Source organism: Photorhabdus sp. RM71S (assembly GCF_042879355.1).
Taxonomy (GTDB): Bacteria; Pseudomonadota; Gammaproteobacteria; order Enterobacterales; family Enterobacteriaceae; genus Photorhabdus; species Photorhabdus kayaii.
Genome location: NZ_JBHFKV010000040.1, coordinates 1 through 50,283 on the forward strand (window position 1 = coordinate 1; position 50,283 = coordinate 50,283).

Consider the following 50,283-nt stretch of genomic DNA (forward strand, 5'->3'; position numbering starts at 1 on the left):
TTCGGTCAGTTGTGTATAGGCCATAGTGCATTTTCCTTTGGCGAGAAAGATGCCTACTATAGCAACTGACCGCCCTTCTGAAAAATTGCACTTATTAGTCGAATCTGCCATACATTATTAAATATAAAATTATCAATCATCACCTTATATCGTCAGTTGATCCAAATGTATTAGGTAGTGATATCAATATAAAATGCCGTGGAGCATGTGGGATTAATAACACCGGTAAACACTGTTTCCAATTACCCCAAAGTATTCGATTTGGCCTGACCGCCTATGTAAATAGTGATGTTCATCAACAAACAATCAATGTCTATATCGACGACCGATTGGTCGATACCTTAACCGGTAAGGGAATAAGTCACATAACAGATGTTAAGACCTACACATCAGGTACCGGCAAAATCTGTATCGAGATTATAGGAGGGGGTAAACCCTGCAAACTCCGTTATGCCTATAACACGCTCGAAACAAAACCAGGATCAGCCATTATCGGCGCTAACAATGGTTCCAATGACAATTATGATGATAGTGTGGTAGTGTTGAATTGGCCATTATCATGAGAAAAAATATATCGCTGTGATATCTGAAAATAGAAAATCGAGTAAACACATTAAAATGACATTCAAATTAACCATTATTAAGGATGTAAAAAATGAATTCAAAGACCTATCTATTTCTTAACTCAGAAAACATTAGATATAACGACTCAGACGATAAAGCAGACACTGACTATCCCCAATCTATCAGCAACGATTGGCCTGGTCTCCCTATCGAGTTTCAAAAAGATATTGACGATGTGATTAATTTAAATGGCTCATTATATTTTTTTAAAGGCTCTCAATACCTTAAATTCGATATAGCCAAAGCTTTGGTGATTGATGGGCCAAAACCCATCATTGACGAATGGCCGGGATTGAAAGGCACTGGATTTGAAAATGGTATAGATGCAGCCACAGAATGGGTGGATACAAAACAAGATGTTGTCTGTTTCTTTAAAGGCAAAGATTGCATCGATTACACCGTCAGTTCACACACAATCAATAAAAAAACTATTTCAGACCGATGGGGCACTACCGGGAAATATGCAGGATTTAGTGAAGACCTCGATGCTGTTATTTTATGGAAGAATACCGCCGGTTCTATTATTTACTTTTTCAAAGATAGTTATTACATCCAATACAATACAAAATCTCAGGTTATCGATAGTGGACCCTCCTTTATTCAAGCTTACTGGAACGGAGTCACCTTCAAAAAAATTCAAGCCGCCGTATCGGTTGATATCGATTCGTTAGGTAGTGAGTATAGAAGCTGTGGCGGAATATGTGGCAGTAATAACAAAGGTAAACACTGTTTCCAGTTACCTCACAATATAAAGCTTAGCCTGTCAGCCTATGGTAATACGGCTCATCAGCAGACAATAAAAGTGTATATTGACGATCAATTAGTCGATACATTAATCAACCAAAGTGTCAGTAGTGTGTTGGGCTTTAAAAGTTACTCATCAAGCACAGGAAAAGTCTGCATTGAAATTATAGGCGACGGCAAACCCTGCAAACTCCGTTACGCCTATAACACCCTTGACGAAAAGCCGGGAACAGCCATTATCGGCGCCAGCAATGGGGGCAATAATAATTACGATGACAGCATAGTCGTGTTAATTTGGTCACAAGCGTGAATCAAAAGCCAAAATATACCACTCTGGCAACACCTGTAGAGATAACATCTATCAGTAAATTAAAGCGGTAATATGCCGCTTTTTTCTGTATGCCACGGCAGATATATCGTAAAGGCGATACAGGCCTTATTGATATGGCACAAAGCTAAAAACAGATAAAACACGATTTCAATCTGCAAGTAACATAATAAACAGGCCAAACCAGACCATTATCAAAATAATCCCTATCCGATAAAAATTAATTTTTTGATCTTTTCTTTTCCTATCTCCCATTGCTATGAATATTCAACAGTGCAGGAATTCAACCCTATTTTAGGTCCACAAGGGATCAGATAAAAGGCGAGATAACCTGTTCATGACAATAACCTAACCCTGAAATAACGCCAGAAGTTATGCACTAATAGCATATAGCATAATCGGAGGGAAAGTCATTTCAGGGTAAATACCCGTTGTTTGAAAGGCAATATACCCTATGGATTTCAAGATGCATCGCGACGGCAAGGGAGTGAATCCCCGGGAGCATAGATAACTATGTGACCGGGGTGAGCGAGTGCAGCCAACAAAGAGGCAACTTGAAAGATGACGGGTATAACATATTTTCCGAGGAAATGATGGATAATGTACTTAAATATGGCGATACCGTGACAATATTAAACAGCTACAAGAACTGGAGCGGTGGGTATCTCAGTGTATTTGGCAACGGTAATAAACCCGGAACAAAATATGGCGTGGTCACTGTAGATGCTTCTTTAGCTATTTATGGCGGCGCCTGGAGAATTGAATCAGCAACAGGAAAATCTGTCGGAAGTGAAATAATCAATAATGATATTATTTTACTTCACAACCTGTATTACTGTGATGGCGGTTATTTACGATATTATGATGTGGTGGATCAAAATGAACAATTAACCGAAATACATCAAGTCTATACCTCAGATATCCGCAAAAGAGCGACATTAGAATGGGCTATTTATTGTGAAACCACATCACCAAATGAAAATATCAGAGAAGGCGATAGTATCTCCCTCTATAATCGATGGGGAAATAAAGGTTTTCTTGATACCCATAATCATGCCGGCGATACAGGCTCGTTATATCAAGTCTTCATGTCCAATAATACTGCCCGTAAAAGCCATACCGGTTTGTGGAAAATGGCAAAGGTGAATGATCCTTGCCCTCCCCCTGATGTGTTGACCAATATCATGCCATTGTGGCGTAAGATGCGGTAATAACAATTCACTTTATCGCTCAAGACAAATGCTCGCCCAATGCGGCATAAGTATCTACATAATTTTCATCAAAAATAGTATCGATATTCAGTATGCCTTCAACTTTTCTATCGCCGGGCTCGATGCCCGGCTGAGGGATGAAGAATACGATTCTATCGCGCTGCAACAGGCGGGAATACCGCGTTCGATAACTTCTTTAATCCGAAGTTGCGGGCGAAATGTCCAACGTTGTTACCCCATCGAGGCCAGCGTAAGACTTGTCATGCACGAGCTACTGCCTTTGAAGTGGGAAGCCTCTCCCGATAGGATGAGGAGCAGTCACCAAGATTAAACTTATTACCAACAAATAAGTGACCCACTGTCGCCAGGAAATAGCGACCACAACGACGCCCAAGGTGATAATCCCGACTAAGTGCTGGCAAACGGCTGCCTAATGCACTGGCAGTTAATGGTGCAGGCGGATAAATTTCAAAAATCTGCACATCATCAGGGGGATTTTCAATAAATTTCTGAGTGCGGTGGTAGCTTTTCGCATGTTGTTGTAGCATCCGTACCATCTTTTGCAGACCGCTATCTCCCAACCAACGTTCCATTCGTTGCATCCAATCAGGCGTGTAATAGAGCTGTGAAGGGACCGTACGAATCACCACGATGGTATCTGCACCACGCCGATACGCCTCCTCTACTGGAATAGCATCACTGATACCACCATCATAATAAACAACATCATTGATAGTCACACCATTGCGATAAAACCCAGGAATGGCGCTTGATGCCTTAATCACTTCCAGCCAGTTATTCTCATCAGGCTGGAAATAGGTAGGTTCAAAATTATCTGAACGACATGCGCACATATAAAACTCACATCCAGCCTCAAATTTGCGTAAAGCTGTCGGGATATCCAATGGCAGTTCCTGCGAAGCGGTCTGCACAAACCAATCTAAATCAACTAAATGACCGCCACGTACAAAACGCAAAGGGTTAAAGAAGGCTGGATTAGTTGTATATCGACTGATAGCTCGCCGGGCATATCCACGCTGTCCACAGATATAAGCTGAAAGGTTCTGAGCACCTGCCGAAGTGCCAAGCAGTAGATCAAATGGGTTGAATTCAACACGCATAAATTCATCCAGCACACCCGCAGTAAAAATGCCGCGTTGCCCCCCACCTTCACAAACAAGTGCAACCTTTCCAGATTTAATAGACGACTTATATTTATAGGATAATAGATCAATATTTCCCAACGTTATCGGTATACGTTTCCCCACACAGCCCCCAAGAAAATAAATGACGGATAGAGAGCATAACTTGGAAAGTTATTATCCGTCATTATATTATGGTGCTACGTAGTCAATATTCTGATAAAAGTACCCCTGGTGAGGGCGCATATCCGGTTAGTACAACGTAAAATTATCTGAATGGAAAAAAACCACTCATAACAAAATATATTATTTTTTTATGGTCAGACCGTTTTGGATCGACTTGACCCCTTTCACTTTAGAGATAATCTCTATAATTTCTCTGGATTGTTCCTCGCTTTTCACAAAACCAGAAATATAAACGACTCTCCTCTCTGTTTTTACCGAGATATCACTACTGTTGATCCCTTTTGCTGCCAACAACTCACTTTTAATCTTCGCTGTGGTAGCACTATCACCCATATAACCATCGATGTTTTTCATTGAATCATCGATTTTCTGACCAGCACTGTCGAGTGCTTGTGTCGCTTTATTTTTAAAAGACTCCTCCGCCAGTACACTATTGCTAACTACAGCAGTACCCAAGGCAACAGCCACCAACAAGTGAGCCAATTTAACATTCTTCATCCTATACCTTCCTTAATTGCCGGTTAGATTTCTGAATCTATAAAGCCATTCAAACCGTTTTTACACAAGGTGCTTTTACACAAGTGTTTTTACACAATGTACTGTACCTAAGTAGAATCGTAATCTAAGCAGAATCACAATCTACATTAGAATTAAAAACAGGTTATCACTCCCAATAGCTGAGAGGCTAAATCGGGAAATAAGCACATCAATACAGCAAAGACCAAGGAAATAGTAACAGGAAAATAAAGCAAAGCGCTATAAAATAAGATGGATCTTACCCGACTAAATTATAAATTATTCTTGTGTTACATATATTTTTGTAAAGAAAAAGGCTAACTTGTTGTTAGCCTTAAAAATATTAATGTTCCCGTGTTTTACGGAATTTGATGTCAGGATAACGTTCACTGGTCAAATTTAGGTTAACCATCGTTGGGGCAATATAGGTCAGATTATCACCACCATCGAGCGCTAGATTTTGCTCACTCTTACGCTTAAACTCTTCCAGCTTCTTAGCATCATGACACTCAACCCAACGCGCTGTTGAGACGTTCACCGGCTCATATAAAGCTTCAACGTTGTATTCACTTTTTAAACGGGCAACAACCACATCAAACTGGAGAATACCAACGGCTCCCACAATCAAATCGTTATTTGCCAGTGGACGAAATACCTGTACAGCACCTTCCTCAGATAATTGAACCAACCCTTTCAGGAGCTGTTTCTGTTTCAGAGGATCACGCAAGCGAATACGACGGAATAATTCCGGAGCAAAGTTAGGAATACCGGTAAATTTCAGATCTTCCCCCTGAGTAAAGGTATCACCAATCTGAATTGTCCCGTGGTTATGCAAACCGATAATATCTCCCGGATAGGCATGATCCACATGAGAGCGATCACCCGCCATAAATGTCAGCGCATCAGCAATCACCACATCTTTCTTAATTCTTACCTGATGCAGCTTCATGCCTTTTTCATATTTACCTGACACAACACGCAAGAAAGCCACACGGTCACGGTGTTTAGGGTCCATATTGGCCTGAATCTTAAAGATAAACCCGGTAAATTTATCTTCCTGAGCGGAGACTTCGCGAACATCTGTCTGACGCGGCATCGGCGCAGGCGCCCATTTAACCAAACCATCCAACATGTGATTAACGCCGAAGTTACCCAGTGCAGTACCGAAAAATACAGGTGTTAGTTCACCTTGCAAAAATGCCTGATGATCAAACTCATGAGAAGCCCCCTGCACCAGTTCCAGCTCCTGACGCAACTGTTCAACCAGATCTTCACCAATCGCGGCATCCAATTCAGGATTATTCAGCCCCTTAATTGCGCGGACTTCCTGAATAGTGTGCCCCTTTCCGGTCTGATACAGGTAAGTTTCATCAAGATAGAGGTGATAAACCCCTTTAAAAGACTTACCGCACCCAATCGGCCAGGTGATCGGGCAACAAGCGATATTCAACTCATTTTCCACTTCATCCATCAGTTCCATCGGATCACGGATATCGCGGTCAAGCTTGTTCATGAATGTTAGAATCGGGGTATCGCGCAGACGGGTCACTTCCATCAATTTACGTGTCCGCTCCTCAACCCCTTTAGCGGCATCAATGACCATCAAGCAACAGTCAACCGCCGTCAATGTACGATAAGTATCTTCGGAGAAATCTTCATGCCCTGGTGTATCCAACAGATTAACCAGGCAATCTTGATAAGGAAACTGCATCACAGAAGTGGTAATGGAAATACCACGCTGTTTCTCCATTTCCATCCAGTCAGATTTCGCGTGCTGGTTTGAACCACGACCTTTCACCGTACCGGCTTTCTGAATCGCCTGCCCAAACAGCAATACTTTTTCAGTAATCGTCGTTTTCCCTGCATCAGGGTGAGAAATGATAGCAAAAGTTCGCCGTTTAGCGACTTCCTGCTGAAAAGGGGAATTTGACATCAATAACAATCTTCTGCTTTATATACGGGCTTGTACTCAACATCAGACGCGTCCCCGCAAGGAGAACCGTTGCCAAACCCGTAGGTGAATGAAAAATTGGCGCTCATTTTCGCTGAAATTGGTGTTATAAACAATCAATCAATTTTATAGCACTTATTTAGCAAAACAGCGGCAACGCCATGATGATGGCATCTTCTTTACCTGTCGCAGTAGGATAGTAATGCCGACGAACAGAGACTTGGTTAAACCCTGATTGTTCATACAACCTAATAGCAGAATGATTCGATTGTCTGACTTCAAGCCATAAGGTATGCACGCCTTTACCCGGCAAAATTGATATTAAATACGCTAATAATGCCTTACCATAACCTTTACCTTGGTAGTCAGGATGAATAGCAATATTAAATAGGGTTGCTTCATCTAATATCAATTGGGTTATTGCAAAACCAATAAATTGTTCATTAATCACTATCTTATAATTCAAATACCGCTCCCCCTGATTACCGAAAAATGTTTTTTCACTCCACGGGAACACATGACTGGCTTTCTCAACCAGAAAAGCGGACGGGAGATCAGCGGGAGTTAATAGAGAAATGTTGTTCATGTTGAAAAATCTGTTGCCAGAGAGCACGTTTTGCCTGTCCATCACAATATAAATCATTTAATGCCGGGCTTCTCAAAGAAATTCCCGGCCATGATAGTGTAATATCCACACCTAACAACCAATATGGGCACTTAACCTGTTCCGGTAACATCGCAACATTATTTGTTGTAATGCAGTAAACAGAGGATTTATCCAACCCCATAGCGGTGAAAATATCCATTAATAATGAATTAGTTAAATCAATGTGGTCATTGGTAATAATCAGCAGACGGGTGGTATCAGGTAAGTGAACAGCTAATTCACCTTGCAAAACCGCTGGGTTACGTAAGGTCCATTGGGTAATCCCCAATTGAGCTAATAACCTGTCGCGCCGGGTTACCATATCTATTTACCTGCTGTAAAAAATAATCGGTAACATGTTATCAGAGGCCACGATCTGCGCCAATATTGGGTTGAGATTTATCACTATCTGATACTTGAGCACAGAACCATTGAAGGAGCTTATAGACAAATGTCTGCGTTAACCCCCGCCAGTGAAGTTATTTTACGTCACCGTGAGCAATTTAGCTCTCATCACCTGCTCTTCGCCGGTGATATTCAGGATACACTGGCAACCCAAATTGATGCGGCCAGTGTACGAGTGCACACTAACCAATATCATCACTGGCAATCACTGATCCGCACTCTGGATGATCATGCCTGGTTTGGCTTAGTAGCCGAGAAAGCATTTACCCAAGGTTGTGACACCCTGATCTACTACTGGCCTAAAAGTAAGCAGGAAGCTCGCTTTCAATTACGCAGCCTGTTCTCTGTTTTGCCAAAAGGCATCAATATTTTCATTGTCGGTGAAAACCGTAGCGGAGTACGTAGTGTAGACAAACTGATGGACGGCATGGCAACGTTTCGAAAAATCGATAGCGCCCGTCGTTGCAGCCTGTTCTACGGCCAGTTAGAACATGAAGTGCAGTTCGAACAAGATAACTGGTGGAACAGTTATCAGGTGGAAAACGTCATAGTGAATACGTTACCGGGGGTATTTAGCCAGGATGAACTAGATGTTGGTAGCCGTTTATTGCTTTCTACCTTTGACAAACCTCTCTCCGGCAATTTACTGGATATCGCATGCGGTGCGGGTGTTCTGGCAGCGGTACTGGGTAAGAAAAACCCTGAGTTAGCACTGACTCTCAGTGATGTTAATGCAGCAGCGATTGCCTCCAGTAAAGCAACCTTAAAAGCCAATAAACTGGAAGGTCATGTTGTTGTCAGTAACGTTTATTCCAATCTTGAAGATAAATTTGACTGGATTATCTCTAATCCTCCTTTCCATGAAGGATTAAAAACCAGTTTACTGGCAACCGATGATCTGATCCGCCAAGCGCCCAAGCACCTCAAACCTGGCGGAAAATTGCGGATTGTTGCCAATGCATTCCTACCTTATCCCGATTTACTGGATAAAACTTTTGGTACTCATGAAGTCATTGCTCAGACGGGGAAATTCAAGGTTTATCAGGCAACAAAAAAATTCTAATTGACTCAGCCTGTCCTTGATTCAAGGGCAGGCCATTTTTGATAACAAAATAATAGGATAACAAAATAATAGAATGATGATGATTTTTACGTCAATCATGCAACGCTCTACCCTATGGATTTCAAGATGCATCGCAACGGCAAGGGAAGTGAATCCCCGGGAGCATAGGTAACTATGTGACCGGGGTGAGCGAGTGCAGCCAACAAAGAGGCAACTTGAAAAATAACGGGTATATAATAAATAATGATTGACGTCTTCTACAAAATCTCTAGAATTCGCCTCCGTGCTATCAATCAACAGATTGATAGCGTCTGAATTTGCGAGGGTGGCGGAATTGGTAGACGCGCTAGCTTCAGGTGTTAGTGTTCTTACGGACGTGGGGGTTCAAGTCCCCCCCTTCGCACCAAATCAGACAGCCGCTGATTGAATTCGGCCAATATTAAATTAGGCAATAAAAAGTAAAATGACAGTACCTGCGAGGGTGGCGGAATTGGTAGACGCGCTAGCTTCAGGTGTTAGTGTCCTTACGGACGTGAGGGTTCAAGTCCCTCCTTTCGCACCAATCTGTCTATTCTCCTTATCGAACTTCTCTCCATTTATTCTGCTATAAAACGTCAAAAACAGCCAAACCGATGTAGCCCAGCCAATAAGGCACATAACACAGCAAACCCAGATGGTATTAATAGAAAATGGCGTGACTTCTGGTTTAGCAGCATAAATAGCGTCAGCAACATCGCGAATACTACCCCAATTCTGAATTGCTCAATTCCAGGATTGACGAGGACGAATAGCATGCCTGCTAAGCTAGATAAACCTATTCCCCACAAACTGGTGATACCCTGCCAGAAAAGCGATCTCTCTCTGTCTTTAATCCTGATCATAAGTTGCACCCAGTCAAATGATAATGATTACCAATATCATATACAAAAAAGTGTGAAGTACAAGTCAGTTGCAATTGCTAAGGCAAATTAAGGCCAGAGAATATCCGGCCTTAATTCTTTATTCCTCAACTATTCAAAACACCACCTGACTGAATTATTTTAACCTCATCGCATCACGTATCGTGAAGAATAGATCTGTCTGGTCAGTCAGACCTACAACATTGGCTGCCTGAGGGCCATAAGCAGCCACTCGTAGCTGAGTACCTGTATGCTCCTGTTCTTTGCCCTCAGAAGTACCATAGTTAACCGCCATCACCCCACCATCTTTCGTGATTAATGCCTGAGTCAGCCCCGGAGATTTTATATGAGCTTCAATAATCTGGCTGGAGTGAGCATGATCAGCGGTGACGATGACTAATGTATCACCGTGTTTACGCGCATATTTCAAGCCAACTTGTACCGCCTCATCCAATGCGACAGTTTCACCAATCTGCCCACAAGGATTAGCTTTGTGATCCTGCTTATCAATTGAAGCGCTCTCCACTTGTAAGAAGAAACCATTTTTATTCTCTTTTAACAGATCAATGGCTTTCTCCGTCATCTGTGCCAACGTCGGCGCATCAGGATTCCGTTTCGAATTGACTTTACAAATCACCGGAGGATTATCAATATTACCGTGATAAACTGCTTTAGGTCCTTCCCAGGCAATGTCCATATTGTCTTCATGGAACAGACCCAATAGCGGTTTTTTCTGATTCGCTCTAGTAACGGATGCCAGTGATTTAGCATCCCTGACCAACTGATAACCCTGTTCCTGTGCCTGCTGTTCCAGAGTTTTATCCTTACCAGCTCCGGCAACCGATTTCTGGGAGAAAATTTTGGCGCCTCCACCTAATGTGATATCAGCACGAGCCACCAATAATTGCTCGGTGATCGAACCACGCCCGCCATTTTCTAGCGCATCCGTTGGACATCCTTTTACCGTCTCTTGCGGGCCATAACACTTACGGTCAGTGATATGCGCATACTGTGCCGCTGGCGTGGCATCCTGCACTCTAGCCGTCGTTACGTTGCCTGTCGCTTTACCATTCGCTTTTGCCAGCTCAAGCAGAGTTTGGTGATCTTTACCAAATACATCAACACCCAACGCGCCATTATAGGTTTTTACACCAGAAGCCCAAGCGGTGGCAGAAGCCGCTGAGTCAGTCGCATAGTTGGGTTTACGACTCTTTTTATCCAGAGAATAGTGAGTGTATTGACCAGTAAATGGCAAAGCATCAATTCCTTTGAAAAACCCACCCGCGCCTTCCGCATAGTTACGAGCAATAGTAATCTCAGAATCCCCCATACCATCACCAATAAACAAAATAACGTTCTTAGCTTTATGGTTATTTATCGCTGCTTTTAATGCCTCAGTCTGGTTTTGAGTCATACGGCGAGCCCCACCAAATTCCGTAATATTACCTTTCACCGCCCGACCTTCCGCCATAATTTGATTAGCATTTTGATCATCAGTCGCCAATACCGGTAAGCTGACACCTGAAATTAAGGCTGAGACCATGACTACAACCAAACTTTTCGTATACTTGTTCGACATTAAGGTTTCCTTATTAAAACGCAATCGGAATAAAAATCATCGTTATCTGATAAAGGGATACTAAATAAACTATGTGACAATTATGTGAAGAAAATAGAATTAACTCACCATTTCGCCACCAATGATCGGGTTCCATGGTACAAGGTTTCACACCACGAAATATAATTGTGGCCACTAGAAACCTCACTGGATTCAACTGGATAACCTTTCTGTAATAATGTCTCTTTCATGCGGCGATTATTATATAAAATGCCCTCCAATTCCCCCACATGGGTTTCGAACAATCCCGCCTGTAAATAGAAACGCAGTGGTTTTTTCTCCGCTTTGGCAAATTCACGGATCAACCATTCAGGCTTTTCTCCCTGAGGAGCCCACCAATATGAACCAGACATACTGAGAACATTGCCAAACAACTCAGGATGATTAAATGCCACCCATGAAGATGCCAATCCACCATAACTGGAACCTGAAATAATGGTACGTTCTGTCGGCGCTTTAATACCCTGAGCCGCCAGCCACGGCATCAACTCACTCGCCATGAATTCAGCAAAATTAGGATTAGGTGGTAATTCCTGACCTCGACGTACACTATCCAAGCTATCAATAAACACCACATACATAGGCGGGATCTTGCCCTGTTCAATCAGGGAATCGAAAAATCTATCAATATAATACTGTTTGCGGTAAATCCGCCCATCAAATAGCACCAACATAGCAGGCTGTTTCATCGGAGTAACCGGTTGATAAATCGCAATTTCCCGACTATTACCTAAAATCCTGCTCTCAAGCTGATGAAGTTTAGTCGCTCCCTGAAAAGGTAATTGCTTGAATTGTGCGATATCACACAGAGTCGGCCTTAATGCCAGCAATGAATCATGATTAAACACATCTTCGGATACAGCCGGTACGACATTTTTATTCAATGGATCGGCCTGTGCAGTAATCAAAATCGACCTACGCTGTTCGTCAGCCGAGCCTTCAATCCGCGGCAAATCCGGGGCCAATTTATATTGCATCAAGGTGTCTGACGGAACGATATAGCTACGAAACCAAACATCAGTACCTGCTAAATGTGACATCGGATCATGATCACCACTCGGTGCACCCAGAATAAAGACATTCGCTTTTGCGCCGCGCCACAGGAAAGTGACGCGCTTATTTTTATCATCATAATCTTCAATCAACGGCGCACCCTTGCGAGTTATTTCCCGCCAGAAGGCATCGGGGCCTTTTCCTTGTGCAATTTCAGTTTGAAGTTGTTTCAGACGCAGGCTTTCTGGCTGCTGCCTATAATCATTATCCTTGGGAGTATAAGATGGAAATGACAATGTAAGCTGCCACGGTTCTCCTGCGTTGCCCCTAGCTGCCAACCGGTATTTTCCCGCCAGAGGAACAGTAAAGCCAATTGACTGACGAGCATCCACCGGGTTATCAGTGAAAAGCGTACGAATATGTTGTTGATTACCCTTCTGCGCGACTAACTTCCGCATACCCAATGCCGATCCACGTACATAATGTTCAGGCTGAATATTAAACTCAATACACGCTCCCCCTTGAGAATTAAAATTCCCGGTTATTATTTGCTGATCTTCCTGAAAGTTTATTTTGTGGCACTGAGAGGCAAAGACATTAAAGGAAGCCATAAGAGCACATATCATTATGTTTACTTTCATTTTATTCTCTTTTTTGACTGTTGATTGTTGGTATTCGATTTTTTGACGCGGCAAATCATGCACTAAATTTTTATTTAAGCATAAGAACAATTACTATTATTAATAGAATAATTTGTGTATTAACTTTCAAAAACAAGATATAAATATGTCAAAATATTTCAGCAAAATAACTCTCTAACAAGATGAAATAATTTATAGATGGACACATAAAAAATTTAATATTTCAATATGCTATCAATCAAGTCACCTCATCTTTTAAACGATTAAATAACAAAAAACGGGATATAATCTATCCCGCTTCTTCACATTCGATAAAAATAAAACTGATTAACTGAATTCGAATTAAATACAGAATTCAACTCACATCAATAGAGTCTAAAATCCCTCTGCTCATACTTTTAGCAAAATCCCAATCATATTTTTCATAAACACGAGACAAAGCAATAAAAGGCGCACCTGAATAGAACATTTCATATTGAGTATGACGTGATGCAAACTCAGAACCAATAGCATCCCACACTAATTTCAGTAATTTTACTCGTTCAATGGGTGCCAACAAAGTTGAATATTGCGTTTTTTCTATCAAGTCACGAATTTCTGGATTTGCTAAGTCAATATAGCTTGACGGTAACATAATCACACCACCCCCTGAGAGTTTTCTGATGTTTTCTATCACCTTTGGATAAGTTGATTGTAATAAGACCTGGCAAGCATATAGTTGTGAGCGATTAGGAATATAATACTCATTATGTCGATCAGGATTATTAATCAAACCACGAAAGAGCCCTTCAATATTAGTGGCACAGCAAGCAAGCTCAGCTAATGACTCACGAACAGCAGGAATCTCATTGACGCCAGTGGCTTCGGTAAGTTGATGGGCCAAACCCGTTAAGAAATGTAGCTTAACGGCATACCGAGCCATACCTTGAACATCCATTAAAACGTCAGCGCCAGTTGCCAGAAATTGCTGGCGACACATCTCCGTATTTTTATAAATAAACACTCTTTCCCACGGAACGAAAACATCGTCGAAATAAACGACAGCATCATTTTCGTCAAATTGATGCGATAAAGGGGAATCAAATTTATTGCTGCCTATTTCATAGGACTTTCTGGAAAGAATTTTTATTCCTTTTGTATTCAATGGTAAGGCAAAAGACACAGCATATTTATCATCAACCCCTTCTTTGAGTGGATTAAACACGCCAACCACAACTTCTTCTGCAAGGATGGCGGCTGTCCCTAACATCTTTGCCCCGCGAACAATTATCCCTTGCGGTTTTTCCTCCAATACACCAAGAGTATGAAATTCATTTTTTATATGCTCACTGGGCGTTTTGGAACGATCACCTTGTGGATTGACTAAGGTGAAAGACAAATAAATATCTTTATCGCGGGCATAGGAATAGTAATTTTTTAACGCTTCAGCTCTATCCTTAGAATATTCCTCGAATATTTCCAAGTGAGTCATCATTCCGGTAAGCGCAGCGGAAACATGATCTGGGCTTCTACCTAACCAACCACAACTCTGCATTGCCCAGGCATACGCAGCCTCACCTCTGGCAATTAATTTCTCTCGGGTAGTAGGAAGCTCCCAATATAAACCAACGCGCTTACCGTCAGACGTTTCGAACGTCATCTGATCAGCGTGTGCTGCCTGGTAATCGTAAAGTGAAGCTACGGTTCTAATTACATTCCGAAAAGCAGGGTGATCCACGTGATTAGTGATCTTTTCTCCATTCAGAAAAATAGTTCTTCCATCACGCAAGCTTTCAATATATTCCTCACCTGTTCTAGACATTAACAATTTCCTCCGAAATATATCCGCTATCTTTCAAGTTGCCCTTTGTTAGCTGCACTCGCTCACTCCAATCACATAGTTCGCTATGCTCCCGGGGATTCGCTCCCTTGCCGTCGCGAAGCATCTTGAAATCCATAGGATATAGAATTGATTTTAAGCAAATCGATCTCCAAAGGCTTGATAATTCCTTGCCCTATTGTCAAGCATTGCCATTTAAATTTTCCTATCTATTATTTTACATATTCAGTATAGATTGAATAATAATGATTCGATAAAAGATTTCAGCAAATTTACCTGAGTATCTGTGATCTCTATCCTAAAATCAAAGTCAATAATTCTGGCGATATGGGTCCAGCTGGATTTAGCAATATGATCGATTACCAGATCAATCTCGCTAATTATTTAAGATCGCAACTAACGAAAAATGATTGGCAGATATTGATCAGCTTGTCGATACTTTAAATATGGCGAGAAATTCTGTGCCAATGTAAATATCTATTGCGCTCACATCACCACCGGCTCTTGAATAAAGAGCGGTGGTTTTTATTTAAAAATAAACAAAAGTTATCCGTATCTTATTGTTTTTTCATCTACCTTCCTCATGAGTTGACTAAACATCAGCAACGTACTGAGCAACAAATGGCGCTGCTCAGAAGTCAAACGTAAATAACGACGACTGGCCGGCAATCGGCTAACAATCTCAGAAGCGGCAAAATGTTCCACCTCAAATTGCCATTGCCCTTGATGAATATTCAATATCAGATCCCGGAAATCCAGTTCTGCCAATGTTTCACCAATCAATGGATACTGATTAAGTAAATCAATAATCTGTTGCCCAAACTCTGCACCATGACAACAGTAATAAGTCACAGTTTTTCGCCGAAATATCCCCTTTACCTTGGCTTTAATAACGATTTTTTCCTTGAGTGACGTGATTCCCTGCAAACGAAAACAACAACTGACAATATAAGCCAGAAACAGCGTCTTCGGCTTTTCACAAACTTCAATCTGCAATCCATCAGGTAATGTCACTTGCAAACTTTCTGCTGATAAACGCTCACAACAATAAGGCGATAAATTCTGTTTCAACCGGCTTAGCGTTATACCTGCCTGATAGCCAGTAGGATAGCGGGGTTTATTTAACCGCCGCCAAATACCATCAATTAAGGGAACGAAGTGGCTCAAGTTGTACCTCCGGCAATTCACCCTTAGTGAAAGTATGTGAAAGTACCTGTTCAACGGGTACGGGTTTAAACGGATTCACCCGTTGCACACAGAGCGTCCAAAACAGGGCATAGCTGGCGGTCAAGCCCAACATGATGGCGAATGGAATATACACATCACCGGGATTCATTCCCGGAGGTGTAATGTGAATGATCGCCAAAATAATTCCTACACTAGAGACAATTTGAGGTAATGGGAAAAAAGGGGATTTATAAGCACGATGTAAATCAGGTCTGCGAATACGCAGTAATATCACGGAACATGTCACCAGCAAATAAGCGACACACCAGGCACATACCGCTGCTAATACCAAAGGCATAATCCGGTTCAAGTCACCCTGAATAATAAAGGTATGTAAACAGGGGAGCATTACCGCAACCAAAATCCCAAATATTGGCGTTTTAAAACGTGGATGTAAATAAGCAAAAATACGCGGTAATGCGCCATCCAATGCCATACCATAGAGAATACGTGGTACCGCCGCCATCAGGGTATTAATTGTTGCCGCTCCCGCCAGTAATAACCCGATACCAATCCAATATTTACCAAAATCCCCCATCACCTGGCCGGCAAAAGCAGGAATGGCCATTGGTGTTTCCAGTAAGCGAACGTTATTTTCTACATCCACCAGCACATTTTCTACCTGATGGCTGATTGACGCTCCATATAGACCCATACAGAACGCCACCCCACACAGGCCCGTCACCATTGCTCGCGGCAAAACTTTGGCAGAATTTTTAATTTCCGGCGCCATTGGCGTCACTAGTTCACAGCCGACAAACATAAACATTGCCATTCCTACTAAACTCAGCACCGCCAAGGGATCGCCGAGATTAAGCCCTTCACCAAACCAACTCTCCAGCGGCACAGCAAATGGCATTAATAATCCGCAAATACTGAAAATAACCAAAGTACTCCACATGCAGAATGTCAGCACAATTTCGACTTTACCGAACACTTCAATACCCAACGCATTAAGTAATCCGAACGTAATAACAAGCCCAACACCAACCATCCATGAAGCGTTATGACTTTCCACCATCGTATTAAGGCTGTCAAAATTCACCAATGCCATAATACCGGAGAGGATCGTTTCTGCTGTACCCGCAAAAATATGAACAATCAAATAAGCCGAAAGTGCGCCGGTAATTGCCCAGAACCGTCCCATGCCACAAGAGATATAATCATAGACAGAGCCGGAGGTAGGCAAAATAGCTGCCGCCTCAGCAAACGTCGTCACTTGGGCCTGCATCATGATAAAACTGATCAGCATTGCCAGTACGAAAGTGTCACCGCCAATCCCAAAGCCACTGGTCACGGTCAGAATAACCGGGCTTGCCATGATCACCCCGACAGAACTTGCCAGTGTGGTAGGAAACCCCACCACTCCCTTTTCAATATGCGAAGTCAGTCGTGTTGACATCTTCATTTATCTTCCCTTTTACTTCCGGTCATAGAAATAACGCTCACAGCGATTTATTTGTGAATTTTTTGTAAACTTTATTGAGGATAAATACACTATAGAAAGTGAAACGGAATACCGGCTATCGTCCTAAAGAACGATACCTAAAGGGGGATTCATAGCCGAAAAGGTGTGACGAAAAATACCAGAAAAAATCAAAAATCAAAAATAATCACTTAAATATCAATCAATAAAAAATAGATTACTTAATCAATGCATTAAGAAATTATTTCAGATATATACCAAAACCTCTATTCTTAACAGGTGATCATCACGGTGAGAAATTTCAATTATTGCAATCTATATCACGTTATTAATATGTTTATTTTGTGTTGACTCTGGATTTTAATTAGCATTTGATTAATCGTCAGAATTGATTTATCCAGTTAGACATTATTCTAAAGGGAGAACTTTCTTGTCTACTGTACTACCGAATAGCCGTGAAAATGCTCTAATCCACAGCTGCTTAAACACCATTGCGCATCTGATTCCTATCTCAGCCGCAGCATTCTATTTGGTGAATAATGAATTACGCCCTGAGAATTACATTCTATATGGTATTTCCGACGAAACTCACCAGAATTATCTGACTCATTTTCAGCACTTAGATCCATTAAAACCGGCTAATTATCAACAAAATGATATCAATATGGTTGGCATGGATCAGAAAACACTAACTAAACATAACAAATATTATCATGAATTTATGCAGCCAAATAATATACAGGACATCGCCGAAATATTTATCCGTCAACACAACCGAATTATTGCCGGCGTCTCTTTATTACGAGATACCCCATTTACACCAAAAGACTTTAACCGCCTCAGTGCTATTCTGCCATTAATTGAATTAGCTGTCAGAGACTTGCTTCCTGAAACCCCCACTATTTTGACAGCTAAAGAGCAAGAAATTATTAATTTAATAAGAGAAGGATCAAGTAACAAACGTATTGCACAGATACTTAATATTTCCCTATCTACCGTCAAAACCCACCTGCGCAATATCTTTGCCAAAACAAAAGTGACTAATCGCACTGAATTGGTTTCCAACGGGTTTATTACTCGACATTTGTGATTGGTAAAAACTCACCCAATGTCGGCCAAGATACAAGGCGAGAAGCCCAGAATGAGTCAAATAACATTACTATTCGCCTCATTTTGTGAGTAGAATAGAAGCCTTATTTGACTCACGGGTGAAGCAAATGTGGATATGGGAACAACCGAACTGGCCGGAATTCCATTGGAATGTCAATACTATTGCACCATTACTGCGAGATGTGCATTTCAATCAGGGACTGTTATTAGGCAAATCTGATTATGAAGACACCAAGCAGGCAACACTTGATAGCCTTCTATCTAGCATACTCTATTCAAGTGAAATTGAAGGAGAAAGACTGAATGCAGCTTCGATACGTTCATCATTGGCAAACAGATTAGGTATTACGGAAGAAAAACCTTATCCAATCGTAGAAAAGAGTGACGGCATTACAAAGGTTGCTCTTGATGTGATAGAAAATAACCACTCCGATTTAACCCTTGAACGCATACTCAAGTGGCATCAGTTGATATTCCCCGAAAGCTATACCCTGTTCAATCCGATACAAGGAGGCAAATTACGCGAAGGGATGATAGAAGTGGTATCCGGTCGTTTGGATAAGCCAACCGTTCACCTTGAGGCACCACCACCAGAAAAAATGGTCGATGAAGTACCCCAATTTATAACGTGGTTCAATCAATCCAGAACAGATACTAGTCTCGATCCCATCATCAGAGCAGCAATTGTCCATTTATGGTTTGTAACAATCCATCCTTTAGACGACGGAAACGGGCGCATTACCCGGTTTTTAACAGACCTTGCACTTGCTCAAGCCGAAAACCGTTCAATTCGTTTCTATGCAATGTCGGTAAGTATTTGTCATCATCGTAAAGCGTATTACGAAATCCTTGAAAGTACTCAACGTGGCGGTTTGGATATTACTGATTGGTTGGTTTGGTTTTTGAAAATACTGAATGAGACCTTAACAAATAAATTGAAAGAAATTAATCAGGTTGTGCAAAAAGCTAAATTTTGGCGCCGGATAGACCAGACTCAACTTACAGCAGAGCAAACGAAGGTGCTAAACCGTATGCTGGATGGCAATTTTGAGCAAGGCATTAGTAGCAGCCAATATCAAAAGGTAGCGAAGGTCAGTCGCGCCACTGCAACCAGACACCTGACACATTTGGTTGAGCTAGGTTGTTTAGAAAGTACTGGTGCTGGTGGTCGTAGCACTCGTTACCTTATTAATCACGAGTATTGAATTATAGTGGTGAGTAGTACACAATCAACCTGCTGCCCTGAGAAGCCCTCTCCTGGATAAAATGCCAGTGATGACCTTAGGTTTGACAATGGCCCCTTTAATCAAGGGGCCTTGCTTATTTTGATCCGAATATCAAATCAGTAACGAACCATCACAGATTTCAATTCAGTATAGTGCTCAATAAAAGCGCTACCGAATTCACGACCGATACCTGAGGATTTGGTACCACCGAATGGTAATGCCGGATCGAGGAATGTATGCATATTGACCCAAACGGTCCCCGCTTCGATACGCGGGATCATACGCATGGCTTTGCTGAGATCATTGGTCCACAAACTCGCCGCTAAACCAAATGGCGTGCTGTTCATCAATCCAATCAGCTCTTCCTCATCGTTATAGCTGAGGAAAGTCCCGATAGGACCAAATGTCTCTTCCTTCATCAATGAATCTTCAGGGCTGTTAGCACGAATCACTGTTGGCGCCACAAAGAAACCCGGCACGGCCAGAGCATGACCTCCGTAAACAATCTCACTGCCTTCTTGACGAGCTTGCTCAAACAGGGACAGGATCTTGTTATAGTGCGCTTTGTTTGCCAACGGCCCCATTTCTGTCGATTCATCCAGAGGCGAGCCAATTTTCATTGCCGCGAGTCTTTCAGACAACAGTTTCAACACGTCATCCATATGGCTTGCAGGAATATAGAAACGTTCCGCCGCCGCACAAATCTGCCCTTGATTGAGATAACCGGCTTCCAGAATACCATCGACAATTTTTTCAACGGACATATCCGCTAAAAACGCCGCGCCGTTCTTGCCACCCAATTCCAGCGTGGCACGAGTCAATCCCTGTTCCATTGCTGATTTACCAACAGCAATACCCGTTGGCACTGAACCGGTGAAAGTCACCTTGGCACACAATGGATGACCTATCAGCGCAGGACCAAGCACCGAACCTGAACCATTAATCACATTAATGACACCATCAGGAATACCCACTTCCTTGGCTAATTCAGCCACTCTGAGCATGGTCAACGGTGTGTATTCACTGGGTTTCAATACAATGGTACAGCCGCAAGTCAGTGCAGCCGCTATTTTCCAGATAGCAACCATGATGGAGAAATTCCACGGAATTATCCCCACCACAACACCTATCGGCTCGCGACGGGTAAACGCCGTGTATTGTTCACCCTTAAAAGAGGGCAAAGAGACATTCAGGGTTTCTCCGCTGATCTTACTTGACCATCCGGCAAAATAACGCAGGAACTGAGCGGAGGAATCAATTTCCAGCATGCGGGACAACTGGATAGTTTTACCGGAGCAGAGGGTTTCTAACTGCGCCAACTCTTCCCGATGTGCCAGCAATAGATCTGCCAGACGATTCAGGCAATGGCCGCGCTCCATCGGTGAAGTTTGGGCCCATACCCCATGAAATGCCGCATGTGCCGCTTGCATAGCGGCATTTACTTCCACTTCACCGCCTTGATTAACCGTTGCAATAACTTCATCAATCGCGGGATTTACCACAGAAAGCGTTTCACTCCCCTGACCAATGACCGGCTGACCATTAATATAATGTCCATGATTATGCTGCAAAAAGGCCGTAACTGACTGTAATAAGTTAATATCACTCATTATTTACCTCTATCAAATAAGTGTTTTTTTAACCTTTACAAGCCAGATAATGCTTCACAAAACGGTCAACGGTGATTTCCCACAACACTTCGGTTCCTTTCGGCGCAAACCAGGAATCTCCAGGATGATATTCAATGGTTTCACCGCTCTTCACATCGGTCAATTTTACTGAACCTTCTGTAACGGTTGCATGCTCATCAAACGGATACACCATACTGAACTTGCCACGAGTACAGGCGAAAATCCCACAACTCAGGTCATCCGTTGGTTCACCAAATATCATTGCCATACTGGCCTGCGGATCGCCTTCCAACACAGTCGATCCCAGATTGCTTACGCTACCAATGTCCAATAATTCAGGCAGGGGTTTGTTCAGTAAAAGTGATTTAATCATAATGTTCTCGTTCCAAATAAAATAATTTATAAATTGCCCAATGAATATTATTGATATCAATAAGTTAACGGCGACCTTTCCAAAATCCCGACGTTTGATGCCAAATCTTGCCCGCTGACACCATCAGATGTCGCAATTTATCTTTGCCAATAATATTTACGTGAGGAATTGAACTCATCAGATCATAACGCTCAGATCCTTCGCTCATCCCTTCGGCCAATACCTTACAAACGATATGGCTTGGCGTGACTCCGAAACCGGAATAGCCCTGCACATAGAACACATTATTGTGCTGCGGCAGAGAACCAATCTGTGGGAACAAGTTCGCACTGCAACACAACGGTCCTCCCCATGCCAGTTCAACCTTCACATCTTTCAGATAAGGGAAAACTTTCAACATCAAGTGGCGGTTCCAGGCTTTCAAATCAGATGGGATATGTTCAATGAAGGGGGTTGCGCTACCGAACAAGAGACGGTTTTCTTTCGTCACACGGAAGTAATCAATAACCGGACGAATATCACTGTATGCACCGCGAATCGGGCTGATTTTCTCAATCAAGTCATCCGGCAACACTTCCGTCATTAATTGGAAGGCATAAGTGTTGACCACCTTTTTATAAATATATGGCTCAAGACCACTATTAAGAAAGGCGTTACAGGCCCACAACATTTTATTAGCACGAACCGATCCCATCGCGGTACGAACCGTTACTCTGGGACCATATTCAATATTCAGTACCTGGCTGTTCTCAAAGAGTTTTACGCCAAGGTCTGTCGCCGCTTTTGCCTCACCTAGCAACAGGTTTAGAGAATGGACATGCCCACCCCCCATATGCTTCAACGCACAAGTATAAACATCAGAACCAATCACCTTTTTCACATCAGAGCCGGTGTAAAGCTCAATCTCTTCATCAGGAGAAACCGCCTTAAAATCTTGCAACCAGCTACGTAACGTCTTTTCCTGCCTCTTATTCATGCCAAGATAGCCATAACCCCGGCAGAGATCAGCATCAATATTATATTTAGCGATACGATCACGAATGATGCCGGCACCCAGATTACTGATCTGAAAGATCGTTTCCAACCCTCGCTCACCAATATAGCGTTTGATCACCTCCAGATCATGACCGATACCCGCCATAACCTGACCACCATTACGACCTGTACTGCCATAGCCAAGATGACGGCTTTCCAAGATCGCAATATTAGTGATACCTTTTTCCGCCAGTTCAAGCGCAGTATTGATACCGGAAAATCCACCGCCGATAATCACGACGTCTACATCCAGATCTTCTTGTAATGCCGGAAAACGAAGATCATATTTCTTGGTCGCAGCGTAATAAGTTAATGAATCAAGATGATTGTTCATGTGATAGCCCGATTAGCATCCAACATAATCACCGGATTATCTGTAGCGCAGAGTCACATCACCATGTCCCTTTAGGGATATTTGCAACACAGTTTTAACATTTGTGACTCAGGCAAAATAACGAGTAGGTGGCACCATAAACAGGCTAAAAAGCTCTGCTTGTGATCTGATTTGTAATTTTTGATAAATATTTTTCCGATGGTTTTTCACCGTCCCCGTACTGATAAAAAGTTTCTCAGCAATCTGTGGTGAGCCTTTACCTTGCAATATCAACTCCACAATCTCACATTCTCTCGGAGTCAAGGCATAACGAGTCTGAGTATCCAGATAAACCATTTCAGCAGAAGGGGCTTGCTGCGTCATATCATCATGTAATCGCGCTACACTGCGGATAATTTCCAGTGTAGTTTTCAAGTTTTTCCGATGCTGTTTCTGGATGAAAAATGGCTGATTTTCCTTACCAAAAAACAGGCCAAGTTGCCTTTGGGGAGAGAGCTTCAGTAAAACCCCCGTTTCATCCTGCCAACCAGTTTTACGATAAAAATTCAGATAATAATCAGTATGATAAAACCCTGAAGGGACTAGTTCCCGTAAAGTAAATAGATCAGTGTCAGCCCCATCTATCAAGGCTTGATAGAACGGATCTTGCAGATAAGCGCCCTGTTGATAAATCTGATTTATTGCATCACTGTTTTTCTTCTCGGTTTTACTCAAACAACGCGGAGAAGAACCTTGTTCAAAGGCATAAACAATGGCGTTATCAAAAGTAATAAATTGTTCCAGCCAAGTCAGTAAATTAGGATAAAATTCACTGGTTGCCACCGATTCAATCACTGTTGATAATCTATCTACATGAATATCCATTCAAGCCCTCGCAATTATTCATAAATTAATAATAAATCCGAAGCAGATATTGCTCGCCAATTCCATAGCGAAACTATATAAAAATCACACTTAAACTGGCTCCACAACTCAATTATCGTTTATGTGTTAATCAAATCACAATTATGAAACATTTTACTAATTATTTATGAGAGCACCCACCCAGATCTAAGATTTTGTCACGGAATAGACGTTTTAACTGGATTATGCTCATTTTTTATATCACTTTCTCTGGCAAGGAGTAAAAATGACCACCAAAAAAATTATTCTTGATTGCGATCCGGGACATGATGACGCTATTGCGATGTTATTGGCGCATGGCAACCCTAATATTGAGCTATTAGCCGTCACGACAGTTGTCGGGAATCAGACACTGGATAAAGTCACTCACAATGCGCTGGCGATAGCGCATATTGCTGGTATTACCGGTGTGCCCTTTGCCGCAGGCTGTCATCGGCCATTAGTTCGCGAGCTCGAAACGGCATCGGATATTCACGGCGAATCTGGTCTGGGTGGCGTGAAGTTGCCTAAACACTCTCGAACTCTGGATCCTCGCCACGCCACTGATCTGATTATTGATACTATTATGTCTCATCCGCCCAAAACGGTGACTTTGGTTCCCGTTGGCAGCTTAACCAATATTGCTCTCGCCGTCCGTAAAGCACCGAAGATCGTTGAACGGGTAAAAGAAGTGGTATTAATGGGCGGTGGATATCACACGGCTAACAGAAGCGCAGTAGCAGAATTCAACATCAAAACCGATCCAGAAGCGGCACATATTGTTTTCAATGAAAAATGGCCATTGACGATGGTCGGCCTGGATCTAACGCACCAAGCACGGGCCACGCCAGAAATCACCAAAGCAATTTCACGTATTAATACCAAAGCGTCTCAATTTGTCGTAGAGCTACTGGAGTACTATGGTGAAAGTTATCAGAAGAGACATGGTTTCAACTGCCCTCCAATACATGATCCTTGTGCCGTCGCCTATATTATTGATCCTACAGTGATGACAACGCAAAAAGTCCCCGTCAATATTGAACTGAATGGTACCTTAACTGTGGGAATGACCGTAGCGGATTTCCGTTATCCACCATCAGAAGATTGCCATACCCAAGTTGCAATCAAACTCGATCAACAGCGATTCTGGCAATTGATTATTGATGCGTTGAAAAACATCGGCGATACCTGCGATTAAGATGGAAAATAATCACAGGTAGGGAACGATAATAAAGCCGTTATTTTCACTATTAAACGGCTTTTAACACCGCTCTAAGTCGCGGATATCGACGAGCCAAACGCCAACGCAATCTAAATCCACGGGCATTTTTCCAAATCATTGACCAAATACCGCGCTCAAACAATTCATGCACCATTTGTTGTTTTATCGTAGAGGATTCTATCTCATTAATCGTATGCAAAATCCCTAGCCCTTCTTTCGCAATCTGCCAATGACACGCCGGAGCCTGCTTGACTTGCTGTGGATAACGCTGATTAATCTTATTCAGCATCTCCAAGATTTTCATATAGTGATGTGCTGTTCTTACCTTAATACCATCATCCGCAGGAACATGGGACACCGAAGCGGCGTGAATCAGATAATCATAAAAAGATTCATCAATATATTGCACCCGATTTGCCGTCAACAAGAGTTCTGTTGTCCACGGAATATCCTGATGATGCAACCCCGGTTCAAACTGATAATGATGTTTTGTCAGAAAAGCCCGTTTGTAGATATTCAGCCAAGTTACATGCAGGAATTTGCGTGAACTCAGTGCTTGTTGCAACCATTCTGGCCCGCTCAAAACCGCGGTAGAAGAGAGGCGCTCGGAAGGAAAAATCTTTCGAGCAGGCCGACCATCATCATAAACATAATGACCGTTGCAAGTAGCAATATCCAAATCATTATTCTGAGCAATCTCTAACAGCCGGTTATACATACCCGGATAAATGACATCATCAATATCAGGGAAAGCCACATAATCACCTCTGGCTTTCGCTAACCCCGTGTTACGGGCAACAGAAACTCCTTGATTCTTCTGCGTGATAATTTCTGTCTTTGGGAATTTTTCGGCATATTGCTCAATAATCTGGCGACTATTATCCGTTGAACCATCATCAACCAAAATTAATTCAAAATCAGTTAGCTTTTGCCGAGATAAATTGACAAAAAACTGCGGTAAAAACCGTTTTCCATTATAAATAGATACGACAATGCTGAGTTTTAGTGATATAGACATAAAATCAATATATTCCTTTAGCCCAAAGGTGTTATTTTATTATATTGAGATCATCTGGATATTTATCAGAAAAATAATTTCCACATATAAATATAAATCCAATAAATATTCATTACCTTTACATTATACCTAAAATGATTTATAGTGATTTTTATTTCAAATTGTTATCATTGATATACACTATATAATCAAACACATCCAGATAATTTATCTTTTAATGCTACCTCTATTGCCAATTAATTATTCTATAAATATCGCCATTAATAACTTTTACCGTTCACATTTATCAATAGCCGATATTTTCACCAATATTACCGTTGAAACCAATAATAGTTCAACCGCAGTTAAACAATTATTCACTACATTTCACATCAACTAATATAATGATGTTATTGTTTATCTTTGGCTTTAGTACAAAGCAGATAATAATATTTGCAATGAAGCTAAGCTGATAACGCGTACTACCTTAGGTCATACACAACATTTTATTGCTTCCCGTGCATTATGTTGGGTTTTACCGGACCCTAGATTTTCATCTTCCACTCCCTAGAAAAGGAATCTAATATTATGAAAAAACAGGAAAAGATAGCCTCTCGGTCAATTATTACCGCCAGTTTGCTGACACTAATAACGGGCTGTAGCCATATGGAAAAAATCCATATGCCAGAAGAAAACAAACCCGTCCTTTCTACTAAGCTGGACATCCATCAACCAACATCGATCATTGTTCCTGTCACTATCTCCGGTAAAAAATATCAATTCTTGCTGGATACTGGCGCCAGTTATACCTTCATCGATAATAAGCTGGCAAAAACGCTGACACAAACCACACCAGAATCAAAAATACCGGTTACATTCCACCGTATGCTATCCGATGGACTGGTTACAACCAGTGAAAAACGCTTACACAAAGCTGATCTAACATTATGGCAACCCCTGGCAATTATCCTAGGTAATCATACGGTGCCGGGTTCTGATCCCTGGATTGGCATTGACATGAGTCTCTTTAATCAGTCCCTTGGTCAAGAACTGGATGGTATTCTCGGAATTGACACTTTTCGTCAGTTAAACTGGGAAATAAATAACCTGAACCATACATTGACAGTATGGCGCCATGCGCCTTCAATCCTAAATTATCAACAATGTGAACCTTACAGTGATAGCTACGGCAAATCCCCCGCAATCCAGATCTCTAATGTCGTTTTTAATATAGATACCGGGGCTGATTACAGCTATGTTTCTAAGGAATTTATTGAATATCTGAAAAAAGAGCACAAAGATAAAATTTCTGAAGGAACCAGTGTCAAATACGCGTCCGCCGGTGGGCTTGATAGTAGCAAAGAATACCTGATTGATGGTTTGTATTTACAGCAACTGCCGGTAGGTCGTCTGAAAATTGGCGAAAATAAAAATGATCTCTACAATCTTGGTATGAGTTTCTTCTCGCGTTTTGATGATTATCTGTTTATCCCAAATAAAATGCTGCTCTGCTTTAACGCCAAAAATTTCACCCGTTATGACAACCCACTACTTCGCACAATTGCAATCCGCTATTTTAATAACAAAGTAGAAATATTTTACAACGATCCAAAAGATATTGAAAAATTTGGATTAAAGAACGGTGATATTGTACTGGAAGTTAATGGTCAACCAGCCCTTCCCAAGGATATCACCTATCTTCGCAATCAGTTGTCAGAGACCCCATCGGGTAAATTGACCATAAAAATTGAACGAGATAACACCCAGAAAATTATCACCATTTAATAAAGCTATTTATTGAGGGAGATATAGGTTCTTCCTCAATAAACTTATTCAAATGGGCAGAAGGGATTTATGGAAGCCTCCATGTCTGCTTTTTCTGGGCGGCCAAATACTCAACCAAATCACCATAGGTAATTTCCTCCAATAAAAAGATTAAGGTAAGAAAATTTCTAAGAAATGAAGGGGAAAGCAACTGTTAGCCTTTTGATTTAGTGCTGAAATCAAACAGATCTGTTAGCTCAATCTGTAAACCATTCGCAATAATATTGATGATTTCCAGCGTAGGATTTCTAACCCCACGCTCAATACCGCTGATATACGTCCGGTCGATTCCACATTTATCGGCAAAAGCTTCCTGAGACATGCCAGACGATTGCCTGAAATACCTAACTCTTTGTCCAAAAAGAAATTTTACAGCATTTGGCTTTTTCATCCGATAAGTATCGAATTATGTTACTTATCAGACCACGGACTATGAGTCACTTTTTGCGACAAGTTATGTTATCATATGTGACTTATAGTCTACTATGTAACGACTTACCTTTTCATATCAAAGTTATCCGTAACGCAGAGGATTAATAATGAAAAATCAGGACTGGCACCCAGCAGACATTATCGCCGAGCTGAAAAAACGGGGAACATCATTAGCCGCCGTTTCAAGAGAGGCAGGGCTAGCATCATCTACCCTTGCTAATACCCTGCAACGCCGCTGGCCTAAAGGTCAACGGCTTATTGCCGAAGCTTTAGATTGCGATCCCGCTGAAATATGGCCTTCGAGGTACACAAAGTAAGTGGCTGTAGAGCAAAACGAGGCAGTTTATCAACAAGATAAGCTGCCTCAATCTACTTTATACCACTCGGTAAGAATAATGATTACTTGTAACTGCTTGCATTTATCTTTTCCTGCTCGCAATCCATTTCCTCATGCGAACGTAAAAAATAAGGTTGCCTTTTGTTTTCACGAAATACATACTTTTAATGTGTACTTAAAGTGTGTTTTTGAGGTGTGCTATGAAGCATAGAGTTAACGTAACGGTTGATAAAGAAAATTATCTGATCCTGAGTTCAGCCGGTGTAAACATTTCAGGTTTTGTTAATGAAATCATGACCAGAGAAGCTCAACGAATCAAAGCTGAAAGTTGGAAAGCAGATAATCGCAAAGGAATGGAAGAAGTTGCTCAATTTATTGAACAATATGGCTCATTTGCTGATGAAAACAGGAACTGGTAAATGCAATTTATTGTTTATCAATACAAACGGAGCGAAAGCAAATACAGTATGTTTGTTGATGTACAAAGCGACATCATTGAAACACCAGGAAGGCGTATGGTTATTCCTTTGGTTGAAACGCATCATTTTTCAAGCAAGGTGAGTCGTCATCTATTTCCTATAGTGCAAATCAGAGATGAAAATTACCGACTTTTAACAACAGAACTTTCGAGTGTCTCAGAAAGCGTAATCGGAGAGAAAATCACTGATGTGAGCCAACGGTCATCTGATATCAAAGATGCGCTTAATCTCTTGTTTTGGGGAATTTAACAGAAACGATTCAGATCCGTGACTGTAACAACAGAATAAAATCTTCTAACGGAGGAGAGACGATAAAACAACAAGAATGAGTAAAAACTCAATACTCAAATAAAATCGACTAACTCTTTTTCTCTGCGTCAAAGTCAAACAGATCTTTTAATTCGATCTGTAAACCACTTGCGATGACATTAATAACTTCAAGCGTGGGATTCCTGACGCCGCGTTCGATGCCGCTGATATAAGTGCGATCAAGCCCACATTTATCGGCAAAAGCTTCCTGAGACATACCAGATGCCGTTCTGATATATCTAACTCTTTGCCCAAAAATGGATTTTATAGTGTCAGGTTTTTTCATTCGATAAGTATCGAACGGCGTTACTTATCAAACCACGGACTATAAGTCACGTTTTCCTGTAATTCATGTTACTAATATGAATTACCGCAAAAATACGATGAATGATGTTTTTAATAACCACATGATCGATTAAAAAGTTCGACATCATGGCACAAAAGGCATATATAACTTCTCTTAGCATTGACTTCCTTGATCTCTATAAACACTATCGCCTTTGTCTGGAAAGGCACCAAACAAACATAACGTTACAAAGGAAAAATATGAAAAAATTTTAAATAAATTTGCCAATCTAGCCGCAGGTATTATCTTAATCTTTATTTATTAAGCACGATTTTTGCGCGTATAAGCCGCTAATACAGTACGTTCTGACTGTTCCAGATAGCTTTTTAACTCAGAGGCCGCACTTTCTGGTTCACCTTTCTCAAGTAACGCAAAAATATGGGCATTCTGATCAATATAAGGAGCATAAAAAAGTTCAGGATCGTTCAGATAACCAAAAGCCAGACGCAATTCCGCAGAAATATGCCCATAGAATGTTATCAACCGTTCACTGTCAGTAAGTTGAACAATAGCGGAATGAAACGCCATATTTGCGGTTCCAACACCGATCCAGTCCTGAATATCACGACACTGTTTCGCCATTTCAATTGCCCTACGCATGTGTCCAACCGCAGGATGCATAGGGTAAGACTGCTCTAATGCCTGACATTCAATAAGCCGTCGGACTCGATAAATATCAATAATAGAAGCGATACTCGGTGTGGCGACGAAAACACCACGGTTAGGTTCATATCGCAGTAACCCTTCCTGAGTCAGTATCCGAAAAACCTCACGTAATGTATTACGCGATATCTCAAGCTGTTCGCTCAAAACCGTTTCTGACAGTCGTTGACCGGGTGATAGCTCTCCAATAATCAGCTTTTGCCGGATAATATCTGTTACTTTTTCACTTAATATCTTAGGAGCGGAATTATCTTTTTTCATAATGGTTAGTCGAAAGGGCGTATGATGACCCAATCCAGCCACGAATTACCAGTCTTAAAGCAATAAAAGGATGGCAGGAATCTTCACACATTCACCTACTGTCAGCAAGCATAGGGATCTAACCCGCTTACTGTTTTCTACGCCAGAATGATTATTGCCTCATGATAGTGCATTAAACGCACCATAATAGAGCATCATTATTGTAAACAGTGATCTGCATTTCATTTCCATAATAAAAAAATAATTTATTTTGCCTATTCTTTCGCCTCACTCTATTTATTGTTCAACAATATAAAAATAATACTTTAACAATAAATGAAAATTATCCAACGATGGTACGCATATTGCTTAGATATAAATTTATCTACCACACAGGAATTCAGCCTATGACGACACAGCAAGCAACCGCAATTTTTATCTACCGAGGTGAGACAACATGCAACAGATCGTGAATCTATGGCCGTTGATTGGTATCGCAGTTATTGTCGTGGGTTTTTTACTTAGGTTTAATCCAGTATTGGTGGTAATTGTCGCAGGGATCATCACCGGGCTGGCAGCACATATGTCGATCACAGAGATTCTGGAAAAGCTAGGTTCCGGCTTCCTCAATACCCGAAATTTGCCACTAATTTTGCTGTTGCCGCTGGCAACTATCGGCCTTTTGGAACGGCACGGTTTAAAAGAGCGGGCTCAGACCTGGATTAGCAATATTAAAACAGCAACCGCAGGACGTTTGCTAATCATCTATCTGTTTATTCGTGAAACAACCGCTGCACTAGGGCTGACCAGTTTAGGAGGACACCCACAAATGGTGCGTCCCTTGCTGGCGCCGATGGTCGAGGGAGCGACGGAAAACCGTCATCATGACCTGCCTGACGATGTACGTTATCGCCTGCGGGCCATGTCGGCAGCAACCGACAATGTTGGCCTGTTCTTCGGTGAGGATATTTTCGTCGCCTTTGGCGCAATCATCTTTATGCATAACTTTATGCTAGAGTCTGGCGGCATCCAAACAGAGCCGCTACATATCGCCATGTGGGGAATTCCTACCGCCATCTGTGCTTTTCTGATCCACGCTTTCCGCTTGTCTCGTCTTGATCACCAGATCGCTGCCAAACTGGCAGCACTGAATGATATGGACAAAAATCGAAGGAAGGTGGAGTAATGTTTCAGCAACAGTATCTTTATTGGCTGGCAGGCGTGATTCTGTTAGCTGTGGCAGTAATGTCCTGGCGTGACCACACCAATCCTCGCCGCCTGACCACCAGCTTGTTCTGGGCGCTATATGGCATCGTGTTTCTGGTAGGCGACTGGACTTACCGCTTAATAGCACTATGGGCAGACAGCGAAGCCGAAGCCCAAAAGATGTTGCATATCAGTGTGGGGCTGATCGTCGTATTGATGGCACTGACGGCAGGTTTTGGCGGTGTACGATTGGGTAGCTACCCTCAACGCACACCTCAGCAACGGCAGGAAAGCGCCTCCCGTTTGGGTAATCGTCTATTTCTTCCCGCACTGGCAATCCCTATCGTCACGGTGACAGGCGTATTACTGTTTAACCACGTTCCTGGATTACAACAAGCTCTGTTCGGTACCGGCAACCATGCCACGCTGGTGACGCTATTTTCCATGACAATCGGCTGCCTAGTCGGATATGGCATTGCACTAAAAATGACGCGTGAAGGCGTAGCTCAATCAACCCAAGAAGCGCGTCGCCTGCTGGACGCTATCGGCTGGGCGTTTATCCTGCCACAGATATTAGCGACGTTAGGACTATTATTTACCGTAGCAGGTGTCGGTACCGCCATTTCTCACCTGACAGAGCACTATTTGGCAGTAGATAACCGATTTATCGCGGTGGCGACATACATACTCGGCATGGCGCTATTGACGATGATCATGGGCAACGCCTTCGCCGCGTTCCCGATTGTCACCGCCGGGATCGGCATTCCCATTCTGGTACTGCAACATGGCGGCAATCCGGCGGTTATGGCCGCCATCGGCATGTTCTCTGGCTATTGTGGCACATTGATGACCCCAATGGCCGCAAATTTCAATATCGTTCCGGCCGCGCTGCTGGAATTACCCAATCGCAATGCGGTCATTAAAGCACAAACTCCTACTGGAATAACGCTGCTGATTACTAATGTTTTTTTGCTCTATTTTTTGATGTTTTTGTAAGGAGATCCCATGAAAACCGTTCTAATTACCGCTTTTGAACCTTTTGACAATGAAACCATCAATCCATCGTGGGAGTCAGTCAAACAACTGCAAAACCAACAACTATCTGGAGCACATATTGAGACACGACAGCTCCCATGTGTATTTAACACTTCTCTAACTTGCCTATGCACTGCCATTGATGAGATACAACCTGAACTGGTCATTGCGGTGGGACAAGCAGGTGGCAGACCAGATATCACGGTGGAACGCATAGCGATTAACATCAACGATGCACGTATTCCCGATAATCAGGGCAATCAACCCATTGATACCCCTATCGTGGCAGCAGGACCCGCTGCCTATTTCGCCACCCTGCCGATTAAAGCGATCGTCAGTGGCCTGCAAACCGCAGGGCTCCCCGCTTCGATTTCACAGAGTGCTGGCACATATGTCTGCAACCATGTCATGTATGGCCTACTACATCATCTGGCACTGACTTATCCCAAAGTACGTGGTGGATTTATCCATATTCCCTACCTGCCTGAACAGGCGGTAAAACACCCCGGTACACCAAGTATGACGCTGGAAACAATAACAACAGCCCTGAAAATCGCTATCAAGCAAGCATTAGAAAACAGTGAGGACATAGTTACTGGCGGAGGAACGATTCATTAATTCAGCGTCTATCGGCGTAGCGGATGCTATCTGTAGAACTGATAAGCATCCTGAATTTTTTACTCCTTTTTTGAATATCACTTTATTGAAGTCACGACTATGAACATTATTGATTTAAACAGTGATCTTGGCGAAAGCTTTGGTCAATGGAAAATGGGCGATGATAACGCCATGCTGAGCATTGTCACCAGCGCCAATGTAGCGTGCGGATTTCATGCGGGTGATCCTGCCGGGATCCTTCAAACTTTAAAAGCTGCCCGTGAAAATCAGGTGATTATTGGTGCTCATGTGTCTTATCCAGATCTTGTCGGATTTGGTCGCCGTAATATGGATGTTTCCAGCAATGAGCTGATCGCGGATGTTATTTACCAGATTGGCGCGTTAAAAGGTTTGGCAGCGGCGGCAGGAACCACCGTAAGTTATGTTAAACCGCACGGTGCACTGTATAACACGATTGCCCATGATGAATACCAAGCCCTTGCCGTTATTACGGCGATTCGCGAAGTGGATGACAATTTAGCGCTGGTTGGATTAGCCGGCTCAAAAATATTGGATTTAGCGAGGGAAAAAGGCTTGCGTACCGTTGCGGAAGCCTTTGCTGACAGAGCTTACACTCCACAAGGCACGCTAGTTTCCCGCCGGGAAAAAGGGTCTGTGCTTCATGACGCTAATCTCGTTGCCCGACGCATGTTGCAATTGGTGACCGAAGGGGGAGTTGAAGCCATTGATGGCAGTTTTACCCGTATTCAGGCAGATTCCATCTGTGTTCATGGTGACAGCCCAGATGCAGTAGAAATGGCACGTCAGGTGAAACTAACCCTGCAACAAGCCGGGATCACCGTACGCTCCTTTATTTAAATGCCCAGGAGTATCTAGTGCGTTTTTTACCTGTTAATTTAGATGCCATTATTGTCGAGCTTCATGATCTGAATGAAACGCTGGCGTTATTTGATTCACTTAACACCTGCTCTATTGCTGGCGTAGAAGAAATTATTCCGGCGGCCAGAACACTGTTGATTCGATTTCGTCCCAATGTTGTTTCCACCGTCAAACTTGCCAAAGAAATCAATGGCCGCAACCTGAATACACTGGATAGGACAACAGGGAAACTCGTTGAAATCCCGGTGTATTACAATGGTGAAGATCTGGCGGAAGTGGCAGAAATTCTCGGCATCACCACACAGGAAGTTATCAAGCAACATACAGAAAGTGAGTACACCGTTGCTTTTACCGGATTCGCCCCCGGGTTTGCCTATTTAGTCGCAGATTCAAACCATTTACATGTCCCTCGCCGAATGACGCCAAGAGCCCGCATTCCTGCGGGATCAGTTGGTCTGGCTGGAGAATTCAGTGGGATATACCCTCAAGCCAGTCCGGGAGGTTGGCAAATCATCGGTATCACGCCAGAGCGCATGTGGGATCTCTCACGTTCTCCCTCTTCCCTGTTACAACCCGGTTTCCGGGTACGTTTCAGAGATCAAGGCAAAGGTGCCGCAATCTCTATCACTAAACCCAAAACCCCTGTTGCCCCCATAAAGGACGTTCTATCTTCACAGGTTGATAAACACTCCTCGCTGGAAATCCTAACCACTGGAATACAAACACTTTTTCAGGATTTAGGGCGTTCAGGGCAAGCTAGTTTAGGTATTTCCGCTGCCGGCGCGCTAGATAAAACCGCGCTGAGAAGTGCCAACCGGATCGTCGGTAATCCTTCGGATAACGCATGTCTGGAAATTGTGCAAGGAGGATTAAGCTTTATTTCTCATGGCAATGTCATTATCGCTGTCACAGGTGCTGACTGCCCAATCACTGTTCAAACAGCATCTGGCCGCAAGTTTCAGGTTGCTGGCTATCAGCCTATTGATCTGAGTGAAGGTGATACAGTGACACTAGGAACGCCCAAAGCGGGAGTGCGTTCTTATTTAGCTGTGCGTGGCGGCTTTGCCAAGCAACCTATTCTCTCCAGCCTCTCTTACGATACGCTGGCACACATTGGCCCCAAGCCAATCGCTATAGGCGATATTTTGGATATTCTTACTGTGACGCAGGGTTGCGCGGTATCAATGGATGAAAGGCCGGCTTTTAATATGCCTACTTCTGACGATATCGTTACACTGGATATCATTCTGGGGCCGCGTACTGACTGGTTCACAACAGAAGCGCTATCCCTGCTAAAAAGCCAACTTTGGCAGGTTACACCACAATCTAATCGAGTCGGTATTCGCCTGTATAGCGACACACCACTGTCGCGTCTTAACCATAAAGAGTTACCGAGTGAGGGAACGACCACCGGAGCAATTCAGGTTCCCGCCAGTGGTCAACCAGTTTTGTTTTTAGCAGATCACCCTTTGACCGGTGGCTATCCAGTCATTGGTTCCGTTGCCAGCTACCATCTCGATCTTGCGGGACAAATTCCTGTCAATGCCCGTATCCGCTTCAACCCAATCACTGAATTTCACGAAATAAAAGAGAGCGATTGCTGCTCATGAGTACCGTAATCACCATGAATATTAAAAACCATCCCATGAAAAAAGTTTTGATTGCTAACCGCGGTGAAATTGCCGTCCGTATCATCCGTGCCTGCCGGGATTATGGTTTACAATCTATCGCCGTCTACGCTGATTCGGACATCAATGCACAACATGTACAATTGGCTGATGAGGCTTATAGTTTAGGTGGAAACAGCCCCACTGATACTTATCTTAATATTCCCCAATTATTGGATATTGCGAAACGTTCAGGTGCCGACATGGTACATCCCGGATACGGATTTCTGGCTGAACGGGCAGAATTTGCCCGTGCAGTTATTAATGCGGGGTTGATCTGGGTTGGTCCTGAACCAGAGACAATTGATATTCTGGGTGACAAAGTTAAAGCACGCAAAATTGCCCAACAGGTAGGCGCACCACAGGTTTCAGGTACAGAAGAACCAGTGAAAAACACAGAGGAAGCTCTGGCGTTTGCCGAACAATATGGCCTGCCAATTGCAATTAAAGCAGCATATGGCGGTGGCGGACGTGGCATGAAAGTGGCGTGGCGGCTCGATGAAGTCACCGAACTCTACAATTCGGCTGTTCGTGAAGCAACAGCGGCCTTTGGTCGTGGAGAATGTTTCATTGAACAGTTCCTGGATAAACCTCGTCATATTGAAGCGCAAATTCTGGCTGATAAACATGGCAATGTGGTAGTACTTGGTACACGAGATTGTTCACTACAACGGCGTAACCAAAAATTGGTGGAAGAGGCACCAGCCCCATTTTTGACCGAACATCAGCGCCAGCGTATCCATCAAGCGGCACAGGATATTTGCACCGCCGCTCGTTATATCGGAGCCGGAACAGTGGAATTTCTACTCAGTGTAGACGGCGCGATTTCTTTTCTGGAAGTCAATACTCGCTTGCAGGTCGAACATCCTGTCACCGAAGAAACCACAAGGATAGACATTGTGGTAGAACAATTTCGGATTGCAGAAGGTAAACCTTTATCATTGACCTCAACACCGATCTCTTTAGGCCATTCTTTTGAGTTCCGTATTAACGCCGAAGATGCAGGTAAAGGATTTTTACCGACGCCCGGAACCGTGACGGTATTTTCTCCCCCTTCCGGCCCAGGAATAAGATTAGATTCTGGTGTTGCAGCAGGTTCCACCATCCCTAGCACTTTTGATTCGCTGATGGCTAAATTGATTGTCACCGGACCAACCCGACAACAAGCTATTGCCCGTGCGCGACGTGCATTACAGGAATTCAACATTGAAGGCGTTGCATCAGTATTGCCTTTTCATCGAGCGGTAATGGAACATCCTGATTTTATTTCCGATGACACATTTAACGTTCATACACGTTGGATCGAAACTGATTTTATCAATGATATAAAAATATCTCCGCGTCAGGAAAATCATTATCAAGAAAAGGTAACACGTACTTTTATTGAAATTAATGGCCGTCGGCATGAACTGGGACTACCCGCCGGATTATTAAAAGGGCTTTCATTGCCTGATTCTAAGCAAAATTTCATCACTGAGAGCAAAGGTAGTGAAGCTGAGGAGACAATAGCAGTATCGAATCCCGTCTCAGCACCAATATCCGGCGTTTTACAATCCTGGTATGTGCAGGAAGGTGATGAAGTTAAACAAGGTGATGTCATTGCTGTCATGGAAGCAATGAAAATGGAAACGCAACTTACCGCACATCGTTCTGGGAAAATCGTTATCTATGCAGAAGAAGGCGGTTATCAACAGGCAGGAAATGTGCTGGCAAGTATTAACGATGATTAATAATGATGATATACCTGTTATCTTTCAAGTTGCCTCTTTGTTGGCTGCATTCGCTCCCTTGCCGTCGCGATGCACTTGAAATCCATAGGGTATAATCGCCAAATTAGTCAAAATTAATTGGCTAATTTGACACATAAATTCACATTGCTCAATACAACATCAAATTGTGCGGATAATTTCCGCATAATTTTAATGAAGAGATTAAAATTAAAATGCAAGCAATACCGTGAAAAAGAAGCTAATTAAATCATTTATAAGTAGGAAAAAATAACTATTAATGGCAATATCTCTAACCATTTCATTAATATTGTAAATAAGATAGATAAATCATTACACAATTTAACATTTGTTTATTTGTTATATCTAATGAATTATGAATAAAATTATTTTGTTTTTATCCAGAAGAATATTTATAAAATATTTTCAATATCATACATTTCAATTAAAAATTTAAAAGTCATTCAAGTTATTAATAAACATGAAAATATTTCAATAAAATTAAAAACAACGATAACATAATTTACTAATGATTATTAAGTGATAACAGCCATATATATTTATCTAGCGAATGACAAACAGTGTGATAATTTGTGACTATTTTTACATATATTTAAACAATAAGAAATCATTAACTCATTATAAATTATCAGTTATAAATAGTGTATGAGTTTATTTTTCACATTTGACAATATAAATTCACTCACCAAACAAAAATAAAACTCATAATTAAAAATATATAATTATATCAACAAGATAATATTACTTATTTAACACCCACTCATATCCACATAATAATTACGCATATATCATATACATCTATTTGAATAGTATATAAACTCACTATTACAACAACATCATAATATTAAATAATTAAATTGTTTTACATTCCCTTTACAATTATCAACATAATGTAAAACTATAATAAATTCATATACGATTTTACAAACACATTTTTATATAGATTAGCATCACAAATTCAACATTACGCAACAAAATAATAACTCAAATAATTGCAATTACCATTAAACAGAATACTATATTAATAGTGAAATAAAATTTTCATTTACAATATTTTCCTAATAGTTCAAAAGAAAACCAAGATAAAAAATAAATTCAGAAGCATTGATTAAAAAGGAAAAATATTCGTTACTTTAAATTATAATAATAGTGGCGAATGAATAACCAGGAGAACAATGTGAGAGCAAACGATTACGAGTTGATGACCGCGCCAAACAGCGCACCCGTAAAAATGTGGACTCATGGCGTACCCGTAGAAGCAGAGGCTCGTGAACAACTATTAAATACAGCAAAAATGCCGTTCATCTTCAGTCATTTAGCCGTTATGCCTGATGTACATCTTGGTAAAGGTTCAACCATCGGCAGTGTCATCCCGACTCGTGGGGCGATTATTCCATCCGCAGTAGGCGTAGATATCGGCTGTGGCATGATGGCAGTACGTACCTCATTGAATGCCAAAGATTTACCGGACAATCTATATGCTATCCGCCATGCTATTGAAATCGCCGTACCACATGGACGCACGGTAAACCATAGCAGTAAATTGTCACCACAATTATGTGCAACAGGAGCAACACTTCGGCCAAAACGTGTTAGTCACACGTAAAGGTGCGGTCGCAGCACACCAAGGCGTCATGGGCATCATTCCTGGCTCAATGGGTGCGAAAAGCTTTATCGTACGTGGTCTGGGAAATGAACAGAGTTTTTGCTCATGCAGTCACGGCGCTGGCCGAGTATTAAGCCGCACAGCAGCGAAAAAACGCTTCACAATAGAGGATCAGAAGCGTGCCACGGCACACGTGGAATGCCGCAAGGACAGCGACGTCATCGATGAAATTCCGATGGCTTACAAAGACATTGAGGCCGTAATGGCCGCTCAGTCTTCACTAGTAGAAATCGTTCACACCCTGCGTCAAGTGGTTTGCGTAAAAGGATAATCAAGATGAAAGAAAAATTTGGTATCAGTGACATCATGAAGCAACACATATGCCAAAAACTGGCGCAACTTGAGACAGAGCTGCAAATACGAATACTCTACGCCTGTGAATCAGGTAGCCGCGGTTGGGGATTTGCCTCGACAAACAGTGATTACGATGTACGTTTTATTTATGTACATGCGCCATCATGGTACTTACGCGTCGATCCCTCTCGGGATGTCATTGAACTACCGATCAGTAACGAGCTGGATATCTGTGGTTGGGAACTGCGTAAAACTTTAGGGCTGCTGAAACGAGCCAACCCGACACTGATGGAGTGGGCAGACTCACCAGTAATCTACTACGAAGACGTGGAGTTCATGGCGGTACTACGTGCCCTATTACCAGACTATTTCTCCAACAACAGAGCGCGATATCACTATCTGTCAATGGCAAAGAAAAACTTTCGTAGTTACCTGAAAGGCGAGAAAATTCGGCTGAAAAAATACCTTTATGTACTACGCCCATTGCTGGCGGTACGTTGGATCGAAGCTGGTAAAGGTGTCCCCCCGATGCGCTTCGACACCCTACTGGCCGGAACTGTTACAGACGCAGCGCTGATGCAGGAAATACAGACTCTGCTTGCCATCAAACGTAACGCTGACGAAACGGAGTATAGCCCACGTTTTAAACACATTCATAACTTTATCTGCCGCGAATTAGATGATTCAGTTACCCGCTGCGAGCTCAAAGACAAAAAACACCTCCCAGATACCGAATTGGATTTACTTCTGATGCGCACAGTACTTCACCATAATAATAAAGAAGAAGGAGAATACATGTTAAAAAACGGATGAAAATCATATAAATATGACATTTCAGCAATAAAGTTAGATGTTTACTAAGAGCCAGAAAGCAGGGTATTCCACCCTGCTCCAGAAATAAATATATCAATTCTCTATTTTAAGATGGAAAATTTATGCAGCAGAAATAGATAGTTATAGAATCATTAACCTAAAATAATATGAGGTACAAATCGTGATGTATCCTTCGTGATCCTGCCAATATCCTCCCTAATCGATAGACCCGCAGGCGTATCATTAATAAGCCAACTACCGATGAGGACATGGATATTACCGATCTTTGGCAATGGGGTGTACTGCTGGACAATATAGCCCTCCTCACCGTAAGGACCATCTACTTCTTCAACCACTCTGCCATCTTGATGAATACTGATATTCGCCCCCTCACGGCTGAATATCGGCTTCATGACGTAATGAGTCAGATGCTTGGCTTTTGGATCATCGGCAAAATAAGCTTCAAGCAGATTTGGGTGTCCCGGAAACATCTCCCAAAGCAATGGCAAAATTGCCTTATTCGAGGTGATACATTTCCATATTGGCTCGAACCAGTTAACCCCCGCCGTAACCAAGTGTTGAGCGTATTCTTCACGAAACATGAACTCCCACGGGTACAACTTGAATATAGAATCAATGATCTTGCTATTACTATCCGCAAACTTACCACACTCGCTGAGTCCAATATCCTCAATGTAGACAAACTCAGTATGAATACCTGCATCTCTGGCACAATCAGCCATGTAATCGACCGTACCCTTGTCTTCCTCTGTGCCCTTACAGCAAGCAAAATGAAGCGTGTTGAATGGCAAAAAGGGTTTCAGTTCACAGAAGCGATCAACAAGCAACTCTTGTAGTAAGTTGAACTGATCAGCAGCATGAGGCAATTCACCACGGTTAACCTTATCTTCCAACCACAGCCAGCTAAAAAAACCATGTTCATAAATAGAAGTCGGTGTATCTGAGTTAATTTCCAATAATTTAGCCGGGTTTTTACCATCATAGGCAAAGTCAAGGCGACTATAGAGACTTGGATCTCTGCGCTTCCAAGATCCACGAACCAATGACCACATTGCTTCTGGAATTTGGAACTTAGCCATCAACTCATCACTGTTAACCACTTGCTCTACTGCTTGAAGGCTCAACTGGTGGATTTCCGCTGTCGGAGCTTCAATATGTTCTTCAATCTGCTTGAGAGTAAACTGGTAGTAACGGTCTTCCGTCCAGTACGGCTCATTATCGATTGTATGGAAACCAAACCCAAATTCTTTTGCTCGCACTTTCCAATCATGACGAGGTGTTGTTGGGATCTGAAGCATGACATTAACCCTTTGATAATGCTTATTTGAATCTTGGAAAAAATCATCGCACAAACACTTAATTCAGCAATAATGCCTCGATGCAAAACACTGATAACAAAAAGCCTGCTAATAAAATGTCAGCGCCGGTTAACCACCCCAACTGTATTTAGCGGAAGATATTGAACCAAAACCACCAGAAGACTTGGTAGTGACGATTGGCTTGCTATCATAGCCGCCAGAATAACGGGAATCGCTGCTTTTAAACCTCTGCTCCTTTTCACGTATCAAGCGCTCGCGATACATTCTCTCTTTATGCTTACGCGCTGAATAATCACCGATTTCATCAACGATCTCAGATGCGATATAAGCAGTTGATCGGGAGTTTAGTACAGGGTTTATACCTGCAACAACATTTGCATTCGTTCCAACTTGAGAAACTTCTCGTTTCTCCATTGGCAGGCGAACCGTCTCCAGCGGCTGCAAATAACGTCGGTTCATCTCGTACTGGATATTGCCAATATCGGAATAGACGCCAATAACCTTACCATCAGCGAAAAAAAGCTTACCGTACAAGTCGCCATAGCCTGATGTTGAAGTAAATAGTGGCTGGTAGAACACATTGCGATACTTTTCCGCAATGTCGTACTTGTTAAACTGTTCTGGTTTCACCTCCGCCATCATAAAGGCGGCCATCTTCGGGCGATAACCTACGGCCCCCGGCATTGCTTCACACTCACCGTACTCCAGCTCACACATAGCTTTCCGGCGAAATTTCTGCGAAGTACGCTCCGCTTCGCGTAATGCTGCTTGGTATGTAGTTTCACATTGAGCAGCGATCGTATTCTTCGGATTATTCTGACAAGACGCCAAATCCTTATAAACATGAATTGACAGCTCATCCGCCGATTGGCCACAACCAACGAGTGAACCGACACTGAGCGCCAATGACGTGAAGGAGAAACCACGCCAATATTTACGCTTACTCTCAATGTTAATGGCTGTGCTGCGCATTCTGCGCTTTTTATTCCCGTTCGTCATACAATCCCTAAATCAGTAAGTCATGCAGGCTGCGTTTAAAAGACCAACAGAAATTGACACCGCCGCCAGCACAACCGCGGCAGGGACCTCATTATTCTCAATGCGGGATACAATCTTTGGCATCATGAATATGCGAACCATGAAGAAGCCAGCAATCTGAGCCAACAGCGCAACAACACTCCACATCACGAAATCAATAACCCCCACAGAGTTGCTTGCTGCACTTGCAATGGCGATGCTGTAACCAACCAGCGCGCCACCAAGCGATATCGCAGCGGCACTATTCTTCTCTTCCTTAATAAGTTTCCATTCATCATGCGGAGTAATTATTGTGTAGATGAACTTGAAAACAATGAAAAAAACCAGCGCCAAACCAAAACACAAACCAAAATTGCCTACACCATGCATAAATTGAGTGAAAGCCTGTTCTTCATTTTCCAATGTGATCATTTATGCCACCACTTTAAAATCAGTTTGGTTAAGTTGAATACCGGTGCTCAGTACCATCAATCTATCCAGATGACTCCCTACAACTTTTTCTTCTCCCACAACCTGAAGTTCTTCTGTTCTGTTATGAGCAACCTGACGCGTATACACCATCACAAACTGATCAGTTTCGGTTATGTGACCCTCTTTACTGTAAGTTTTTTCGGTAACAGCCACAGGCTTAATGTTGTCCCATAACTGAGAGAACTGGGTACCATCGAGATCATATCGTCTGCTTGGTGTAACGATACCGTTTTCAATCAGCGCATCCCATTGAGCTTGTGAATCGATCGGTTTAGTTTCGTAAAAGTACCACAGGCTCACTTCCTTCACGCCGTCATCCCCCTCCCCTTCTTGAAGCACTTGAAGGTAACCTTCGTCATCTGTGTAATAACGAACCAAACGCACGTTATCACCTAAGTCGACAACACCAACGGAACATATAAGCTGAGTTGAAGCTGCATTTTCGATCGTTAGGTCAGATTCAATCAGTTTTAGCATTAGCGGGTCTATCTCAAGTGCACCACCAATACGCAAACCTAATACTTCCGGCACCTTTGGAACAACAGGCGCAACCGCCTTACCCCCGAATGCGCTCTTAAACGCATCTACGATTTTGGAAAGCATAGAAATATCTCTTGATAGGAAGATCCCACTTTAAAAAGCAGGATCTTGATTTAACAACTGGGTATTTACTTGCCAAGAATACGAGCAAGTTCATCTTCTGCGGACATAGAACTTGAAGTTATGCCAGCCTCTTTAAGCTTTTTATCCAGATCGCTAGAAGTCATACTATCGTGGAGCTCCTGCTGAGCCTCGAACTGAGCCGCTTTCTCAGCCTGACGTGACTTGATACGCTCAAGGGAATCAAGGGCAGTAGATGTTTTTGAAGAAGCGCCAACAACAGAACTGTGAGTCGCTGCCTGGGCTTTCTGCACCTGTTCAGTTGCCTTAACCAAATCAACTTGGTTCTCAAGCTGAGACACCTTCTTTTTCGCTTCTTGCACAGTGTGTCGGTGCGTCGTTTCAGCCTTCTGGAACGATTCAAACAACCCTTGTTCTCTTTCCAGTTCGTCACGCAAGGTCGCAACTTTCTGAGCACACTCCAGAGCAAGCCCATTATCACCTTTACCCGCAGCAGAGCGAGCATAACCCTCATACTCTGTGATACTGTTTTTGATATCTGAGACCTTTTTCTCTGCCATTTTTCGCTTAGCAATAATGCTAACCAGGCTTTCATCCGCACGGCGGATTTCTGCTTTTGCTTCTCGGATTTCCTGATCAAGAATCGTCAGTGCGTTGCCATCAGCAACAGCTTCTGCCGCGTTATTTACCGTTCCTTTAATTGCCTTAAAAAGCTTTTTCCACACGTTCATTAATATTTGCCTCTATATTGTTATTTTAGGAACTCAGAATACGCATCAAGAAGTTCAGTGATGTTGGCAAACAACGTAGAAACTTCGATGACAACGCTTTCTTGTTTTGATTCTGATGACAATGAACCAAAAGCGGTATAGTAAGATTGACCATCTACTTTAGTTATTCCAACTGAAGTCAGAGGAATCATCTTGTGCGTTTCTAAAATAAACTGATTTAAAGAAGCGGGATCTAAAACATTCTCTTCTGAAAACAGTAATGCTTCCACTGTAATTTGCCTGCCACAAATAGCCAGATGAGCTTTAATTCCGTCTTCGTTAGTAATTGCAAGACATTCACCTATTTGCTCTACACTCCAGTTGTTACCGGATTCATTAAGAGCTTTAATCACTTGATTTAATTCCAAACTATCTACTCCACTGGTTTGTTTTATCATTAAAATCAGTATATTAAGTTTAAATTATCATCAGATTAAACATTTTTCAATAAGTATTGTATTAAAAGCGCACAACACCTTAAATACTGCATATTCACTAAACAGGGTTAAAATTTTATACCATTTGCTAAGTGACCTTTTAATACCTAAATACCACCTGCACAGAACACTATGAGAGAGCTCGCATGTAAAAACTCAACCCACTGGATGATTAAAACCACGCTTATACTAAGGTTGGTTACCTACAGCTTAAACGTATAACCGTGGACAAGATAAATAGAGAATTACGGGGTAAAATAAAAATTTCCAGTAAAATCAACTTAGGTTAATAAAAATATCCATTTTGGTTATCCGTTTACTCAAGCTAATATCGAAGCTAAAATATTTTTCATCATCCCGTTTATCTCCGATATAAAAAACCTTTTCTACTTATTAGTGCTTTTCACATTTAACAGAGATTAACTTGTACATTAAGTTTAAGGTTTAATTCTTATTTACCATTATAACCTTTTTACATTTTCATTATTTTTCATCGAGGTACTTTTTAACTACAGATACTTCGGTTGACCAAATCAAGCTTAATCGCACTTTAACTCACTTTCCAAACATACCGATTAAACACCTTTTCGGTCAATCCCAACCAAAAAGCGAGTACTTTACCCGCAATCTGCGGCTCCCTTCATTTTTAAGGAAGCCCGTTTTAATCATTCTTTAATGTGAACAGATTTACCATTAAAGGTAACAACCTGCCCGGTTATAGCTTTGTAACGTTTACGGGTTTCTATCTGACCGTTTACTTCAACCAGACCTTCAACAATAACCGCTTTAGCGCTAGCGCCGCTTTCGCTCCACCCTTGAAACTTCAACAGATCACATAGCGCCACATGAGGATGGCCTTCTAAATAAAAAATTTCCATTAACAACCTTCAATTTTTTCCACATCATGGTATTCCTCGCAGGCTTGCAAGGTATTCTGGATAAGTGTCGCGACTGTCATTGGGCCAACCCCCCCTGGAACCGGAGAGATCCAGCTTGCACGCTCTGACGCGGTTTCAAAATCAACATCGCCGATGACTTTTCCATCTTCCAGACGATTAATTCCGACATCAATAACAATAGCGCCAAGTTTAATCCATTCACCAGGGATAAAGTTTGGTCTACCAACCGCCACAATGAGCAAATCTGCGTGCTCCACATGGTGGCGTAAATCTTTAGTAAAGCGATGAGTCACCGTGGTGGTACAGCCAGCCAATAACAACTCCAGGCTCATTGGGCGACCAACAATATTTGAAGCGCCGATAACGACGGCATTCAGCCCATAAGTATTAATTCCACAACGCTCAAGCAACGTTGCGATACCGCGCGGAGTACAGGGACGCAGCTTTGGAGCGCGTTGACACAAACGACCAATATTATAGGGATGGAAGCCATCAACATCCTTATCAGGCTGGATACGTTCCAGAACTTTGACATTATCAATACCGGCAGGTAAAGGGAGCTGAACCAAAATACCATCAATTTCTGAATCATTATTAAGCTGATCGATAAGATTCAACAACTCGGCTTCACTGGTGGTATCTGGCAGGTCATAGGAACGGGAAACAAACCCGACTTCCTCACAGGCACGGCGCTTGCTTGCGACATAAATTTGAGAAGCCGGATTTTCGCCGACTAAAACAACGGCAAGACCAGGAGCGCGTCTTCCCGCAGCAACACGTTGTTGAACACGCACTGCGACTTCACTTCTGATTGTCTGCGCAATCGTTTTCCCGTCAATAATTTTTGCTGGCATGTACGAATAAATCCATAAATCAAACATTGGGATATCGCCTATTTTGTCAGAACATGAACGTGCTGTCAGTTTTATTGATAATCAGAAAATAGCCAGATGAAGATTTATAAGCAGAAAAGCCATTGACTCAATGGGTTTCACCGTATAATCTCTCCCCGCGTCAAAGCATTACTGATGCAGCTCATCTCTCAAGATGCGCCCTTAGCTCAGCTGGATAGAGCAACGGCCTTCTAAGCCGTAGGTCACAGGTTCGAATCCTGTAGGGTGCGCCAGTAAAATCAAAGAGTTACCCGCATTTCTGCGGGCGCTGTTAGGAAAACGGATGCTCTAACAGGTGCTGTTAGAGTTTTGTTCTTTTACCCATGCCTCATATATATTTTCAGACCACCCAATGAAACGTCCCTCCTGGAGTTTTTTCTGGCTTAGGGAATTCATTCCGCTTTGCCCACATTCTCCACAATGTGGGGTGGCTTTTCCCCGTCAGCCTGCACATTTCTTTAAGTCCAATGTACCTTGTTGCCATTCGCTTACTCCTTTCTATAACTAACCGCCAAAACTGCTTTAGCCACTAATATCAGAATTACTTCATCTTCCCATACAGCCTCAAATATCAGACTACTTATCTCCCAAACTTATCACCCTAGTTCTTAGGTAATACAGGATATCATAGGAACGTTCGTTTAATATTTAAATTGAACTGATTGTTATTATAAATAATAACATAATTACCCAAATCTATTTTCACACTTCCTTGCCAATATCTAGAAAGTATTATTATCAACTTTCATTACAATATTTTCGCATATATCTCTCTGAGCTAACGAATATAATTCTACAAAACAATGACTACAGCGCACTGAATCATTGGTTAACGGATATTCACTAAATAACTTATGGGATACTCTGGAATTGTACCTTCATAAATAACACATTCTGCTTTTCAATCAACTTTATCTTCCCAGTCAACCCCATTTTCTGTTATAGAAAACCGACAAATTCGGCTAAATCTCTAATTTGCTCTGCACTTATTAGTCTAATTCAGCACATAAAAATAAAAGACTAATGATAACTACTATAATTAACATTTTAATTTTTAAAGTTTTTAACGTAAGAAATATCTCTATTTTGCACAATTAATCACAAAATAGAGATATACTTGAGATTTGATGAAATTTTTTAAATACTCTCTAACTTACCTTTCGGTAATAATGCGATTTCTTTACCTAGATGACATTCTTTCCATCTTTTTATTAGGGTAGCCACACATGGATTTCCTGCTAATTGATTCATACGAACCCAATCTACATCTAGTAAAGCACACAGTAGTGCAACATCTAATTTACCTTGCAGGGCATGCCATTGCCTGATGCTAGGTTGTCTCTGAAGCTGAGCCTTAGGTGAAGATAAACCACCAACAACAAAGTAGTGTTGTTCATTGTCATACCACAATCGTTGTATTCCCGGAACATTTCGCAACCAACCTTTTATATCTTTCAATGGCTTATCAAAAACCCGAGATAAAAGGCTATCCCATGACGAGATAAGCGAAGTACTAGCTGTCTTTTTAGGCTGAGCATTTCCTTTCAAAACCGAGTTCTGCTTTTTTAACCACCTTGAAAAAACTGCTTGCTTAATTGTTTTGTAATCTGTCTTATCAATATTATTCCGCATCAAATCCGCTAATTCATTATTCCAATATCCGACTAGTTGAGGCAACTCTTTATTAAGCGTAGCCGCTTTTCCTTGGCTAATTTCTCCTTCTTCAGTTAACTCTCCTATCTGCTGAATGAGCACTTCTAGATCAGGTAACAACCATTGATATACAAGATGTTGTTGAACTTGCTTATTCATATCTGACAAAACATCGGTCATCCCCTTAGGTAACATATGTGGCGTGTCATACTTCGGATCTTGCAAAATAATTGACACCCGCTCATTTGCTAATTCCTTACTCAAAATAATAGTTAAGCGTTTCACAAAACGCCGAACTTTCTCTACTTCGGTCTCAAACCTATCCATCACTTCCTGAGGACGGTAACTATATGGCCACTTTTCTTCTAATAATTCTAGCAGTTTAACTACAGATGTATCGAATTTTTGGAGCCATTGGTCACAGACTTTTACTAATTGTGGATCAGTAGGGTTAAAAGGTATCAAAACAGGACGATCTTGATTAACGGTAAAGAAATAGCCATCGGTAATGATGGCCATCCTTTCATTAAGACATTCCACCTGTTTAGGCAATAATTCAGAAACCCGCACCTCAGGACATAGCAATAGCTGTTTTAGCAATAATTCTTTAACACTAATTTCGAGATTCCTCACTAACATCTCTTGATATTCTTTTCCATTGATTTCAGAGATCCCATAATTAAAGTACTTCTGTTCAAAATCTGGATAAAGAATAAATTTACCTGTTTCTTTTTCCTCAAATTCCATCAATAAACCAGATTCTATAGCATCACCCATAAAATCATTGGGGTTAACGTTAATGTGTTGGACAGCACATTTAGAACGCAGGGGCTCGCTCAAAGGATACCTGTCATCAACTATCCCAGAAGTCTGATCTAATAAGATCAATATCCGACTATCGCTGCTAGGCTCATAGTCTTGTATATTCTCAATACCAATATCTTCTAACCAATTAAACCTTACATCTATTCCTTTCGAGTTCAATAGCATAGTAAATAGATTCAAAAAAGAACTAGTATCCACCTTATCGGATACCCTAAGATCAATAATATCTACTTCCCCATTTAGCGATATGCTTTGAAATGCGGAAAGATTCTTCAGCTGTTTATACTTTGTCTTAATAGGAAGAGGTTGAAGTTTGAGAACTTTTGGCTTTAGCTTGAAACCAAACTCATAAGCTCGTTGAATGAATTCATCTTGAACTGGTTTAAGGATAACAGGCCAACTCAGTGAAAACTCTTTAGGCAGGGTGAGATCTCACATTTTTAATAAGGTTATTTTAGTTAAATAAAAATCAAAATATGACTTTTTATAGGCATTTCTCTCATTAAAACGTTAAGATCTCTCTCTTCCATA

Annotated in this window: 44 protein-coding genes, 3 tRNA genes and 3 pseudogenes; 22 read left to right on the forward strand and 28 right to left on the reverse strand. The window is 42.0% G+C overall.

Going from position 1 to position 50,283, the window contains the following annotated elements; all coding sequences use genetic code 11:
• Positions 1 to 152: 152 nt before the first annotated feature.
• From ACGF5R_RS18025 to ACGF5R_RS18035, 3 genes and pseudogenes are all read left to right on the forward strand, one after another.
• Positions 153 to 563 (forward strand): annotated as a pseudogene (locus ACGF5R_RS18025) (fucose-binding lectin II); the annotation flags it as partial.
• A gap of 92 nt (positions 564 to 655) precedes the next feature.
• Entirely contained in the window at positions 656 to 1,678 is a 1,023-nt protein-coding gene (gene ppxB / locus ACGF5R_RS18030; RefSeq protein WP_262981107.1) for a photopexin PpxB, read from the forward strand.
• 542 nt (positions 1,679 to 2,220) lie between these two features.
• Positions 2,221 to 2,907, forward strand: a complete 687-nt coding sequence (locus tag ACGF5R_RS18035) for a hypothetical protein (RefSeq protein ID WP_262981108.1) — start codon at positions 2,221 to 2,223, stop codon at positions 2,905 to 2,907.
• A gap of 350 nt (positions 2,908 to 3,257) precedes the next feature.
• Here ACGF5R_RS18035 and ACGF5R_RS18040 read toward each other — a convergent pair.
• The 5 genes and pseudogenes from ACGF5R_RS18040 to ACGF5R_RS18060 form a co-directional block, all read right to left on the reverse strand.
• A pseudogene (locus tag ACGF5R_RS18040) lies at positions 3,258 to 4,175 on the reverse strand (patatin family protein); the annotation flags it as partial.
• Positions 4,176 to 4,355: 180 nt separating this feature from the next.
• The gene (locus ACGF5R_RS18045; RefSeq protein ID WP_112878844.1) at positions 4,356 to 4,733 is read right to left on the reverse strand and encodes a BON domain-containing protein; all 378 of its coding nucleotides are present in this window, start codon (positions 4,731 to 4,733) and stop codon (positions 4,356 to 4,358) included.
• 361 nt (positions 4,734 to 5,094) lie between these two features.
• Positions 5,095 to 6,684 carry a peptide chain release factor 3 gene (gene prfC, locus ACGF5R_RS18050; RefSeq protein ID WP_112878843.1) on the reverse strand — a complete coding sequence of 530 codons (1,590 nt, stop codon included), beginning with the start codon at positions 6,682 to 6,684 and terminating at the stop codon, positions 5,095 to 5,097.
• Positions 6,685 to 6,841: 157 nt separating this feature from the next.
• The gene (gene rimI / locus ACGF5R_RS18055) at positions 6,842 to 7,288 is read right to left on the reverse strand and encodes a ribosomal protein S18-alanine N-acetyltransferase (protein WP_112878842.1); all 447 of its coding nucleotides are present in this window, start codon (positions 7,286 to 7,288) and stop codon (positions 6,842 to 6,844) included.
• The gene (locus tag ACGF5R_RS18060) at positions 7,257 to 7,670 is read right to left on the reverse strand and encodes a DNA polymerase III subunit psi (protein ID WP_112896686.1); all 414 of its coding nucleotides are present in this window, start codon (positions 7,668 to 7,670) and stop codon (positions 7,257 to 7,259) included. The genes rimI and ACGF5R_RS18060 overlap by 32 nt, the downstream gene beginning before the upstream one ends.
• A 129-nt stretch (positions 7,671 to 7,799) precedes the next feature.
• Here ACGF5R_RS18060 and rsmC point away from each other — a divergent pair, with 129 nt between their 5' ends.
• The 3 genes from rsmC to ACGF5R_RS18075 all read left to right on the forward strand — a co-directional run bounded on the left by rsmC (position 7,800) and on the right by ACGF5R_RS18075 (position 9,378).
• A complete protein-coding gene (rsmC, locus tag ACGF5R_RS18065; protein WP_387692060.1) occupies positions 7,800 to 8,816 on the forward strand; it encodes a 16S rRNA (guanine(1207)-N(2))-methyltransferase RsmC in 1,017 nt (338 codons plus the stop codon).
• A gap of 319 nt (positions 8,817 to 9,135) precedes the next feature.
• Positions 9,136 to 9,222, forward strand: a tRNA-Leu gene (locus ACGF5R_RS18070).
• A 69-nt stretch (positions 9,223 to 9,291) separates the two neighbouring features.
• Positions 9,292 to 9,378, forward strand: a tRNA-Leu gene (locus tag ACGF5R_RS18075).
• Positions 9,379 to 9,430: 52 nt separating this feature from the next.
• On the opposite strand, the gene ACGF5R_RS18080 is transcribed toward ACGF5R_RS18075, so the two are convergent.
• The 6 genes from ACGF5R_RS18080 to ACGF5R_RS18105 form a co-directional block, all read right to left on the reverse strand.
• Positions 9,431 to 9,697 carry a DUF1435 family protein gene (locus ACGF5R_RS18080; RefSeq protein WP_112878839.1) on the reverse strand — a complete coding sequence of 89 codons (267 nt, stop codon included), beginning with the start codon at positions 9,695 to 9,697 and terminating at the stop codon, positions 9,431 to 9,433.
• 154 nt (positions 9,698 to 9,851) lie between these two features.
• On the reverse strand, positions 9,852 to 11,294 hold the full coding sequence (gene phoA, locus ACGF5R_RS18085) for an alkaline phosphatase (protein WP_387692062.1): 1,443 nt from the start codon (positions 11,292 to 11,294) through the stop codon (positions 9,852 to 9,854).
• A 104-nt stretch (positions 11,295 to 11,398) separates the two neighbouring features.
• A complete protein-coding gene (locus ACGF5R_RS18090; RefSeq protein ID WP_387692064.1) occupies positions 11,399 to 12,967 on the reverse strand; it encodes an alpha/beta hydrolase-fold protein in 1,569 nt (522 codons plus the stop codon).
• A 355-nt stretch (positions 12,968 to 13,322) separates the two neighbouring features.
• Positions 13,323 to 14,768, reverse strand: a complete 1,446-nt coding sequence (locus ACGF5R_RS18095; RefSeq protein WP_387692066.1) for a 4-hydroxyphenylacetate 3-hydroxylase family protein — start codon at positions 14,766 to 14,768, stop codon at positions 13,323 to 13,325.
• 564 nt (positions 14,769 to 15,332) lie between these two features.
• A complete protein-coding gene (locus ACGF5R_RS18100; RefSeq protein ID WP_387692068.1) occupies positions 15,333 to 15,953 on the reverse strand; it encodes a DUF3156 family protein in 621 nt (206 codons plus the stop codon).
• Positions 15,928 to 17,421 carry an APC family permease gene (locus tag ACGF5R_RS18105; RefSeq protein WP_387692070.1) on the reverse strand — a complete coding sequence of 498 codons (1,494 nt, stop codon included), beginning with the start codon at positions 17,419 to 17,421 and terminating at the stop codon, positions 15,928 to 15,930. The genes ACGF5R_RS18100 and ACGF5R_RS18105 overlap by 26 nt, the downstream gene beginning before the upstream one ends.
• Before the next feature lie 448 nt (positions 17,422 to 17,869).
• On the opposite strand from ACGF5R_RS18105, the gene ACGF5R_RS18110 reads away from it, so the two are divergent.
• Positions 17,870 to 18,529 (forward strand): response regulator transcription factor, encoded by a 660-nt coding sequence (locus ACGF5R_RS18110; protein WP_112878823.1) that lies wholly within the window; start codon positions 17,870 to 17,872, stop codon positions 18,527 to 18,529.
• Between the two features lie 127 nt (positions 18,530 to 18,656).
• Entirely contained in the window at positions 18,657 to 19,754 is a 1,098-nt protein-coding gene (locus ACGF5R_RS18115; protein WP_387692072.1) for a Fic family protein, read from the forward strand.
• 137 nt (positions 19,755 to 19,891) lie between these two features.
• Here ACGF5R_RS18115 and ACGF5R_RS18120 read toward each other — a convergent pair whose 3' ends face one another.
• From ACGF5R_RS18120 to ACGF5R_RS18135, 4 genes are all read right to left on the reverse strand, one after another.
• The gene (locus ACGF5R_RS18120; RefSeq protein ID WP_387692074.1) at positions 19,892 to 21,385 is read right to left on the reverse strand and encodes an aldehyde dehydrogenase family protein; all 1,494 of its coding nucleotides are present in this window, start codon (positions 21,383 to 21,385) and stop codon (positions 19,892 to 19,894) included.
• A gap of 28 nt (positions 21,386 to 21,413) precedes the next feature.
• Positions 21,414 to 21,779 (reverse strand): cupin domain-containing protein, encoded by a 366-nt coding sequence (locus tag ACGF5R_RS18125; protein WP_112879294.1) that lies wholly within the window; start codon positions 21,777 to 21,779, stop codon positions 21,414 to 21,416.
• Positions 21,780 to 21,843: 64 nt separating this feature from the next.
• Positions 21,844 to 23,148, reverse strand: coding sequence for an FAD-binding oxidoreductase (locus ACGF5R_RS18130; RefSeq protein ID WP_112879295.1), 1,305 nt, complete (start codon positions 23,146 to 23,148; stop codon positions 21,844 to 21,846).
• A 108-nt stretch (positions 23,149 to 23,256) separates the two neighbouring features.
• Positions 23,257 to 24,012, reverse strand: a complete 756-nt coding sequence (locus ACGF5R_RS18135) for a response regulator transcription factor (RefSeq protein ID WP_112879296.1) — start codon at positions 24,010 to 24,012, stop codon at positions 23,257 to 23,259.
• Positions 24,013 to 24,277: 265 nt separating this feature from the next.
• On the opposite strand from ACGF5R_RS18135, the gene ACGF5R_RS18140 reads away from it, so the two are divergent.
• The gene (locus tag ACGF5R_RS18140; protein ID WP_387692076.1) at positions 24,278 to 25,228 is read left to right on the forward strand and encodes a nucleoside hydrolase; all 951 of its coding nucleotides are present in this window, start codon (positions 24,278 to 24,280) and stop codon (positions 25,226 to 25,228) included.
• Positions 25,229 to 25,280: 52 nt separating this feature from the next.
• On the opposite strand, the gene ACGF5R_RS18145 is transcribed toward ACGF5R_RS18140, so the two are convergent.
• A complete protein-coding gene (locus ACGF5R_RS18145; RefSeq protein ID WP_387692078.1) occupies positions 25,281 to 26,270 on the reverse strand; it encodes a glycosyltransferase in 990 nt (329 codons plus the stop codon).
• A 567-nt stretch (positions 26,271 to 26,837) separates the two neighbouring features.
• Between ACGF5R_RS18145 and ACGF5R_RS18150 the strand changes: the two genes are divergently transcribed.
• Positions 26,838 to 28,034 carry an aspartyl protease family protein gene (locus tag ACGF5R_RS18150; RefSeq protein ID WP_387692080.1) on the forward strand — a complete coding sequence of 399 codons (1,197 nt, stop codon included), beginning with the start codon at positions 26,838 to 26,840 and terminating at the stop codon, positions 28,032 to 28,034.
• Positions 28,035 to 28,227: 193 nt separating this feature from the next.
• Here the strand turns inward: ACGF5R_RS18150 and ACGF5R_RS18155 are convergent, their stop codons facing one another.
• The gene (locus ACGF5R_RS18155; protein WP_049582902.1) at positions 28,228 to 28,395 is read right to left on the reverse strand and encodes a helix-turn-helix domain-containing protein; all 168 of its coding nucleotides are present in this window, start codon (positions 28,393 to 28,395) and stop codon (positions 28,228 to 28,230) included.
• Between the two features lie 217 nt (positions 28,396 to 28,612).
• Between ACGF5R_RS18155 and xreR2 the strand changes: the two genes are divergently transcribed.
• From xreR2 to ccdB, 3 genes are all read left to right on the forward strand, one after another.
• The gene (gene xreR2 / locus ACGF5R_RS18160; protein ID WP_036811682.1) at positions 28,613 to 28,822 is read left to right on the forward strand and encodes a cell morphology transcriptional regulator XreR2; all 210 of its coding nucleotides are present in this window, start codon (positions 28,613 to 28,615) and stop codon (positions 28,820 to 28,822) included.
• Between the two features lie 220 nt (positions 28,823 to 29,042).
• Positions 29,043 to 29,261, forward strand: coding sequence for a type II toxin-antitoxin system antitoxin CcdA (ccdA, locus tag ACGF5R_RS18165; RefSeq protein ID WP_112879300.1), 219 nt, complete (start codon positions 29,043 to 29,045; stop codon positions 29,259 to 29,261).
• A complete protein-coding gene (gene ccdB, locus ACGF5R_RS18170; protein WP_387692082.1) occupies positions 29,262 to 29,570 on the forward strand; it encodes a type II toxin-antitoxin system toxin CcdB in 309 nt (102 codons plus the stop codon).
• Between the two features lie 109 nt (positions 29,571 to 29,679).
• Here ccdB and xreR1 read toward each other — a convergent pair whose 3' ends face one another.
• Together xreR1 and ACGF5R_RS18180 are read right to left on the reverse strand one after the other, a co-directional pair.
• Positions 29,680 to 29,916 carry a cell morphology transcriptional regulator XreR1 gene (xreR1, locus tag ACGF5R_RS18175; RefSeq protein ID WP_112879302.1) on the reverse strand — a complete coding sequence of 79 codons (237 nt, stop codon included), beginning with the start codon at positions 29,914 to 29,916 and terminating at the stop codon, positions 29,680 to 29,682.
• Between the two features lie 321 nt (positions 29,917 to 30,237).
• Entirely contained in the window at positions 30,238 to 30,900 is a 663-nt protein-coding gene (locus tag ACGF5R_RS18180; protein ID WP_112879303.1) for a GntR family transcriptional regulator, read from the reverse strand.
• Between the two features lie 436 nt (positions 30,901 to 31,336).
• Here ACGF5R_RS18180 and ACGF5R_RS18185 point away from each other — a divergent pair, with 436 nt between their 5' ends.
• From ACGF5R_RS18185 to ACGF5R_RS18220, 8 genes and pseudogenes are all read left to right on the forward strand, one after another.
• Positions 31,337 to 32,065: a DUF969 domain-containing protein gene (locus ACGF5R_RS18185; RefSeq protein ID WP_112879304.1), complete on the forward strand. Its 729-nt coding sequence runs from the start codon at positions 31,337 to 31,339 to the stop codon at positions 32,063 to 32,065.
• A complete protein-coding gene (locus ACGF5R_RS18190; RefSeq protein ID WP_112879305.1) occupies positions 32,065 to 33,081 on the forward strand; it encodes a DUF979 domain-containing protein in 1,017 nt (338 codons plus the stop codon). The genes ACGF5R_RS18185 and ACGF5R_RS18190 overlap by 1 nt, the downstream gene beginning before the upstream one ends.
• A gap of 9 nt (positions 33,082 to 33,090) precedes the next feature.
• Entirely contained in the window at positions 33,091 to 33,738 is a 648-nt protein-coding gene (pcp, locus tag ACGF5R_RS18195) for a pyroglutamyl-peptidase I (protein ID WP_112879306.1), read from the forward strand.
• 99 nt (positions 33,739 to 33,837) lie between these two features.
• Complete coding sequence (locus ACGF5R_RS18200) at positions 33,838 to 34,596, forward strand: LamB/YcsF family protein (RefSeq protein WP_112879307.1); 759 nt, start codon at positions 33,838 to 33,840, stop codon at positions 34,594 to 34,596.
• A 17-nt stretch (positions 34,597 to 34,613) separates the two neighbouring features.
• Complete coding sequence (locus tag ACGF5R_RS18205) at positions 34,614 to 36,227, forward strand: 5-oxoprolinase/urea amidolyase family protein (protein ID WP_112879308.1); 1,614 nt, start codon at positions 34,614 to 34,616, stop codon at positions 36,225 to 36,227.
• Positions 36,224 to 38,014: a biotin carboxylase N-terminal domain-containing protein gene (locus tag ACGF5R_RS18210; RefSeq protein ID WP_387692084.1), complete on the forward strand. Its 1,791-nt coding sequence runs from the start codon at positions 36,224 to 36,226 to the stop codon at positions 38,012 to 38,014. The genes ACGF5R_RS18205 and ACGF5R_RS18210 overlap by 4 nt, the downstream gene beginning before the upstream one ends.
• Positions 38,015 to 39,209: 1,195 nt before the next feature.
• Positions 39,210 to 39,969, forward strand: a pseudogene (locus ACGF5R_RS18215) (RtcB family protein).
• A 5-nt stretch (positions 39,970 to 39,974) separates the two neighbouring features.
• Entirely contained in the window at positions 39,975 to 40,805 is an 831-nt protein-coding gene (locus ACGF5R_RS18220; protein ID WP_387692086.1) for a nucleotidyltransferase domain-containing protein, read from the forward strand.
• Positions 40,806 to 40,957: 152 nt separating this feature from the next.
• On the opposite strand, the gene ACGF5R_RS18225 is transcribed toward ACGF5R_RS18220, so the two are convergent.
• The 8 genes from ACGF5R_RS18225 to folD all read right to left on the reverse strand — a co-directional run bounded on the left by ACGF5R_RS18225 (position 40,958) and on the right by folD (position 47,235).
• Positions 40,958 to 42,124, reverse strand: a complete 1,167-nt coding sequence (locus ACGF5R_RS18225) for a glutathionylspermidine synthase family protein (RefSeq protein WP_262981118.1) — start codon at positions 42,122 to 42,124, stop codon at positions 40,958 to 40,960.
• 129 nt (positions 42,125 to 42,253) lie between these two features.
• Entirely contained in the window at positions 42,254 to 43,144 is an 891-nt protein-coding gene (locus ACGF5R_RS18230; RefSeq protein WP_262981119.1) for a DUF1190 domain-containing protein, read from the reverse strand.
• A 12-nt stretch (positions 43,145 to 43,156) separates the two neighbouring features.
• The gene (locus ACGF5R_RS18235; RefSeq protein ID WP_112879697.1) at positions 43,157 to 43,594 is read right to left on the reverse strand and encodes a DUF350 domain-containing protein; all 438 of its coding nucleotides are present in this window, start codon (positions 43,592 to 43,594) and stop codon (positions 43,157 to 43,159) included.
• Entirely contained in the window at positions 43,595 to 44,257 is a 663-nt protein-coding gene (locus ACGF5R_RS18240; RefSeq protein WP_112896662.1) for a YjfK family protein, read from the reverse strand.
• A 65-nt stretch (positions 44,258 to 44,322) separates the two neighbouring features.
• Complete coding sequence (locus ACGF5R_RS18245; RefSeq protein WP_112879695.1) at positions 44,323 to 45,006, reverse strand: PspA/IM30 family protein; 684 nt, start codon at positions 45,004 to 45,006, stop codon at positions 44,323 to 44,325.
• A gap of 20 nt (positions 45,007 to 45,026) precedes the next feature.
• On the reverse strand, positions 45,027 to 45,413 hold the full coding sequence (locus tag ACGF5R_RS18250) for a DUF2170 family protein (protein WP_112879702.1): 387 nt from the start codon (positions 45,411 to 45,413) through the stop codon (positions 45,027 to 45,029).
• A 734-nt stretch (positions 45,414 to 46,147) separates the two neighbouring features.
• A complete protein-coding gene (ybcJ, locus tag ACGF5R_RS18255; RefSeq protein ID WP_112879694.1) occupies positions 46,148 to 46,360 on the reverse strand; it encodes a ribosome-associated protein YbcJ in 213 nt (70 codons plus the stop codon).
• Positions 46,360 to 47,235, reverse strand: coding sequence for a bifunctional methylenetetrahydrofolate dehydrogenase/methenyltetrahydrofolate cyclohydrolase FolD (gene folD, locus ACGF5R_RS18260; protein WP_112879701.1), 876 nt, complete (start codon positions 47,233 to 47,235; stop codon positions 46,360 to 46,362). The genes ybcJ and folD overlap by 1 nt, the downstream gene beginning before the upstream one ends.
• A gap of 195 nt (positions 47,236 to 47,430) precedes the next feature.
• On the opposite strand from folD, the gene ACGF5R_RS18265 reads away from it, so the two are divergent.
• Positions 47,431 to 47,507: transfer RNA gene (locus tag ACGF5R_RS18265), tRNA-Arg, on the forward strand.
• 904 nt (positions 47,508 to 48,411) lie between these two features.
• Here the strand turns inward: ACGF5R_RS18265 and ACGF5R_RS18270 are convergent.
• Entirely contained in the window at positions 48,412 to 49,950 is a 1,539-nt protein-coding gene (locus tag ACGF5R_RS18270; RefSeq protein ID WP_387692088.1) for a hypothetical protein, read from the reverse strand.
• Positions 49,951 to 50,283: the final 333 nt, after the last annotated feature.

Bases quoted from the DNA above. Each gene is read 5' to 3' on its own strand.
- ACGF5R_RS18230 (WP_262981119.1), bottom strand. From the start codon at position 43,144: ATGACGAACGGGAATAAAAAGCGCAGAATGCGCAGCACAGCCATTAAC.
- ppxB (WP_262981107.1), top strand. From the start codon at position 656: ATGAATTCAAAGACCTATCTATTTCTTAACTCAGAAAACATTAGATAT.
- folD (WP_112879701.1), bottom strand. From the start codon at position 47,235: ATGCCAGCAAAAATTATTGACGGGAAAACGATTGCGCAGACAATCAGA.
- ACGF5R_RS18235 (WP_112879697.1), bottom strand. From the start codon at position 43,594: ATGATCACATTGGAAAATGAAGAACAGGCTTTCACTCAATTTATGCAT.
- ACGF5R_RS18060 (WP_112896686.1), bottom strand. From the start codon at position 7,670: ATGGTAACCCGGCGCGACAGGTTATTAGCTCAATTGGGGATTACCCAA.
- ACGF5R_RS18200 (WP_112879307.1), top strand. From the start codon at position 33,838: ATGAACATTATTGATTTAAACAGTGATCTTGGCGAAAGCTTTGGTCAA.
- ACGF5R_RS18245 (WP_112879695.1), bottom strand. From the start codon at position 45,006: ATGAACGTGTGGAAAAAGCTTTTTAAGGCAATTAAAGGAACGGTAAAT.
- ACGF5R_RS18120 (WP_387692074.1), bottom strand. From the start codon at position 21,385: ATGAGTGATATTAACTTATTACAGTCAGTTACGGCCTTTTTGCAGCAT.
- phoA (WP_387692062.1), bottom strand. From the start codon at position 11,294: ATGTCGAACAAGTATACGAAAAGTTTGGTTGTAGTCATGGTCTCAGCC.
- ACGF5R_RS18210 (WP_387692084.1), top strand. From the start codon at position 36,224: ATGAGTACCGTAATCACCATGAATATTAAAAACCATCCCATGAAAAAA.
- xreR2 (WP_036811682.1), top strand. From the start codon at position 28,613: ATGAAAAATCAGGACTGGCACCCAGCAGACATTATCGCCGAGCTGAAA.
- ACGF5R_RS18220 (WP_387692086.1), top strand. From the start codon at position 39,975: ATGAAAGAAAAATTTGGTATCAGTGACATCATGAAGCAACACATATGC.
- ACGF5R_RS18125 (WP_112879294.1), bottom strand. From the start codon at position 21,779: ATGATTAAATCACTTTTACTGAACAAACCCCTGCCTGAATTATTGGAC.
- rimI (WP_112878842.1), bottom strand. From the start codon at position 7,288: ATGAACAACATTTCTCTATTAACTCCCGCTGATCTCCCGTCCGCTTTT.
- xreR1 (WP_112879302.1), bottom strand. From the start codon at position 29,916: ATGAAAAAACCTGACACTATAAAATCCATTTTTGGGCAAAGAGTTAGA.
- ACGF5R_RS18180 (WP_112879303.1), bottom strand. From the start codon at position 30,900: ATGAAAAAAGATAATTCCGCTCCTAAGATATTAAGTGAAAAAGTAACA.
- ACGF5R_RS18105 (WP_387692070.1), bottom strand. From the start codon at position 17,421: ATGAAGATGTCAACACGACTGACTTCGCATATTGAAAAGGGAGTGGTG.
- ACGF5R_RS18190 (WP_112879305.1), top strand. From the start codon at position 32,065: ATGTTTCAGCAACAGTATCTTTATTGGCTGGCAGGCGTGATTCTGTTA.
- ACGF5R_RS18150 (WP_387692080.1), top strand. From the start codon at position 26,838: ATGAAAAAACAGGAAAAGATAGCCTCTCGGTCAATTATTACCGCCAGT.
- ACGF5R_RS18130 (WP_112879295.1), bottom strand. From the start codon at position 23,148: ATGAACAATCATCTTGATTCATTAACTTATTACGCTGCGACCAAGAAA.
- ccdA (WP_112879300.1), top strand. From the start codon at position 29,043: ATGAAGCATAGAGTTAACGTAACGGTTGATAAAGAAAATTATCTGATC.
- ACGF5R_RS18115 (WP_387692072.1), top strand. From the start codon at position 18,657: ATGTGGATATGGGAACAACCGAACTGGCCGGAATTCCATTGGAATGTC.
- ACGF5R_RS18140 (WP_387692076.1), top strand. From the start codon at position 24,278: ATGACCACCAAAAAAATTATTCTTGATTGCGATCCGGGACATGATGAC.
- ACGF5R_RS18045 (WP_112878844.1), bottom strand. From the start codon at position 4,733: ATGAAGAATGTTAAATTGGCTCACTTGTTGGTGGCTGTTGCCTTGGGT.
- ACGF5R_RS18135 (WP_112879296.1), bottom strand. From the start codon at position 24,012: ATGGATATTCATGTAGATAGATTATCAACAGTGATTGAATCGGTGGCA.
- ccdB (WP_387692082.1), top strand. From the start codon at position 29,262: ATGCAATTTATTGTTTATCAATACAAACGGAGCGAAAGCAAATACAGT.
- ACGF5R_RS18225 (WP_262981118.1), bottom strand. From the start codon at position 42,124: ATGCTTCAGATCCCAACAACACCTCGTCATGATTGGAAAGTGCGAGCA.
- ACGF5R_RS18145 (WP_387692078.1), bottom strand. From the start codon at position 26,270: ATGTCTATATCACTAAAACTCAGCATTGTCGTATCTATTTATAATGGA.
- ACGF5R_RS18080 (WP_112878839.1), bottom strand. From the start codon at position 9,697: ATGATCAGGATTAAAGACAGAGAGAGATCGCTTTTCTGGCAGGGTATC.
- ACGF5R_RS18185 (WP_112879304.1), top strand. From the start codon at position 31,337: ATGCAACAGATCGTGAATCTATGGCCGTTGATTGGTATCGCAGTTATT.
- ACGF5R_RS18155 (WP_049582902.1), bottom strand. From the start codon at position 28,395: ATGTCTCAGGAAGCTTTTGCCGATAAATGTGGAATCGACCGGACGTAT.
- ACGF5R_RS18240 (WP_112896662.1), bottom strand. From the start codon at position 44,257: ATGCTTTCCAAAATCGTAGATGCGTTTAAGAGCGCATTCGGGGGTAAG.
- ybcJ (WP_112879694.1), bottom strand. From the start codon at position 46,360: ATGGAAATTTTTTATTTAGAAGGCCATCCTCATGTGGCGCTATGTGAT.
- prfC (WP_112878843.1), bottom strand. From the start codon at position 6,684: ATGTCAAATTCCCCTTTTCAGCAGGAAGTCGCTAAACGGCGAACTTTT.
- pcp (WP_112879306.1), top strand. From the start codon at position 33,091: ATGAAAACCGTTCTAATTACCGCTTTTGAACCTTTTGACAATGAAACC.
- ACGF5R_RS18095 (WP_387692066.1), bottom strand. From the start codon at position 14,768: ATGTCTAGAACAGGTGAGGAATATATTGAAAGCTTGCGTGATGGAAGA.
- ACGF5R_RS18090 (WP_387692064.1), bottom strand. From the start codon at position 12,967: ATGAAAGTAAACATAATGATATGTGCTCTTATGGCTTCCTTTAATGTC.
- rsmC (WP_387692060.1), top strand. From the start codon at position 7,800: ATGTCTGCGTTAACCCCCGCCAGTGAAGTTATTTTACGTCACCGTGAG.